This is a genomic window from Dickeya sp. CFBP 2040 (genome assembly GCF_012273755.1).
GTDB classification, from domain to species: domain Bacteria; phylum Pseudomonadota; class Gammaproteobacteria; order Enterobacterales; family Enterobacteriaceae; genus Dickeya; species Dickeya poaceiphila.
This window is the reverse complement of record NZ_JAAVXH010000061.1, coordinates 1-48,175: the sequence shown is the minus strand read 5'-3', so window position 1 is coordinate 48,175 and position 48,175 is coordinate 1. Positions and strand designations below refer to the sequence as shown.

Sequence of the window (48,175 nt, the reverse complement as noted above, 5' to 3'; positions counted from 1 at the left end):
CCGGTTATCGAAATGACCTCTTCGATAACATACAGAATCGGTGGTGCGGTAGTTCAGTCGGTTAGAATACCGGCCTGTCACGCCGGGGGTCGCGGGTTCGAGTCCCGTCCGCACCGCCAACATATAAAGCCCTGAGCATAAGCTCAGGGCTTTTCGCTTTTGAAACCGTTGATGAACCTATTCTTACTTGCCATCAGTTGTATTGTCTACGATTTCATTGTTATTCCATATTTCTCATCTATCTTGCTGCTTGCACCCATTGAAACGCGAAGATAAAAACCCTATAACGATTAATAGTTCACTGGTATAGCAGGGACAATGTGCACAAGAAAACCTATGCAATAAGGTACGTTGCCGGGCAACCGGTTGAGCATATTTTTCAGCCTTCGGCAATGCATTATTTAAAACAGCAGTCTGCATTTTCAGCTCCTCTGATAGCAACAGAGGGTTTCTTGCGGATCATGGTGTGGAATATTTTTAAGCAACAGCGTACAAACTGGCTTTCTGTTCTGAAGCATTTTGGTGAAAACACACAGCTGATGTTATTGCAGGAAGCGCAATCTACCCCCGAACTGATTCGCTTTGCCACCACACACTATCTTTATGCTGATCAGGTGCCTGCTTTCGCACTTCCACCTCATCCTTCGGGGGTGATGACACTATCTTCCGCTCAGCCGATGTACTGCTTTCCGCTACGTGAACGAGAGCCATTAATTCGTCTGGCTAAATCAGCACTGATCACGGTGTATTCGTTGAGAAATGGACGCTTGTTAATGGCCATAAATATCCATGCTGTTAATTTCAGCCTCGGAGTAGAGGCGTATATTAATCAACTTGAAACCATTGGTGAGCAATTGAAACGTCACCAGGGACCGGTGATTATGGCGGGAGACTTTAATGCCTGGAGTCGATCCAGGGTCAGCGCGCTTTATCGGTTTGTCCAGCGAATGGGACTTGATGAAGTGTTATTTTCCGACGATCAACGACGTCGGACGTTTGGTCGGCCATTGGATTTTGTTTTTTATCGCGAGTTGGAAGTGACGAATTCGTCGGTACTGGTTACTAATGCATCTGATCACAATCCTTTGCTGGTGGAGTTTGATGTTGCTTGAACTCTACACTTGCACTAATAAAAAAACCGCCTGGATGGCGGTTCTTATTTTATCAGTATCAGGAATCTGGTGATTCTCTTCTGGTGACATACAGTGTCAGCCGATCTCCAGGTTGAAGATTGGCATCTCTGATAACCGTATTCCAGCGCATGACATCAGCAATGTTAACACCGTGACGTTTGGCAATACTTGCCAGCGAGTCACCTTTACGAACTTGATAAATGATCGAGTTCGATTTGTTTTTTGCAACAACACCTGCCGTCACGGGTGTTGTTACCTTGGCAACTTGCAATGTCTGACCCACTTTCAGCGCGTTGCCCTTGAGGTGGTTCCAGTGTTGCAGATCCTGAGTACGAACATTCATTCGCTTAGCGATACTGGATAATGTATCACCAGTGCGAACCTTGTACCCTACAGAGCGAGTCGTGCCTGCCGGTTTTACAGATTTAGCCGGTTGTATGGATGCAATATCACCATCTGCCAGCGAGTCTTTCAACTGCCCTACATGAGACTTGGGTATCATAATGTAATGCGGTCCGTTAGGCGCAGTGACATCACGTGTGTAACCCGTGTTGTAACTCTTGAGCTTGGTGACAGATAAACCCGCCAATTCGGCTGCTTGTGTCAATTCCATCTGCTGACCTAAGTCGACCCTTGCCAACGCTCGGTTTTCGTTAGGTTTAGGCAACTCAACTCCGTACTTTCTGCTGTGCTTGAGAATATCGCTTAGTGCCAACATCTTGGGCACATAGGTTGACGTTTCGTATGGCAACGCCAGCGCCCAGTAGTTAGTTGGACGGCCTTTCGCTTTATTCGCTTTCACCGCTTGCATGATTCGCCCTTCACCCGCATTGTAGGCAGCCACGGTTAATAACCAGTCGCCGTCAAACATACGGTTAAGACGCTGCATCATATCCAGTGCAGCGGTCGTGGAGGCAACAACATCACGACGCCCATCATACCATTGGGTACGTTTTAACCCGTAATTGCGCCCGGTGCCAGGAACAATCTGCCAAAGCCCTACGGCGTTGGATGCTGATCTGGCGTTTGGGTCAAAAGCGCTCTCCACTATGGGTAGCAGTACCAGTTCCATCGGCATCTTACGTTCTTTAATCTGCCCGACTATCCAGTACATGTACGGCTCTGCCCGTAATGTTACATCGTGGAGATAGCTCTTATTTTTTAAGTAACGCTGTTTCTGTTCGCGGATCCGGGTATTCTCCGGAACCTCCATCTTCAGCTCGTCGCCAATGAAGTTCCACAGATCTCGTTGTGCGATGCTATCATCATCCAGCCATCGCGCGCCGGTCTCTCGACCATCTGTGTACTTTCCTGCTTCACCTTGACCTGCCGAAGACAGACTCTGTGCATGTTGTCTGGGTTGAGAAGTGTCATTAGGCGGCACCTGACAACCCGTCAACACGACTGAGGCGATAAGTATCGCTTTAGTCTTCATATCTGTGTCAATAGTTGCTTAAAAGACAGGCAATCATACTTTGATTGGCAATTCAGTACAACAAAAACCGTTAAAATTGGTCTTTCAGAGCGCGTAAGTGCGCAAAAATGTGCCAATCCCCCTTGGTGTCCGAGTTAATGGACAATTTTCTTTTTAAATCAACGTCATGATAACGTAAAAAAATATTTATTCTCCGTTCCCGCCCTAGTGTGGAAGGGAGGGATGATTCTCCTTTTTCACGTAATTGTCTGATTTTAAGTAGATAATCATGAATATCCACATCTTCTGGCCAAATATGGTGAGCGAACTCCAGATTCGATAATGTGTATTCGTGCGCACAACATACTTGGGTTTCATCAGGTAAATCAGCCAACTTGATCAATGATTCGAACATCTGTTGTGCTGTACCTTCAAAAATGCGACCACATCCGGCAGAAAATAAGGTATCGCCACAGAATAGATATGGATGGCTATAATATGCGATATGTCCTGTAGTGTGTCCGGGTACGAAAAAAATAGAAAATTCCGAGCCAACAGCAGTAATCGTGTCTCCTTCTTGCACTGTATGTGTCACGCCGCATTGCTTGGTTTCTGATGGGCCGTAAACTTGTATGTCAGGATAGTGATCCTTCAGTTGTCGCACGCCGCCAGTGTGGTCGTTGTGATGATGGGTCAACAGAATGGCGGCAGGTAAGAATCCGTAGTTTTTCAGTGCCTGTAATACGGGGGCTGCCTCTCCAGGATCAACAATCACACATTGCTTTTCATCACTGGCCAGTAGCCAGATATAGTTGTCTTTGAAGGCAGGTACACTGATAAGATTCATACTGTATCCTCATTTTTGCGATTAGCTTGCGGAAGATTCTAGAGCATGAAGCCAGCACAAACATCTCAGAAGATCGTGGCGCCTGACAACTGGAAGGCGATACCCTGGGGAGAGTACTATCTTCATACTTTGAATAGGGTGCTTGACCCTTGGTGGAGCCGGATATTTGGGTTTCATTTGCTGAAAATCGGGGGATTAAGCACTGAGATTGATAGTCAAATGTGTACCATTCCACATCAGGTGAACGTTAGTCGTGAGCCGCAGGCACATGTTATTGCTGAACCCTATCAATTACCGTTTATCGAGAAATCGGTAGATGCCTGTTTGCTTGCCCATGTGCTGGCTTACTCCGCAGATCCTCATCGGATTGTGCGCGAAGTTGATCGGATTTTGATTAACGATGGTTGGATCATTATCAGTGGTTTCAACCCCGTGAGTCTGGTAGGGTTGGGGCGTTTAGTTCCCGGTATGCGTCAACGCCAGCCATATTGCAGCAGAATGTTCAGCCAAATGCGGGTGATGGACTGGCTGAGCTTGCTCAATTACGAGATTGTACATCACAAAAGTTTTCAGGTCTTGCCCTGGCGCCAGCCAGAACAGGGCAAGTGGAACAATACGCTGCCATTGCTGGGGTGCCTGAATCTGATCGTCGCGCGTAAACGTACGATTCCGCTGAGGATGACGCCGACCAAAACCTTGCTAAGAAAGTCACCATTGAATCGCCCGGTGGGGGCGACGAAAAGTTATCGTTCCTGGCATGATTGACGGCTTGTCAGGTGATTGATTCGTTACGGTTTAGGCTACTCTGGCTGATAGCCGGTGTCATCAAGGGTTGGTGCGTTGGCAGCCTGGCGGGCCAGTTCATCGCAGCGTTCATTCTCAGGATGACCCGCATGGCCTTTGACCCATTGCCAGTGCAGGGTATGGCGCTGAATGGCTTGATCCAGCCGTTGCCATAGATCGATGTTTTTTACTGGCTTTTTCTCCGCAGTTTTCCAGCCGCGCTTTTTCCAGTTGTGAATCCAACTGGTAATCCCCTGGCGGACATATTGGCTATCGGTACTGAGTGTAACATCACAAGGAGAGGTCAGGCTTTCTAGTGCGATGATCGCCGCCATCAGTTCCATCCGGTTGTTAGTGGTTAGCCGGTAGCCTGCGCTCAGTGTTTTTTCGTGCTGCTTGTAGCGCAAAAGTACCCCGTATCCACCTGGGCCAGGATTGCCGAGACAGGAACCGTCAGTGAAAATCTCAACCTGTTTTAGCATCTCTGGTAGACTCTTATTCATGGTCAAAAGCATAAGTCTGACATAAACGAAACCGATGAGCACTGCAATTACACGACAAATCGTTCTTGATACGGAAACCACCGGTATGAACAAGCTGGGGGTTCACTATGAAGGGCACAAGATTATTGAGATTGGTGCGGTCGAAGTCGTGAACCGTCGCCTGACCGGACGCCACTTCCATGTTTATCTTCGACCAGACCGTCTGGTCGATCCGGAAGCCTATAAGGTTCATGGTATTAGCGATGAATTTTTGGCTGATAAGCCGACTTATGCTGATGTTGCCGATGATTTTCTCGATTTTATCCGAGGTGCGGAATTAGTGATTCATAACGCATCGTTCGATATCGGCTTTATGGACTATGAGTTTCGGCTGCTTGGTCGTGATATCCCGAAAACTGAAACCTTCTGTACCATCACTGATAGCCTGCTGATGGCACGCCGCTTATTCCCAGGTAAGCGTAATAACCTGGATGCATTGTGTGATCGTTACCAGATAGATAACAGCAAGCGTACGCTGCATGGCGCGTTGCTGGATGCCGAGATTCTGGCTGAAGTTTATCTGGCGATGACCGGTGGTCAAACGTCACTGGCTTTTTCGATGGAAGCGGAGGGCCAGCAGCAGGCGGTGCAAACAGAAACCATTCAGCGTATTTCGCGCCCGGCATCGGCTCTGACTGTGTTATATGCTAGTGACGAAGAGCTGGTGGCGCATGAGCAAAGGCTGGATTTGATTATGAAAAAAGGCGGTAGCTGCCTGTGGCGTAATTGAGTGGTGAGCCATTGATGACAAAATCAGCGCCGCGCTGAAAATGTAAGCAAACAGAAGCGGTTAGTGATAAAAAGCGTTGACGCAATCGATGACGGGCCGTAGTATTCACCTCGCTCAATGAGCACAGCGCGGTGCGGTAGTTCAGTCGGTTAGAATACCGGCCTGTCACGCCGGGGGTCGCGGGTTCGAGTCCCGTCCGCACCGCCAATCATTTTGAAGCCCTGAATCAACTGGTTCAGGGCTTTTTCGTCTACGGAACGCCTAAAATTACTTTTTTTCTCCGAATAGTGATTCAGGTCTATCTGGTAGGAAAACAAGAAAATTCGACTGCTAAAGCCTGAGGGCGAATGCCCTCAGGTCGCTGCTCATACGGTTGCGATGTTTCTACCGTAATAGATTTCCTGCATTTCTCGATACAGTAAGTCAGTGATGCGCTTGCGCTCTTCGGCGCTTAACTCTTCAGGACTGACGTTAAACAAGTAGTGCTTCAGGTCGAAATCCTTCAGCAACATTTTGGTGTGAAAAATATTTTCCTGGTAAACATTCACGTCCATCAGATGATAGAGCGATTTCATGTCGTCAGACATGAAATTTTGAATCGAGTTAATTTTATGGTCGATGAAATGCTTGACGCCGTTAATGTCGCGCGTAAAACCGCGCACACGGTAGTCAATGGTCACGATGTCCGATTCTAACTGATGGATCAGATAGTTAAGCGCCTTGAGCGGTGAAATGACACCGCAGGTGGACACCTCGATATCGGCGCGAAAGGTGCACAGACCACCACCAGGGTGGCTTTCCGGATAGGTGTGCACACAGATATGGCTTTTGTCGAGGTGCGCGACGACGGAGTTCGGCAGCGGACCAGGGTGTTCGGAGGTATCCACATCGCGGGGATCCATGGGTTCTTCGCTGACCAGAATGGTGACGCTGGCACCCTGGGGTTCATAATCCTGTCGGGCAATATTCAGAACATTAGCGCCGATGATGGAACAGGTTTCACTCAGGATTTCTGTCAGACGGTTCGCATTGTACTGCTCGTCAATGTACGCAATATAGCCATCGCGATCAGCAGGCGTTTTAGCGTAGCAGATATCGTAGATACAAAAACTCAGGCTCTTGGTCAGATTGTTAAAGCCATGTAGTTTCAGCTTTTGCAATTTAATTCACCCCCTTATGGATGCCGATGCTCAGCGGGCGGCTGACAGGGCATTCAGTAAATATTGTGGCAGGGCAAAGCTGCCGATATGAATGGCCGGATTGTAATAACGGCATGTAATTTCTGATGAGTCAAACCGCTGTTGCAGGCTATTTTGATCGATGGCACGCAATGCCGGATTGTTACTAGCCCAGGCAAAGGTCATGATTCCGCCGTAGTAAGTCGGAATGGCTGTCTGATAAAAACTGACGTCACTGAAGTAGTGGCTCAGCTTCTGATGGCTGTTGACCGCCTCATCCTGCTGCAGGAAGCTGACGCCATTCTGTGCGACAAAGATCCCACCATCATTCAGGCAGCGTGCGCATCCCTGATAAAAATCAGAGGTGAACAAATTTTCACCAGGGCCGATGGGGTCGGTACAGTCGGAAATAATGACATCGAACTTTTCCTGGCAGGCATTGACGAAATTAACACCGTCATCAATTACCAGACGAAAGCGCGGGTCATCGTAAGCGCCAGCGCTGTGATTAGGCAGATACTGGCGACAAAATGCCACCACACCGGCGTCGATTTCCACCATGGTGATCTGCTCAATGTGACGGTGCCGACAGACTTCGCGCAGCATACCGCCGTCGCCGCCGCCGATGATCAGCACGCGTTTGGCGCTACCATGAGCCAGTAGCGGAACGTGGGTCATCATTTCGTGATAGATGAATTCGTCGCGCTCGGTGGTCTGTACAACGCCATCCAGCGCCATTACCCGGCCCAGCGCAGCGTTTTCGAAGATGATCAGATCCTGATGATCGGTTTTTTCATGATAGAGCACCTGTTCTATCGAAAAATACTGACCAAAATTGGCATGTAGGGTTTCATACCAAATTTCTTTCTGGGACATGTTAGGGCTTCCTCCGCGATAACAGCCATGAAAATTGGCGCGATATGATAGCTAACTCTCATGGCGCTTGCACGGTCAAATTTCAAGCAATACAGAGGATTTTACGCTTTATTGCGTATTTGCGAGTAAACTGAGCGAATTTCGGGCCAGAGACTGGCATTTTTTCGGGATGGGAATAGCGATGCCGCTCAGATCGCGGTAGCTGGCTTCGCCGATGGCGATCATATCGAACTGATTGTAATTGCTGAGATCCCAGCGATTTTGCTGGGCAAAAGTCACGAGTGCGCGGCGGATCTGCTCGTTGGGAAGATCTTTGTAACCACAGTTGTTTTTCAGATAAACGAAAACGGCGGTCAGATCGGCGAGGTCTTCAGCCTCAAAATCATTCAATGCCCTACTGGCGGAGGAGAAGCCCAACAACGAGAGCAAGAGCAGCACCAGCGCGGAATGTTTCATAATTCAACCTGTTTCATACTTTATCAGATGACGTTATCACAGTTACCGGCCCGGATTTCAAGTTTTATTCAGATCATCGTGATATCACCAATCGGTGGGGGCCGCACCGGATGGGGCAAACAGAGGGAGTGTGTGTACAATGGCACAATTACCAGCTATTTATCGGCGATTGATACCATGACGCCAGCGTCTGGCTTTGATATTAATAGTGCAGTTTAAATTTATTTCACCGATTTCTCATGACTTCAGGTATCTGGCGCATTAGTAGTGTGCTGTTAGCAGGAATCCTTTTGTTCCCGCTTGTAACCATGATCGGGATGGCATTGTCCACTCCTGGCGATGCAGTGTTGGCGTTATGGCATGTTCTGCCCATTTATGGGAGGAACTCGCTGATGCTGGTGGCGGGCTGTGTGATATTCAGCCTGTTGTTTGCGTTGCCGCTGGCCTGGATAATGTCACACTACCGTTTTACGGGTCAGGTGTGGCTGCACCGGGCGTTGCTATTGCCGTTGGCGATGCCCGGCTACTTACTGGCGGCGGTGTATGGCGACATGTTGGGATATGAAGGGCCAGTCAAGCAGACGCTTTACGCTTTATCATTTGATGTGGACATTGTGCCCCAAACATTCTGGCAGCAGGTATGGATGGTGACGTGTGCCAGTCTCTGTCTGGCTCTGGTGCTGTTCCCTTATGTTTATTTGCTGGTGCGTACCGCGTTGATGTCACAATCAGTCAACTTGCGGCAGGCTGCCCAGTTGATGAATCACACCCATGCTCAGGTTTTCTGGCGTGTCGTTTTTCCCATGACTCGGCCTGCTATCGCGCTTGGCGTTGTGTTAATGGCCTCGGAAGCGCTGGGTGACTACGGCATTTCTGCTTATTTTTCTTTGCAAACTATTACCACGGCTGGTCTGGATTTGTGGCGTGACAAGGCACAACACGGTACGGCGGCACTGTTAATGTCGTTGTTGTTACCCCTGGTGTTCCTGATCTGGTTTCAGGCGCGTCGATGCCGTGCACGTCAGTTGCGTTACAAGAAAACCGTTAGCGTGTGCCCGAAAGATCTGCCGGTATTACGCGGATGGCAGTGTTTTCTAACTGTGCTGTTTGGCGGTGCACTGGTCGTGATTGCGTTTGTTGTGCCGGTCGGTCGCCTGGTGGGATGGTCGATGTTATCTGAAGCGCCGCTCTGCAGTTTGCCGTTTTTGCTGGCATTGACCAGCAGTGTTATGGCGGCTGCTTGTGCCACATTGATGGTCATCGGGCTGGCGATTGTGTGTTCGTTTGATTTCCAGGCAACGGGAAACCCGGCGTATCGCAACCCACTGCGTTGGCTCAATATCAATCGGTTGTTGCCCTCAACCGCGCTGGGAATGGGGTTGCTGGTGCCGTTTTTAGGTCTGGATGCCTGGCGTGCGTCGACCAGCGGCGTGGTGGATGACCCCTGGGCTGGCTCGGTGCTGGTGCTGATTTTGGCCTATTGTATGCGTTTTAGCTGCTTGCTGATTGACCGGTTACAAATTCACATCTCCCGTCTGCCGCGTGCAATGAACCATGTCAGTCAGTCGCTGGGTTACACGTCTTTACAGCAAGTGCTGTGGGTTTATCTGCCTCAGTTGCGCCATTGCCTGATTGTGGGGGTGCTGCTGGTGTTTACCGAAAGCTTGCGTGAGCTGAATGCATCACTACTGCTGCAGCCGTTTGAAGTGGAAACCATAGCAACCTACGTGTTTCGCTTTATGATGGATGAGCGACTGCCGCTGGTGGCAACTCCTGCGCTGATGTTGGTGGGCGTGGGCATGATTCCGCTGTTTGGGATAACCCGATTGATGAGAATGGAAGGATAGGTAAGTTATGGCGACCCCGGAGATTCTGGCGATAACCTCACTCAGTTGCGGCTACCCGCGACTTTCCGTGCTGGAGAATGTGAATTTTTCCGTGCATGAAGGGGAGATGGTTTGTCTGTTAGGGGCGAGTGGTGATGGCAAAACTACGCTGCTGAAATCGATAGCGGGTCTGCTGCCACATCAACAAGGTCGAATAGTGATCGCTGGTCAGAAAGTGGGGTCTCCAGAGCAAGGTGGCGAGACATCGCCAGCAGCGGTAGGGATGGTGTTTCAGGATGATGTGCTGTTTCCTCACCTGACGGTTATGGGGAACATCACTTTCGGTTTACACGGTAAGTCATCCGAAGAAGTGTGTACCCTGGCGATGGATGTGGTGGGGTTGATGCAACTAGAGACCCTTACCCGTAGCTATCCTCACGAGCTTTCTCAAGAACAGTATAAGCGGGTGGCGATAGCCAGGGCGCTGGCGTGCCAACCTAAATTGTTGCTGATGGATGAGCCTTTTTCTTCGGTTGATAGTCAAATTCGCTACCGTTTGATCAGCGAGCTACGCCAAATTCTGCGGCAGCGCCGTATTGCCACGTTGTTTGCGACATCTGACCGGGAGGATGCCTTTGCTTTTGCCGATCATCTGATTCTGATCCATGACGGCGGCATTGTGCAGCAAGGGTTTTCCGCCGATCTTTACTACCGACCGGTTAATCGCTATGTGGCTGGTTTTATGGGGAATGCCAATTATCTGTCGGTGAAGATCTGCGGCGACAGACAATGGCAGAGTTTTCTTGGCGAACATCAGGCAACCAGGGCATTAAAATTGCCGCATGGTGCGCAATATGACTGGTTGATTCGCCCACAAGAGATTGCGCTGGCGTTGGATGAAGATGGGCCGGGCGTGATTGAAGATCGGCTATTTATGGGGAACAGCAATTTTTACCGTGTTCGGGTCAGTGAGCTGGAACTTCAGGTACAAAGCGGCAACTGGTTTGAGCCGGGGCAACCTGTTCGGCTGAGTATTCGCACTGATCAACCGGTTCTGTTCCCACCTGAATCGACGGTAAATTCACAGGACTAGCGGGCGTCAGGCCCGCTTTGTTTATCCCTGTTCAACATTGGTGCAACGCCGTGCTGTTCTTCTCCTCACTCCCTGTTGCGGGGCTATGTGACACTATCTGATTGCATTTGGCGCCGGCGGTTCAAGGCGCGGCTCTGGCGGGATTTCCCTCACACTGATGCTGACTTCATAGGTTTTACCATTGCCTTGCGGTATGTTGGCAACCAGTTTATTGGCAGCCGATATGGGATCGGTCGTCTGTAATGACGCCTGATAAAGCGCAGGTATTGGTGGTGGTAATCTGGGAGGCGGCGGTGGGAACCCCGGTGGTGGTGGCATTATCTCCTGTCTGTCTGGCCCTCGCGGTTCCGGGTTTTCTGGATTGGCAGATGCCACAGACAAGGCCGAAAGCAGGGAAATACCGGCAATCAGCGCCACAGTACGGCAGGTTTTCGTTAGTGCTGTCATGTTACACCTCGTTTCGGTTGGCCGAAGCCCATCAGAAACCTTTTGTTGATACCGCGCAATCCGCTTTACCCGATTTTATGCTGCGATAACGAAATCCTCACGTTCTTGTGAATACGTTGATATTTCCGTCACAAGATAAAACGTTTGGTTTCAGCCTTTCAGCGCAAGAAAATCACTCGCCAGAATGTGCCAGGCGCTGGGATGCGCCTCAAAGCCGATTTTGGGGTAGTAATCCACCGCTTGGGGGGCGGCAATCAGAATCAGACGGCATTGCGGTTTCAGTTGCCGCATCGTGTGTTCGATAAGCTGCCGGCCTATGCCGCTATGCTGAAAAGCTTCATCCACCGCCAGATCGGACAGATAGCAGCAAAAGTGATAGTCCGTTACGCTGCGCGCCACACCCACCAGTTCATCGCCACGCCATGCCGTTACCAGTAAGCCCGCTTGCGTTAACATGCCGGCGAGGGTGTCGCGTTGCTCCAGAGGCCGTCTTGGGCCGAGCGAGGTTCGGTTAAGCAGGTGGATAAACTGGTCAACGTTAATAGGGTCATTCACTTTATAGGTAATGACATTGTCAGCCGTTGAAGACGATAAGGATGTCATATTCTCTCCGCTATGGGTGGGGGATTCCGGGCTTTCTGTTATACTGCGCGCCGTGATAAATGCGGCACAGCCTGACTGTGAGTCAGCATTGGAGTATGGCCACTGCGGCCAATACAGGATATCTTTTTTCTGTGAGTTGTCAGTATGATGAAACATACGGTGGAAGTCATGATCTCCGAGCTTGAGGTCAGGGCGCGGGTGACTGAACTTGGACGACAGATCAGCGAACATTATCGCAATAGCAGCTGCGACATGGTGCTGGTAGGGTTATTGCGAGGATCTTTTGTATTTATGGCCGATTTGTGTCGTGCCATTGACCATTCGCATGAAGTCGATTTCATGACCGCATCCAGCTACGGCAGTGGTATGAATTCAACCCGCGATGTGAAAATCCTTAAGGATCTGGATGAGGATATCCGCGGCAAAGATGTGTTGATTGTTGAAGATATTATCGATTCTGGTAATACGTTAAGCAAAGTGCGGGAAATTCTGCAACTGCGCGAGCCGAAATCGCTGGCTATCTGTACACTGCTGGATAAACCGTCACGCCGTGAAGTTCCGGTGCCGGTGGAATGGGTCGGTTTTTCTATCCCTGATGAGTTTGTCGTGGGGTATGGTATCGACTATGCCCAGCACTATCGTCACCTGCCGTTTATCGGCAAGGTCATCCCGCTATAACTCATAACATCACGCCCATGATGGCATGGGCGTGATTAATACTGCGGTGTTTAAAGCTAATTAGTGTCTTTAAAACAATCAGTATGCTTAAAACAATCAGTGTGTTTAAAACAGAGCTGAGACTGCCCGGCGATAACGCTGTTCCAGCGTTTCGCGGCTGGTAGCGGTGACTTCCAGATCGCGCAAGCGCCCATCCTGAATCCCATAGACCCAGCCATGAATCGTCACTTTCTGACCGCGTTTCCAGGCTGACTGCATGATGGTAGAGTGGCCGAGGTTGTACACCTGTTCCACCACATTGATTTCACACAGTTTGTTAAATCGTTGTTCGGGCGGCAATTCTCCTAGCAATGAACTGTGCTTATACCACAGGTCACGAATGTGGAGCAGCCAGTTGTTGATCAATCCCAGTTCCGGATTTTCGACCGCTGCCTGCACACCGCCGCATCCATAGTGGCCGCAAATGATAATGTGTTCTACTTCCAGCACTTCAACCGCATACTGCACGACGGACAGGCAGTTAAGATCGGTATGGATCACCAGATTGGCGACATTGCGGTGTACGAACAGTTCACCCGGTTCAAGACTGGTCAGGCTTTCGGCGGGAACGCGGCTGTCAGAGCAGCCAATCCACAGAAATCGAGGGCGCTGAGCTAATGCAAGTCGCTCAAAATAATCAGGGTCTTCTTTCACTATCGTTTCAGACCATTGCTGGTTATTGGCGATAAGCGTTTCTATGGTTTTCATGAAAGTAAATGACCTGTAACAACAAAAGGGCGGTGCAGGGTAATATAGAGCAATCACAGGGGTTTTGAAATCGAAAACTGGGTCCGACCAGGACTCGCTCAACTGATAATAAGGCACGCTTTCAGCTATGACATATGCACTGGAATTGGCGAATGTGACCAAGACTTACCCAGGCGGCGTTCGCGCCCTGCGCGGCATTGACCTGCGCGTCGAAGCGGGGGATTTTTATGCTCTGCTGGGACCTAACGGCGCGGGTAAATCCACCACTATCGGCATCATTAGTTCACTGGTTAACAAAACTGACGGCAGCGTTCAGGTGTTCGGTCACGATCTGGACCGGGATATCGTGAACGCCAAACGGCAACTGGGGTTAGTGCCGCAGGAGTTCAACTTCAATCCGTTTGAGACTGTGATGCAAATCGTGGTCAATCAGGCTGGTTACTACGGCGTTCCCCGGCAGGAAGCGGTACAACGCGCCGAAAAATACCTCAACCAGCTTGATTTGTGGGGTAAACGTAACGAACGCGCGCGTATGTTGTCCGGCGGCATGAAGCGTCGGCTGATGATTGCGCGTGCGTTGATGCATGAACCTAAGCTGTTGATTCTTGATGAGCCGACCGCTGGGGTGGACATTGAATTGCGGCGTTCAATGTGGGGATTTCTCAAAGAGCTTAATGGGCAGGGTACGACGATTATCCTGACCACCCATTATCTGGAAGAAGCGGAGATGTTATGCCGCAATATCGGCATCATCCAGTCTGGGCAATTGGTGGAAAACACCTCAATGAAAGCGCTGTTGGCCAAGTTGCAATCAGAAACCTTTATTTTCGATCTGGCGGCGAAGAGCGCCTTGCCGCGGTTGGAAGGCTATCAGCACCGGCTGGTGGACACTTCCACGCTGGAAGTGGATGTCAGAAGAGAACAAGGGTTGAACGGCATTTTCAGCCAGCTCAGCGCGCAGGGGATTCAGGTTCTCAGTATGCGTAATAAGGCCAATCGCCTGGAAGAACTGTTTGTTGCTCTGCTCAATAACAACGGAGATAAAGCATGATGGGGTTATATTGGGTGGCGTTGCAGAGTATCTGGAGCAAAGAGGTCAACCGTTTCGCCCGGATCTGGATTCAGACATTGCTGCCGCCGGTGATCACCATGTCGCTGTATTTCGTTATCTTCGGCAACCTGATCGGCAACCGAATCGGCGAGATGAATGGCTTTAGCTACATGCAGTTTATCGTGCCGGGGTTAATCATGATGTCGGTGATTACCAACGCCTATGCGAATGTCGCGTCGTCATTTTTCAGCGCCAAATTCCAGCGCAATATCGAAGAACTGCTGGTAGCGCCGGTGCCGACGCACATTATTATCGCTGGTTATGTGGGGGGCGGAATGGCGCGCGGCATTTGCGTTGGCGTGCTGGTAACGGCGGTATCGTTATGCTTTGTGCCGTTGCAGGTTCATGCCTGGTGGATGGTGGTGGTGACCTTGTTGCTGACGGCGATGCTGTTTTCGCTGGCGGGGCTTATCAACGCCGTGTTTGCCAAAACCTTTGACGATATCAGCCTGATACCCACCTTCGTGCTGACGCCGCTGACTTATCTGGGCGGTGTGTTCTATTCGTTGTCGTTGTTATCGCCATTCTGGCAGACAGTATCCAAACTTAACCCGATCGTTTATATGATCAGCGGTTTCCGCTTCGGGTTTTTGGGTATTCATGACGTGCCGTTGCTGCTGACGTTGGCTGTGCTGCTGACGTTCATCGTGGTGTTTTATGGGCTGAGCTGGTGGTTGATTGAGCGGGGACGCGGATTGCGCAGTTAATCTGTTTGTTATCGTTTGATGCGAAGCGAGACGGTGTTGCCGTCTCGCTTTTTTTATCGGCGCAATAATTCAGGCAATCTGCACCGGAATGGCTTTGGCGGTACGTTGCAGCTCATTATTGTCGCCAAAATAGGCGACTTTGGGATGATGCGTACGGGCCTGCTCATCCGGCATTTGTACATATGAGCAGATAATTAGTTTGTCGCCGACGCAGGCGCAACGTGCGGCGGCGCCATTGACGGAAATAATGCGGGAGCCGCGTTCAGCAGCGATAGCGTAAGTGGAAAAACGGTGGCCGTTGTCCACGTTGTAGATGTCGATCGCTTCGTATTCAAGAATACCGGCGGCATCCATAAAATCCTGATCGATGGCGCAGGACCCTTCATAATGTAAATCTGCCTGGGTTACTTTTACCCGGTGCAGCTTACCTTGCAGCATGGTTCGAATCATCGGTCTGTCACTCTGGTTGGTAAAATCAGGTGGTTAAATCTACCTGCTGGTTATCAATCAGGCGTGCTTTGCCCAGCCAGGCCGCCATCAGCACTACAGCATGGGTACTGTCAGTGGTTAGTGGCTGCAGCGTTGCCGCGTCGCGGATAAACAGTTCATCGGGGGTGAATCCGGCGTGGCGTAGCGCCTCTGATGCTCTGGCGAGCATATCATCAATTTGCCGATCACCGCTGGATAATTGCTCCACCACGTCGTTCATGATGCGGTGAAGTTGTGGTGCCTGTTGGCGTTCTTCGGCGGTGAGATAACCGTTACGTGAACTGAGCGCCAGGCCATCTTTGGCGCGTACGATAGGCACGCCGACGATGCTGATGTCGTAATCCATGTCGGTTACCATCTGCCGGATCAACGCCAGTTGCTGATAATCTTTTTCGCCGAAACAGGCGACATCCGGTTGTACCAGATTAAATAGCTTGCTGACGACGGTAGCAACGCCACGAAAATGACCAGGGCGGCTGGCACCTTCCAGTATCTGCGATAGCCCCGGTACTTCCACAAACGTCTGCTGTTGCAGGCCATTAGGGTAGAGGGTGTCCGGCGCTGGCGCAAACACCAAATCAACCCCGCGGCGCGTCAGCTTTTCGCAGTCTTCCTGCAAGGTTCGTGGATAGCGGGCCAAATCGTCCGCCCGGTCAAACTGTAGCGGATTGACAAAAATACTGACCACGACGATATCAGCCCGTGAGCGGGCTTCATCCACCAGCGTCAGGTGGCCGTCATGCAGATTGCCCATGGTAGGCACCAGCGCGATGCGTTTGCCATCCTGACGCCAGCGGCGGAGTTCACGGCGCAGCAGCACCGGCGTTTCAATAATCAACACTCGCTTGCTCCTGTGTTAAACAAAACTGTATTTCTCATCGGGAAAGGTTCCCTGTTCGACTTCCTGCACGTACAGGCGAACGGCTGCACGGATATCCCCCGCTTCCGTCATGAAATTACGGGCGAATTTCGGCGTATGGCCGCCAGTTACACCAAGCGCATCGTACATCACCAGAATCTGCCCATCGGTGACATTGCCTGCGCCGATGCCGATAACCGGGATGCTGAGTGCTTGCGTTACCCGTTGTGCCAGCGAAACCGGCACGCATTCCAGCACCAGTAGCTGAGCGCCTGCCTGCTCCAGCGCCAGTGCGTCTTCCAGCAACTGACTGGCGGCGGCTTCATCACGTCCCTGAACTTTATAGCCGCCAAAGATATTGACCGACTGCGGGGTCAGCCCCAGATGTCCACACACCGGGACGGCACGTTCAGTCAACATGCGCACCGTTGGCGCCAGCCAACTGCCGCCTTCGATTTTGACCATATTGGCGCCGGCGCGCATCAGTTCAGCGGCTTGCTGGCAGGCGTGTTCCGGCGTGGCGGCCCCCATAAAGGGGAGGTCGGATAACAGCAGACAATGTGGCGCACCGCGTCGCACGCAACGGGTGTGGTACACCATGTCATCAAGGGTAACGGGCAGGGTTGAGTCGTGGCCCTGTACGGTCATACCGAGAGAGTCACCCACCAGCATGACGCGAATTCCCTGTTCATAAAACAGTTGGGCGAAGCTGGCATCGTAAGCCGTCAATGTGGCGAACTTTTTTTGTTCCTGTTTCCACTGGCGCAGGTGGGAAATCGTCGTCGCTTTCATGGCAACCTTCCTGAGTCAACGCAAGGGTAGTTCAAGGGTGAATCATTCTAATGGATGGCATACATCAGGAACAGCAATCTATTTCTATTGGTAAAACAATCGATTGGTATGAATTCTGCGGCAAGCGTGCATTGTGTCCGGTGGGATGGAGAGGGGAAAACGGTTATTGCTCATCCCACAGCGTCAGGCCGTTGCGGGGCACCTGTTGTAACCGTGTCGCCAGTGCTTCGCCGTCGGGAAACACCAGATCAGGCGCCAGCTCCGCCAGCGGATAGAGCATAAACTCGCGGTTTTTCATGTCGTAGTGCGGCACCGTGAGCCGTTCGGTATGTAGCGTCAGTGATCCGAACAGCAGAATATCCAGGTCGAGAGTACGTGGTCCCCAACGGTGTTCTTTGCGCACCCGCCCTTGTTCCTGTTCAATGCGTTGGGTGTGGTCCAGTAAAGACTCCGGCGACAACCCGGTCTGCAATTCGGCGACGGCGTTGAGATAATCAGGCTGATCCTGCGGGCCGAGCGGGCGGCTGCGATAAAACGGCGAACAGCGCACCAGCCGGGTATGCGCAATAGCGTCCAGCGCCGTGAGCGCTGCACGCACCTGTTGCAATGGCTCAGACAGGTTACTGCCCAGCGCCAGATAAACGCGGATCACCGGGCATTATCCCGATGCATTGGGCGCTTGCGCGGACGACGTGAACGACGATGCGGCGTCGGGCCGTCATCCAGTGTGTTCAACATGGCTTGCTGGCGCGGCGGCGCGGCGACCTGAAATTCTCCCCACCACTGCGCCAGACGTTGTAACTCCTGATGATTTTCGGTCTCCGCCCGCAGGCATAGCAGGTCATAAGCGGCACGGAATTTCGGGTGTTCCATCAGCTTAAAGGCGCGTTTGCCCTGACGACGCGACAGGCGCAACTGCAACTGCCAGATATCGCGCACAAGCGACGTGATCCGTTTGGGAATCGCCAGCGAGCGGCACTGCTCATCGAGAACGTCGTTCATAGCTAATGCAAACGCTTCGAAGTAGGCAAGCCCACTCTCCTGCGTCAGTTTCTGAGCGTGTTCTACCAGCGGATACCACAGCATGGCGGAGAACAAAAACGCCGGGTTAACGCGCATATCGTTCTGGATACGTTGATCGGTGTTTTTCAGCACCTGTACTATCATCCGCTCCATCGTGCTTTCGCGGTTAGCGGTGAAATAGCGGCTAATCAGCGGGAACAGGGGCTGGAACAACTGGTATTCACACAGCAACTGGTAGGTGGGGTAACCGTGACCTGCCTGCAAGAGCTTCAGGGATTCTTCAAACAACCGCGCTGGCGGAATGTCATGCAGCAATGAGGCCAGACGGGGAATCGGCTCGGCGGTTTCCGGGCTGATGTGCATACCGAGTTTGGCGGCAAAACGCACTGCACGCAGCATACGAACCGGATCTTCGCGGTAGCGGGTTTCCGGGTCGCCAATCAGGCGAATCAACCCCTGACGCAGATCATGCAGACCATTGGTATAGTCACGTACGGTAAAGTCGGCAATGCTGTAATAGAGGCTGTTGATGGTGAAGTCGCGCCGCTGCGCATCTTCTTCAATGGTGCCGAAAATGTTATCGCGCAGCAGCATACCGTTGTGGCCTTGCTGGGCGGCATTTTTGGTTTCCTGCTCCTGATGCTGCTCGTGGTGACCACGGAATGTGGCGACTTCAATCACCTCAGGGCCGAACATGACATGCGCCAGACGAAAACGGCGGCCCACCAGTCGGCAATTGCGGAATAACTTGCGAACCTGCTCCGGCGTGGCGTTGGTGGTAATATCGAAGTCTTTGGGCTTTTTGCCCAACAGTAGGTCACGGACGCCGCCGCCTACCAGATAAGCCTCATAGCCCGCTTTGCTCAGGCGATAAAGTACTTTCAGCGCATTCTCACTCATGTCGCTGCGTGAAATGGCATGTTGGTCACGGGGAATGACCGTCATCGCTTGCGGCGGATTGTCCGCCCTGGCTGGCTCATTCTCACGATTCAGTACCTTGCGGCAAAAATTAGCTACCCGGGTAAAGATAATACACCTCGATAATCATTGAAAAATTAGCGGTACAACAAAAAATAGCGGCTAATCATAGCTCACCCTCAGCCCTTTGAGAATGCTGATGTTATTTCCGGCGATATAAGGGCGGATTCGACAGGGACTGTAGTCAGCGACCAGTGCGAGATGGCCCACGCGAGCAAGGCGTCCCGGTCAAGATCGCGCCAGTGCGTTGGCAGCGGCTGGCGCAGAAACGCCAGTGCCTGTGCCAATACGATTCGCGGATCGCCGTCAGGCAGCGCCGGTGCGTGATTCTGCTTGGAGAGCTTATTGCCGTCGGTATTAAGCGCCAGCGGCAGATGCACATAATCTGGTGCCGGATAATCCAACTGTTGGTACAACGATAGCTGCCGCACCGTCGGTTCAATCAAGTCTGCGCCACGTACGATTTCAGTCACGCCCTGATCGTGGTCATCCACCACCACCGCCAGATTATAGGCAAACAAGCCATCACGACGATGAATGATAAAATCTTCTTTCGCCAGCATCGGGTCGGCATCAATCTGCCCACGCAAGCGATCGTGAAAGTGCATCACAGGACTGGTCTGGCGCAGGCGTAGTGCTGCGTTGTTCGGTGGCAGGCTGCGAGCGCGGCAATAGCCGTCATAGTGACCGCCAATTTGCTGGATGCGCTGTCGGGTACAGGTACAGTAATAGCATTTGCCCTGATGTTGCAGGTCAGCCAGCACCGCACGGTAACGATCATGGCGGCGAGATTGGTACACCACATCGCCGTCCCACAGCAGACCGTACTGTTCCAGTTGTCGGAGAATGCGGGAGGAGGCACCGGGTACTTCGCGCGGCGGATCGATGTCCTCAATACGCACCAGCCAGCGCCCGTGACAGGAGCGGGCTTGCAGGTAGCTGCCCAGCGCGGCTATCAGGGAGCCAAAATGGAGATCGCCAGAAGGAGAGGGCGCAAAGCGTCCGACATAAGGGCGTGATTCAGGCATACGACAATATCGTGCCGGTTAGGGTTAGGATAAATGATGACGGGTCATAATCGGTAAAGATCCGGCGGCAGGGCTGTAGGCTCTCCCGCCGGAGGATATTATCCAGCCATCTGCTTTTCGCGGATTTCGGCCAGTGTTTTGCAGTCAATACACAGATCGGCGGTGGGGCGCGCTTCCAGACGACGGATGCCGATTTCCACGCCACAGGACTCACAATAGCCAAAGTCCTCGTCTTCGATTTTCTGCAGTGTTTTAGCAATCTTCTTGATCAGCTTACGTTCACGATCACGGTTGCGCAGTTCAAGGCTGAATTCTTCTTCCTGAGCGGCACGATCTACTGGATCGGGAAAGTTAGCCGCTTCATCCTGCATGTGCGATACGGTTCTATCGACTTCATCCCTGAGTTGATTGCGCCATGCTTCAAGAATACGCCTGAAGTGAGCCAGCTGAGCGTCGTTCATGTATTCTTCGCCCGGCTTCTCCTGGTACGGCTCCACTCCGGCAATTGCGAGAATGCTCAGAGAGGATGTCTTACGGTTTTGCCCTTCTTGCATGTTGCTTCTCCTACATAACACGACACGCAGTATCGCCCCCTAGGGGGAAAAACAGGCCGCTATAAATAACAGATGGAGGTGTGGTTGGCAATGATTCCCGACACTGGCCTGACAAAGTGTGAGAAACGACATAATCTCATCAGATAATACATAACGCGTGGCAGAATTAGTCCGCTGTCGTCACGTTATTGAACGGTAACCGCGTCCCCAACGTCATACTATCTGGGCAGATATGGGCACCGTAACACAGAATTTCAACCCCTTGCTGCCGGGAGAGTTGTAATAATTCGGCGTAATGTCGGTCAATGTGTTGCGCTGCGGCAATCTGGCTGATGCCGGAATGCAACGCGGCAAAACACAATACGGCACGACAGCCCTGTTCTGCCATCTGTTGCAGTTCCCGCAAATGCTTCTGCCCTCTGAGGGTCACTGCATCGGGAAAGTAACCACATCCGTGTTGCAGCAATGTGACTGATTTAACTTCAATATAGCAGTCAGCTCGCCCCTCGGCCTGTAATAACACATCTATCCTGCTGTTTTCCGAACCATAACGCACTTCGGTGCGGATAGTGGTGTAACCTGTGAAATCGGCAAGTCGGCCTGCTTGCAGTGCCTCAAGCACCAGTTGATTCGCGCGCAAGGTGTTTACCCCGATCCAGTGCCCTGGTGCGGTTTGCGTCAGTTCCCAGGTATGCGGATACTTGCGTTTCGGGTTATCCGATGTGGAGTACCAGACGGTATCGCCGGGCGCGCCACAGCCAGTCATGGCGCCGGTGTTGGGGCAGTGCAGGGTCAGGAATTCTCCGTCAGGGGTGACGACATCCGCCAGAAATCGTTTGTAACGTTTGAGCAATGTGGCGGGGCGCAGGCGTGGGGAAAATTGCATGGATGATGTCTCTCAGGAAGTCAGCAACGGCCAGTGGGCGACAGGCTGATAATGGGTTCGACCCGCTTCGGTTCGTGATTCGTACAGAAAGAATTGCTCGGCGCGCATCGTCCAACCGAAGGTGGCGGCTGGCAGCGGCAGCGGGCGTGTGGCGCCGCGCAGCAGCGTGATGTGTGGGTGAAAGGGCTGGGGAGGCTGGTAGCAGCCGTTGCGCGCTGCCTGTGAACGCAGCAAGTCTGCCAGTTGCAACAGCCCGCGCGGTGCCTGACGGCAACCGAGCCATACCACGCCGGGGCGCGGCCAGTGACCGGCATCGTTCAGATTAAGGGTAAACGCCGGCTGGCGGATACGACCGGCCAGCGCCGTTAACACCTGCATTTTTGCGTCGCTGACCTCGCCGAGGAAGGCCAGCGTCAGATGCAGGTTTGCCGCCGCCACCGGACGACCGGCTTCCGGGGAGAATTGCGTCGCACGCCAGTGTACGATCTGCTGGCTGACAGCGTCTGGTAACGACAGGCCAAAAAACAGGCGGCGGGTTGAGTTCATGGCAATCTCTCTGTTCTGTGGGGTTCCGATGCTACAATGCTCACCCAATAATGCCCACTAAATTAAAGTTAAGGCTGTGCTCCGCTTCCTAATCGCCAGTGGATGCATGGCTGGCGTTATTTCTATTTATTATTGTTGAGAGTGATTGGTTACGGCTGATCATAGTTGCGTCAGTGAGTTCAGCTGTATGATTACGGAGCTTTATGTGAATCAACCCCCCGTCAGCGCTGTACTGGATGAGGTCATCCTGGCGTTGCATACCGCGCCGCAGGTGCTGCTACATGCCCCAACCGGGGCGGGAAAATCCACCTGGTTGCCGCTGCAGCTGTTGCAGCAGGGCGCATTTTCTGGCCGCATCATCATGCTGGAACCGCGTCGGCTGGCGGCTAAAAGCGTTGCTTTCCGGCTGGCGCAGTGGCTGGGGGAAACGCCGGGACAGACTGTCGGTTACCGTATGCGTTCGGAAAATCGGGTCAGTAGTCAGACACGGCTGGAAGTGGTGACGGAAGGCATTCTGACCCGTATGTTGCAGCATGATCCGGCGCTGGATGACGTCTCGCTGGTGATTCTGGATGAATTCCATGAACGCAGTTTGCAGGCTGATCTGGCGTTGGCGCTGCTGCTGGATGTCCAGCAGGGGCTGCGTGATGACCTTAAACTGTTGATCATGTCCGCCACGCTGGATAACTCCCGTCTCTCTTCTTTATTGCCGCAATCGCTCAGCGTATCGTCGCAAGGTCGTTCCTGGCCAGTAGAGCGACATTATCAGCCGGTCGGCTCGCATGAGCGTCTTGAAGAGGCGGCTGCCCGACTCGTGTACCGTTTGTTGCAGGACGAAACCGGTTCGTTGCTGATATTTTTGCCGGGCGTGGCGGAAATCAAACGGTTACAGGCACTGCTGGAAAGCGCGGTGTCGGCTGAGGTGGACGTCTGTCCGCTGTATGGCGCGCTGACGCTGGCGGAACAACAGAAAGCGATTCTTCCGGCTGCCATCGGGCGACGCAAAGTGGTGCTGGCGACCAACATCGCCGAAACCAGTCTGACCATCGAAGGTATTCGGGTGGTGGTGGACTGTGGGCTGGAGCGGGCGGCGCTGTTTGATGTTAAAACCGGGCTGACCCGCCTGACGACGCAGCGTATCAGTCAGGCCTCCATGGTGCAGCGTGCCGGACGTGCCGGGCGACTGGAACCGGGCGTGTGCTGGCATCTGTTTGCCCGCGAGCAGGCTGAGCGCGCTGCGGCGCAAAGCGAGCCGGAAATCCTGCACAGCGATCTGTCAGGCTTGTGGCTGGATCTGCTGCAATGGGGTTGTCATGACGTCGCACAGCTTTGTTGGCTGGACAGGCCGCCCCAACCGGCATTGCTGGCGGCGGGCCGTTTGCTGATGCAGTTGGGCGTGTGCGATGTACAGCAGCGGCTGACGACGGACGGGCGTCACATGGCGGCGTTGGGCAGTGATCCGCGGCTGGCGGCGATGCTGCATACCGCCGGGCACGACCCGGATGCGCTGGCGACGGCGGCGTTGCTGGCGGCGATCATCGAAGAGCCGCCGCGCGCCGGGTCGTTGAATCTGTCCGATGCGCTGCATCGCCCTGCCGGCCACTGGCAGCGTCGGGCGCAACAACTGACGCGCCGTGCCGGCAGGGCATCAGGTCAGGTGGATACCGGCAAGGTAAATGAAGCGCTTGCTGCATGGTTGTTGTCTGCAGGATTTGCTGATCGCATCGCCCGGCGGCGTGGTCAGGATGGGCGCTATCAACTGGCGAACGGTACCGGAGCCAGCTTGCCGCCGGAAGAGGCGCTGGCGGCATCGGAATGGCTACTGGCGCCGGTTCTGATGCAAAGCCCACATAGCCCTGATGCCCGTATGTTGCTGGCACTGCCGGTGGATATCGACCAACTGGCGCGGCAGCGCCCGGAACTGGTGACTGAACAGAATCTGATGCACTGGGACGAAGAAAAAGGTACCCTGCGCGCCAGTCTGCGAACGCAAATCGGCAGCCTGACGCTATCGTCCCGGCCGCTGGCTAAACCCTCGGATGAGGCGTTGCAGCAGGCGCTGCTCAACTGGCTGCGGGAGCAGGGGCTGTCGGTGTTGAATTGGGATGAACCGGCGCAACAGTTGCGTCAGCGCTTACTGTGCGCCCGGCAGTGGCTGCCGGAGGTGACGTGGCCTGAGGTGGATGACGCTTCTCTGCTGGCATCGCTGGAGTTGTGGTTACAGCCGTCGCTGGGCGGGGTGCGGGATCGCCGTACGCTCAATCAGGTCAATTTGAGTGAGGCGCTGTGGCGCTTGCTCGACTGGCCGCTGCGTCAGCGGCTGGATAGCGCGCTACCCAGCCATTATACCGCGCCCGGCGGTAGCCGCTTGCCGATCCGCTATGAGTCCGATAAACCACCCGTGTTGGCGGTGCGGTTGCAGGAAATGTTCGGTGAGCAGGCCAGCCCGCTGCTGGCTGAAGGTCGGGTGGCGCTGGTGCTTGAATTATTGTCTCCGGCGATGCGACCATTGCAGATCACGCGCGATCTGGCGGCGTTCTGGAACGGCGCGTACCGGGAGGTGCAGAAAGAAATGAAAGGGCGCTATCCCAAACATGTTTGGCCGGATGATCCGGCGAATACGGCGCCAACCCGGCGTACCAGAAAATACCAGAACACCTAATTTCAGATGTTTCCCCCTTCCTTGTGCAGTGTGGGAGACACAGAGTAGACGGCTTCGGCGGGTAACCGATGGCCGTCAGTAACCTGATGGAGATGTCACTGTAATGTCTCAGGATGACCGCGAACCTATCGGGCGCAAACGTAGTGCGTCACGACCCACTCCCCCTCGCAGGCAAGCGACGCGACGCCGCAGGGATGATGACTACGACGACGATTACGAAGATGAGTACGAAGACGACTATGACGAGGATGATGAGGAAGACGTCATGAGCAAGCGGCCACGTAAAAAACGCCGCTGGCTGGGGTGGTTTATCCGATTATTCCTGATTTTTGTGGTGGTGATGTCGATTTACGGCGTTTACCTTGACGGAGAGATCCGTAGTCGTATTGACGGTAAAGTGTGGCAGCTACCGGCAGCGGTATATGGCCGCATGGTCAGCCTTGAACCGGGCATGGCCTACAGCAAGAAAGATATGGCTAATCTGCTGGAAGGGATGCAATACCGCGAAGTCAGCCGCATTACCCGACCGGGTGAGTTTACGGTGCAGTCCAACAACATTGAAATTCTGCGCCGTCCGTTTGATTTCCCGGACGGCAAGGAAGGCCAGATTCACGCCAAAATGATCTTCAGTAACGACCGGTTGTCACAGATCCAGAACATGGACAATCAGCGTAACTTTGGGTTCTTCCGGCTCGATCCGAAACTGATCACCATGTTGCAGTCGCCCAACGGCGAACAGCGACTGTTTGTGCCGCGCTCCGGTTTCCCCGACCTGTTGGTGCAAACGCTGGTTGCCACTGAAGACCGCCATTTCTACGAGCATGACGGCATCAGTTTCTATTCTATTGGCCGCGCGTTGATCGCCAACCTGACAGCAGGTCGGGCAGTTCAGGGCGGCAGTACGCTGACCCAGCAGTTGGTGAAAAACCTGTTCCTGACCAACGAACGCTCGTTGTGGCGTAAGGCCAACGAAGCCTATATGGCGTTGATCATGGATTACCGCTACAGCAAGGATCGCATTCTGGAGCTGTATCTGAACGAGGTGTATCTCGGTCAGAGCGGCAATGATCAGATTCGCGGCTTTCCTCTGGCCAGCCTTTACTATTTCGGGCGACCAGTCAACGAGCTGAGCCTCGACCAGCAGGCGATGCTGGTGGGGATGGTGAAAGGCGCGTCGCTCTATAACCCGTGGCGTAACCCGCAGGTGACGCTGGAGCGCCGTAATCTGGTGTTGAAGCTGCTGCAGAACCAGCAGGTCATCGACGAAGATCTTTATAACATGCTGAGCGCCCGCCCGTTGGGTGTTCAGCCGAAAGGTGGGGTGATAAGCCCTCAGCCGGCGTTTATGCAGATGGTGCGTCAGGAGTTGCAGCAGCGGTTGGGCGACAAAGCTAACGATCTCTCCGGGGTGAAAATCTTCACCACGCTGGACCCGGTGTCTCAGGATGCGGCGGAAAAAGCGGTGGAAGACGGCATTCCGGCGCTGCGTGCGGCACGTGGCGTCAAGGATCTGGAATCGGCGATGGTGATTGTCGATCGCTTCAGCGGCGAGGTTCGGGCGATGGTAGGCGGTTCTGATGCCCAGTTTGCCGGTTTTAACCGTGCTATGCAGGCGCGTCGTTCAGTCGGCTCGCTGGCGAAACCGCCGACATATTTGACAGCGCTCAGTATGCCGGATCGCTACCGCCTTAACACCATCCTGCCGGATGAGCCGATTTCGCTTAAACAGCCGAACGGTACGATTTGGGAGCCGAAAAACTATGATCGCGAGTTCCGTGGCCGGGTGATGTTGGTGGATGCGCTGGCGAATTCGCTCAACGTGCCGACGGTCAACCTTGGGATGGCGGTCGGGTTGGATCAGGTCAGTGATACGTTGCAGAAACTGGGTATCCCGCAGAATCAGATTCAGCCAGTGCCGGCGATGTTGCTCGGCGCGATTAGCCTGACGCCGATGGAAGTGGCGCAGGAATACCAGACTATCGCCAGCGGCGGTAGCCGCGCACCGCTTTCCGCGCTGCGTTCGGTGATTGCTGAAGACGGAAAGGTACTGTATCAGAGCTTCCCGCAGGCTGAACGGGTGGTGCCGTCACAGGCCGCCTACCTGACGCTATATGGTATGCAACAGGTGGTAGAACGCGGTACTTCGCGCTCGCTAATGGTGAAATTCGGTAACTACCATCTGGCGGGGAAAACCGGGACGACCAATGACCTGCGCGACAGCTGGTTTGCCGGTGTTGATGGCAGAGAGGTGGTGATTACCTGGGTTGGTCGTGACAATAATGGTCCGGCGAAGCTGACCGGCGCTAACGGCGCGCTGACCATCTATCGTCGCTATCTGGAAAATCAGACGCCGTTGCCGCTGGTGCTGACGCCGCCGGAAGGCATTACCACCATGTCGGTGGATGGCAGCGGCAACGTTATCTGTAACGGCAGCGCAGGCCGGGCATTGCCGGTGTGGACTGATAATCCGCAGGCATTGTGTCAGGCCAGTCAGCAAGCAGTGCAGTCGCCAGCCGCATTGTCGGGCGGTCAGAGTCAGCCGCAGCCAAATCAGCCAAATCAGCAACAAGATGGTGGCAGCGTTCCTGACTGGATTAAACAGATGTTCGGGCAGTAGCGACCCACAATGGATACGTTAATAACACGCCCGGCTTGCTGGGCGTGGTTTTTTCTGTTGTTTGCTTGTTTGCTTACAGTGCGGCGAAGCAACGACGCGCGGCGTCAACAGTGTGTTCGATATCCTGCTGACTATGAGCAAGCGACATAAAACCGGCCTCGAACGCTGACGGTGCCAGATAGACGCCTTCTTCCAGCATCAGGTGGAAGAAGCGTTTGAACCGTTCCACATCACACTTCACCACATCCTGATAGCAGGTCACCTGCGGGGCATCGGTAAAGAAAATCCCGAACATGGCGCCGACATGATTCACTACCAGCGGGATCTGTTGCGTTTTCGCCGCCGCCAGCAAACCTTCTGCCAGTTGCGTGGTCAGGTTGGTCAGTGTCTGATGAACGCCAGGTTTAGCCACTTCACTCAGGCAGGCGAAACCGGCCGCCATGGCAATCGGGTTACCGGAAAGCGTACCGGCCTGATATACCGGGCCGGTCGGTGCCAGCGCTTCCATCACGTCGCGGCGGCCACCAAATGCGCCCACCGGCATCCCACCGCCAATAATTTTGCCAAGACAGGTCAGGTCAGGGCGTACGCCGTAATGCGCCTGCGCACCGCCTAACGCTACGCGAAAACCAGTCATCACTTCGTCGATGATCAACAGCGCGCCGAATTCGTCACACAGTACTCTCAGCCCCGGCAGGAACTCTGGCAACGGCGGAATGCAGTTCATGTTGCCCGCTACTGGCTCGACGATAATAGCGGCGATATCCTGCGGATACTGTTCAAATGCCGCACGCACCGAGTCCAGATCGTTGTAGGTGCAGGTCAGGGTATGACGAGCAAAATCGGCTGGTACGCCGGGGGAGTTGGGTTGCCCCAGCGTCAACGCACCGGAACCCGCTTTTACCAGCAGGCAGTCGGCATGGCCGTGGTAGCAGCCTTCAAATTTGATGATTTTGTCGCGGCCAGTGAAACCACGCGCCAGGCGGATAGCGCTCATGGTGGCTTCGGTGCCAGAGTTCACCATGCGCACCATCTCCATGCCCGGCACCAGCGAGGTGACCCGTTGCGCCATCTTCACTTCCATTTCGGTGGGCGCGCCAAAGCTCAGGCCGCGCTCTGCGGCCTCAATCACCGCCTGACGAATGGCTGGGTGGTTGTGGCCCAGAATCATCGGTCCCCAGGAGCCGACGTAATCGATATAAGATTTGCCGTCTGCGTCGTAGAGTCTGGCGCCTTCTGCCCGTTCGATAAATAGCGGCACGCCACCGACGCCGTTAAACGCACGCACCGGCGAGTTGACTCCACCGGGAATCAGTTGACGAGCGGCGGCGTACAGACTTTCAGATTTATTCATTGCGGCTTCCTGATTGGATTTGCATAGCGAGTGGCGTCCATTCTAATCATCTGTTCCACATTGTGAAATCGCCGGAAACACTTTAGCTCGCCACTGGCAGGATTCCTGCTGGGCAACGCAGTTGATACATGACTAGAATAGTGGCCTTGTCTGTCCTGCTAATCCTGATATTGCCATCATGTCTTCTTCCTTTTCTCTGCCTGCTGCGGTACGCCGCGCCGCTATCCGCCAGCTGGTCCGCCGTGACAAAACACCTGTATACATATTAGTGATGGCCGCGCTGACCGGCACGTTGGTTGGTTTGATCGGTGTGGGGTTCAATCAGTCGGTCAATGCGGTGCAGCATTGGCGGTTGTCTTCGCTGTCGTCTCTGTCTGGTAGCGGCTGGGTATGGCCGTTGAGCATAATGATATCCGCTCTGCTGGCGGCGACTGGGTACGGGCTGGTGCGGCGCTTTGCGCCAGAAGCGGGCGGTTCCGGCATTCCTGAAATCGAAGGTGCATTAGAGGATTTACGCCCGGTGCGCTGGTGGCGGGTGTTGCCGGTGAAGTTCGTTGGCGGTATTGGAACGCTGGGGGCTGGCATGGTGCTGGGGCGGGAAGGGCCAACGGTACAACTGGGCGGAAATATCGGCGCTATGGTGGCGGCGTTGCTCCCGGCGCGCAAATCGGACGTGCGGCATTCATTGCTGGCGACGGGTGCCGCTGCCGGGTTGTCGGCGGCGTTTAACGCGCCGCTGGCCGGGATTCTGTTCATCATTGAAGAGATGCGCCCACAGTTTCGTTACAACCTGATTTCCATCAAAGCGGTGTTTATCGGCGTGATTATGTCCAGCATCGTCTACCGGGTGCTGGAAGGCGAAAGTGCGGTGATTGATATTGGCCAATTGCCGTCTGCGCCGGTGGGAACACTGTGGTTGTATTTGTTGCTCGGCATCCTGTTTGGTGCTGTGGGGGTAATCTTCAATGCGTTGGTGCTGGGTGCGCAGGCGCGCTTTTTACGTTTTCACGCTCAGTCGATGCCACGCTTTTTGCTCACCGGGTTGGTGGCCGGCGGTGTGTCCGGCCTGATGACGCTGGCATTCAGCGATGCAACGGGCGGCGGTTTTACGCTTGTCCCGATAGCGGCGGCGGAACACTATAGCGTGGGAATGCTGCTGGTCATTTTTCTGGCGCGGGTCGGTATGACGTTGCTCTGCTTTAGTTCCGGCGCGCCGGGGGGCATTTTTGCGCCGATGCTGTCGCTGGGCACCTTGCTGGGTGCGGCGTTTGGCATGGTATGTGCGAATTTGTTCCCTGAATGGGGACTTGGGGCCGGGACGTTTGCCGTAGCGGGGATGGGAGCACTGTTCGCCTCGTCGGTTCGTGCTCCGCTGACTGGCATCGTGCTGGTGCTGGAGATGACCGATAACTATCAACTGATTTTGCCGATGATCATTACCTGTCTCGGTGCTACGCTGGTAGCGCAGTTCCTTGGCGGCAAGCCGCTTTACTCCTGTATTCTGGCGCGAACGCTGGAGCGTCAGGCACAGCAGGAAGCGTCAACCGTTGCGTCGGGCGTCGGCATCAAATCTTGAACGTTGCCGGGGGCTGGAGGATAATAAAAAAATAATGAAGGCGGTTAAATACTGTCTGGTATTGGATTGGGAGTAAAAAAATGAGCGATGATGTAGCATTGCCCCTGCAATTTACGGATGCGGCAGCTAACAAGGTGAAACTCCTGATTGCCGATGAAGAGAATCCGGAGCTGAAACTTCGGGTTTACATTACTGGCGGCGGGTGCAGCGGCTTCCAGTACGGGTTTACCTTTGACGATAAGATTAACGATGGTGATATGACCATTGAAAAGCAAGGAGTATCCCTGGTGGTCGATCCGATGAGTCTGCAATACCTGATCGGCGGTTCGGTGGATTATACCGAAGGGCTGGAAGGTTCCCGCTTTGTGGTGACCAACCCGAATGCGAAAACCACCTGTGGTTGTGGTTCCTCGTTCAGTATCTGATGATACGTCGTATATAAAAGATACGCTGTATACAAGAAAAACCCGTGGCCTGACTGGCGCACGGGTTTTTTTATCCGTTCCCGATGGCGTGTTCGCGCCGCCACGCGTCAAGTTGCTGGCACAGCTGTTCTGCGGCGAGCATCAGTCGTGGGCCGGTGCGGCTAAACCAGTCTTCGTTGACCGCTATCACCTCTGAGGTCAGTTGCGGCTGCCAGAAGGTCTTGATGTGCTCCACCGCGCTGGGTTGTCCGCTGATGACGATGACCTGTGGTTGACGTCGAATAACCTGCTCGCGGCTGACTTGCGGCCAGGGCGCCGGGCTGTCAGCAAAGATATTACTGCCGCCGCACAGGCTGATTACCTGGCTTTGTAGCGTAGCCTGCGATGAGGTAAACAGCGGTTGGCTGCCGAACTGCAGGAATACCCGTACCGGCGTACTATGGCTGTACTGCTGCGTCAGCACCTGTTGTTGCTGGCGGAATTGCTGTGCCGCTGCTCGCGCCTGTTCCGGATGCGGGCTGTACTGCGCCAGCGTTTCCAACTGGCGCGGAATATCGTCGAGCGTAGCGGGGTCGAGGTACAGAATGTGGATGCCGAATGACGCCAACTGCTCCAGTGGTCGCTGTGCGTTGCCTTCGCGCCATGCCAGCACCAGATCCGGCTTCAATGCCAGAATACGTTCCAGATTGATGCCCTGCCAGTTAGCGACTTGCTCGATGTGTTGCGCCTCTGGAGGATAATTGGACCAGGCGCTGACGCCGACCAACTGTTGACCCAGCCCGGCAGCAAAGGCCATTTCGGTAGCGTGCGGTGCCAGACTGACGACGCGCTGTGCGACCGGCTCTGCCCGACAGGGTGTGAGCCATAACAGTGCCAGTAGCCACAGAATACGAAAATAAAAGGATTGCAAGGGGGCGCCTCGATGGCAAAAAACCGGGGCTGATCACCCCGGTCAGGTCCGATTTAGCGATGTTTCGCCAGTGATTGCAGCATCGTTTCCACCATACGGGTGGACTGTTTGGCGGCAGTAACCAGAAACTCGTCGAAACTGAGGTGAGACTCTTGATCCGCCACGTCGGAAATAGCACGCACCACCACAAACGGTACACCAAACTGATGGCAAACGTGACCGATGGCGGTCGCTTCCATTTCTACGGCGATAGCCTGTGGGAAGGTCTGGCGGATACGCGCCAGCGGCGCTTTACCGTTGATAAAGGCATCACCGCTCACCACCAGCCCGCGAACCGCGTTTAACTGCAACTGGTTGATGGCATCTTGTGCCAGTGCGATCAGTTTTTCATCGGCAGTAAAGGCAGCCGGACAGCCGGCCATCTGGCCTGGCTCGTAGCCGAATGCGGTGACATCGGCATCGTGGTAACGCACTTCGTCGGACACCACGATATCGCCTACCTTGAGTGATGGTGCGAGACCGCCGGCAGAACCCGTGTTGATAACTACATCTGGCTGGCAGTGCTCCAGCAGCAGCGTGGTGCCCAACGCCGCTGATACTTTGCCGATGCCGGATTTCAGCAGTGCGATTTCTACGCCGTACAACTGGCCGCTGTAAATTTCGCAGCCTGCGCGCTGGATGGTCTGGCGGTTTTGGATCTGCTCTCTTAACAGCGTCACTTCTTGTTCCATTGCGCCAATAATGCCAACTTTCATAGGATTCCCCACCGATTTGTCAAAAGTCACAAAAGTTTAGTCTATCATGGCTTAAGACGTGCAGCGATTGTCCCCCCGTCGGGGACGTGCTATGACATTGGTCATGTCGTGTGCCATCCGCGCAACAGCCCGTCGGCCACTCGTTATTCGCCTGCAGCCCCTCTGAACAGGGCATTACATGGAGAACAGTATGTCTGCTATCGATTTTTCAACCAAACTCAGTTTCCAGCGACGTTTTGGCAGGAAAAAAGATAAAAAGGATGAGTACGGCATCGTGCAGGAGTTTGAGAGTGATCGGGGGCGGATCATCAATTCCGCCGCTATTCGCCGACTGCAACAAAAAACCCAGGTTTTCCCGCTGGAACGTAACGCCGCCGTGCGTTCCCGCCTGACGCACTCTATGGAGGTGCAGCAGGTTGGGCGCTATATCGCCAAAGAGATTTTCCGACAACTGCGTAAAAATGGGCAACTGGATGCACTGGGGTTGGAACTGCTGGAAACGCCGTTTGAGAGTCTGGTGGAAATGGCCTGTCTGATGCATGACATCGGCAATCCGCCGTTCGGGCATTTCGGCGAAGCGGCGATCAATAACTGGTTCAGTCAGCGCTTGTCACCGGGAGAAAGACCGCGAGATTCACAGCCTGACCCCTGTCAGGTGCCGTGCCTGAGACTCAACGAGAAAGACAGTGCCGAACTGAACGCGTTGCGTGACCGTATCCGTCATGATCTCAGTCACTTTGAAGGCAATGCCCAGGCAATTCGGCTGGTGCATTCGTTGTTAAAACTCAATCTGACCTATGCGCAGATCGGCTGCATACTGAAGTACACCAAACCCGCCTATTGGGCGCAGCCAACGCCGCCTGATTACAGCTATCTGATGAAAAAAGCCGGTTTTTACCTGTCGGAAGAGCCGTTTGTTAAGCAACTGCGCAGTGAACTGAACATGGCGGAGTTTCACCGTCATCCGCTGACTTACATCATGGAGGCGGCAGATGATATTTCTTACTGCATTGCCGACCTGGAGGATGCGGTAGAAAAGAAAATCATCACTTATCAGCAGCTGTATGAACGACTGGAGGAGGCCTGGGGAGAACGAGCGGAAAAAGATGTGTTCAACCGCACTGTCGATCTGGCCTATGAAGAGCGAAAGCATTTGCCGGGGCGCAGCGAAAGCGATCAGTTTTTCATGAAACTACGGGTGAACACCGTCAACACCATGGTGTGGTACGTGACGAAGCGTTTTATCGATAATCTACCGGCGATTTATGACGGCAGTTTCAACCACTCGCTGCTGGAGGAAGATAAGGACGACTACGGGCGATTATTAAAGATCTTTAAAGATGTCGCCAGAAAGTTCGTGTTTAATCATCATGAGGTCGAGCAACTGGAGCTACAGGGGGATCGTATCATTAGCGGTCTGCTGGAGATTTATAGCCCGCTGCTGAACATGCCTTACCGCGATTTCTGCCAGTTGGTGGCTGACGATACCCACAAGCGTTATCTGATAGAAACCCGGTTGTACCACAAACTCTCCAGTAAACATTGCCATGCTTACCGCGAGGCGACGCGCGCCCTGGCCGCGTTATCCGACACAGAACAAGAGATGTGGGAGTATTACTATCGTGCCCGGCTGATTCTCGATTACATCAGCGGCATGACCGATTTATACGCCTATGATGAATACCGGCGGCTGATGGCGGTGGATTGATGCGCGCAATACGCGCAATAAAAGGAGATGTTTTGTAAAGGCGGTCAATATTTCCTTACCCTTCACCATATTGCACAAAACGAGCGCTGCCGCGCATAGTGATTTCATTCCGCCTGACCGCTGAAAGTAGCCGTCAGAATTCACCTGTTGACTGAATGTGAGACAATCGCTATGAAACAAAAATCATTGATGCTGAGCGCGCTGGCGCTGAGTCTGGCGATGGCTGTGGGGACGCTACCAGGCACTGCCGCCGCAGAATCGGTATCGTCATCCGGTGCTCAGTTACCCAGCCTGGCACCGATGCTGGAAAAAGTGATGCCATCGGTGGTGAATATCTCTGTGGATGGACATACCTCTGCCAGCCAGGGGGCCAAAGTGCCGCCGCAAATGCAGCCTTTCTTCGGTGAAAATTCGCCTTTCTGTCAGGAAGGATCGCCTTTCCAGTCATCACCGATGTGTCAGGGCGAAGGCGACGATGATGAAGGTGGTGGGAGCGTGCCACAACAGGCATTCCAGGCGTTGGGCGCAGGGGTGATCATCAACGCCGCCAAAGGGTATGTGGTGACCAACAATCACGTGGTGGAAAATGCCGATAAAATTCAGGTACGCCTCAATGACGGTCGCAAGTATGACGCTAAGGTGATCGGCAAAGATCCGCGCTCCGATGTGGCGCTGATTCAATTGAAGGACTTCCGCAATCTGACCGAGATTAAAATGGCGGACTCCGACCAACTGCGCGTGGGGGATTACGCCGTCGCCATTGGTAATCCTTATGGCTTGGGAGAAACCGCCACGTCCGGGATCATCTCCGCGCTAGGGCGCAGCGGCCTGAATATTGAAAACTATGAAGACTTTATCCAGACCGACGCGGCGATTAACCGGGGTAACTCCGGCGGTGCGCTGGTTAACCTTAATGGTGAGTTGATCGGCCTGAATACGGCGATCCTCTCGCCGAGCGGCGCCAACACTGGGATCGGTTTTGCTATTCCCAGCAATATTGTGAAAAACCTGGTTAGCCAGATAGTTGAATACGGCGAGGTCAAACGCGGCGAATTGGGGATTTTGGGTACTGAGCTGAATTCCGATATCGCTAAGGCCATGAAGGTGGATGCCCAGCGTGGGGCGTTCGTCAGCCAGGTGCAGCCCAATTCCGCCGCCGCCAAAGCCGGTATCAAAGCTGGGGATGTGATTGTGTCGATGAACGGTAAATCGATCAGCAGCTTCTCTGCGCTGCGTGCGCAGATTGGTTCGTTGCCAGTAGGCAGCAAACTGACGTTGGGACTGATTCGTGAAGGCAAGACGATGACGGTGGACGTGATGCTGCAACAGAGCACGCAATCTCAGGTGGCATCCGGCAACCTGAACTCCGCGATTGAAGGGGCTGAGTTGAGTAATACCCAAATCGACGGTCAGAAAGGCGTTAAGATTGATAAGGTGAAACCCAATTCCGCGGCGGCAAAAATTGGCCTGAAACCTGATGATGTTATCCTCGGTGTGAACCAGCAGCCGGTAGAAAATATTGGTGAGCTGCGCAAGATCATCGACAGCAAACCGCCGGTACTGGCGTTAAACATTCGACGCGGCAACAGCGATCTCTACCTGTTGATTCAATAAGTTGACTGTCGGCATGGCCCGGTGTTTTGGCACCCGGCCATGCCACTCCCTGCCTGTTCTGTGATTTCTTCCACACTTTTTGCGTGATTTCCCGGTTTTTGTTCATTTGCACAATGTCTGGTGTAATCTCCGGCGTTATGCTGGTGCGGTTGTCTCCATTCCTTGAGGTTGATATGGCGTCATACCACCTGAATAATAAACTGGCACAGGAGATCGTCGCCCGCACAATGAAAATCATTGATAGTAATATCAATGTGATGGATGCGCGTGGGCGAATCATTGGCAGTGGCGACCGGGAGCGTATTGGGGAATTGCATGAAGGTGCGCTACTGGTGCTGTCGCAGGGACGGGTGGTGGATATTGATGATGCCGTCGCGCGTCATCTGCATGGTGTTCGGCCCGGCATCAACCTGCCGTTGAAAATTGACGGTGAAATCGTCGGTGTGATTGGTCTTACCGGTAATCCCGGTCAGTTGCGCCAGTACGGTGAGCTGGTGTGCATGACGGCGGAAATGATGTTGGAACAGGCGCGGCTGTTGCACGTGCTGGCGCAGGATAGCCGCTTACGGGAAGAGTTGGTGCTGAACCTGATTCGCGCCGATGAGCTGTCACCGGCGCTGATGGAATGGGCGCAGCGTCTGGGTATTGATCTCAATCAGCCGCGAGTGGCGGCAGTGGTAGAGGTAGATAGCGGTCAACTGGGTGTGGATTCAGCGATGGCGGAGTTACAGCAATTGCAGACGTTGCTGACGACGCCAGAACGCAACAATCTGATTGCTATTGTTTCGCTGACGGAAATGGTGGTGCTGAAACCGGCGCTCAATAACCATGGGCGCTGGGATGCGGAAGAGCACCGTCGGCGTGTTGATACGCTGTTATCACGTATGGAAGAAAGTAGCCGGTTACGGGTGCGGGTCGCCCTGGGCAATTATTTTACCGGGCCTGGCAGCATTGCCCGTTCTTACCGCACCGCCCGTACTACCATGAGCGTCGGCAAACAGCGAATGCCGTCGCAGCGTAGCTATTTCTATCAGGATCTGATGCTGCCAGTGCTGCTTGATAGCCTGCGTGGTGGCTGGCAGGCTAACGAACTGGTGCGTCCGCTGGCCAGACTAAAAGCAATGGACAGCAATGGATTGCTACGCCGCACCCTTAACGCCTGGTTTCGCAACAATGTGCAGCCGGGGGTGACCGCTAAGGCGTTATTTGTGCATCGCAATACGCTGGAATACCGGCTAAATCGCATATCCGAACTCACCGGGCTGGATCTGGATAACCTTGATGATCGGCTGCTGCTGTATGTCGCGCTGCAACTGGATGAAGAACAGTAATGCTTATATGCCTGTCCTACTTCAAGTTGCAGATAAGCGAAAAAAGGGGGATGGCTGTTGGCAAACCTGTCGTTCACCTTAGATTAAAATGCATTACTTAAGCGAAAATAATATAACCCGAAAGTATAAATTATCTCGAAACAATATTTTTTACCTCCTGCCTTATCCTCTATTGTCCCTCCCATAGATAAAACCGGAAACAGTAGCGTCGCTTAGCCGCTGTGCCGATTCGTATGATGGCTGGATGCTATCGTCTGGGGTTCTTTTGATAGCCTGCGCCGTTACTCGGTAGGCTAGGGGAGTAATAATAATGTCAATGCGTCGTTTACGATGGTCTCTGGCTACTGCCGCGTTGTTATTTTCGGGCATGGCGTCTGCCGCCACGGAATTATTGAATGTGTCTTATGACCCGACCCGCGAGTTTTATCAGCAATATAATGCGGCGTTTATCAAGCACTGGAAAGAAACCAGCGGCGAAACGATTTCTGTCAAAAATTCCCACGGCGGCTCAGGCAAACAAGCGCGTTCTGTCATTGACGGCTTGCAAGCGGATGTTGTGACGTTGGCATTGGCAGGTGATATTGATGCGCTCAATCTGAATCAGCCGTTGATTGACCCTAACTGGCAGGCGCGCCTGCCGGACAACAGCACACCTTATACTTCCACCATTGTGTTTCTGGTGCGTAAAGGCAATCCGAAACACATTAAGGACTGGGGCGATCTGATTAAACCTGACGTGCAGGTGATTACGCCGAACCCGAAAACCTCCGGTGGTGCGCGCTGGAATTTCCTGGCGGCATGGGCCTATGCCAAACACCTGCCAGGTGGAACGGATGAGAGCGCGCAGAAATTCGTGACCGAGCTTTACAAACATGCGCCAGTACTGGATACCGGTGCGCGTGGTGCGACTATCAGTTTTGTACAGCGTCAACTGGGCGATGTGCTGATTGCCTGGGAAAATGAGGCGTATTTATCGCTGAAAGAGCAAGGGGGCGACCAACTGGAAATTGTTACGCCGTCCTTGTCCATTCTGGCAGAACCGCCGGTAGCGGTGGTCGATAAAGTGGTGGACCGCAAAGGGACGCGCAAACAGGCGGAAGCCTATCTGAACTACCTCTACAGTGATGAAGGACAACGTATCATCGCGCAGAATTTCTACCGTCCACGCAATGCAAAAATCGCCGAGGAGTTTACATCCCAGTTTGCTCCCGTGAAGCTGGTGACTATCGATGGTGAATTTGGCGGCTGGAAAAACGCGCAGCCCAAGTTCTTCGATGATGGCGGCGTGTTCGACACCATCTTTAATCAGATTAATAAATAAACGGTCTGTTGATCGTCAAAACCGCCTCCGACGGGGCGGTTTTGGCATGTTGGTTGCCTGAGCGGGCACGCTATGTATTTTCATTGAAAGGCTTGTTATGTCACGACGTATTTCACCGGTCATTCCCGGTTTTGGCCTGACTATGGGGTTTAGCCTTACCTATCTGGGATTGCTTGTGCTGATCCCGCTGGCCGCCATGTTTTTGTACGCCAGCCAACTGACGTTGATCCAGTTTTGGGATCTTATCACCAGTCGTCAGGTGCTGTTTTCTCTGAAATTATCCTTTGGTTCTGCACTGACGGCAGCATTCGTCAATGGCATTATTGGAACGCTGCTGGCCTGGGTGCTGGTGCGTTATACCTTTCCCGGTCAGAAGATTATCGATGCGATGATCGATATGCCGTTTGCCTTGCCTACTGCTGTAGCGGGGATTGCGCTGACGTCGCTGTATGCGCCGCACGGGTTGATCGGTTCGCTGTTTCCGTTTCGCATTGCCTACACGGGGATTGGCATCACGCTGGCGCTGATTTTTGTCACCCTGCCGTTTGTGGTCCGTACGTTACAGCCGGTACTGGCGGATATTCCCAAAGAAGTGGAGGAGGCTTCCGCTTGTCTGGGGGCCAGCCCCTGGCAGACTTTCTGCCATGTTCTGCTGCCGGCTATTTTGCCTGCCTGGTTGACCGGGTTTGCACTGGCGTTCGCACGCGGTGTGGGGGAGTACGGCTCGGTGGTATTTATTGCCGGTAATATTCCATTCAAGACGGAAATCTTGCCGCTGCTGATTGTCTCCAAACTGGACCAGTATGATTACAAGGGCGCGACCGGTATCGGCGTGTTCATGCTGGTGGTCTCTTTTATCATGTTGTTGCTGATTAATCTGCTGCAACGGCGTATTCAACCGAAGTTATAAGGGATGGGTATGGAGCACAGTATTTCTGCACCTGTGACGGAGCGCCCGCTCGCTGCTAAACGACCGACAACCTTCTATGTACTGACAACGTTGGCGTGGTTGGTGTTTGTGCTGATTTTGGTGCTGCCGTTGGTCATGGTGGTGACGCAAGGGCTGCATAACGGCATTAGCGCATTTTGGAATGCTATCAGCGAGCCGGATGCAGTGTCTGCGCTCAAGCTGACGCTGCTGGCAACAGTTATTTCAGTACCATTGAACATGATCTTCGGGCTGGCTATCGCCTGGTGTGTAACCAAGTTTGAGTTTCGGGGCAAAGCGCTGCTGCTGGCATTGCTGGATTTACCCTTTTCCGTATCGCCGGTAGTGACGGGTTTGATGTATGTGTTGCTGTTTGGTGCGCAGAGCAAGCTGTATCCATTCCTGACTGAACATAATCTGGAAATTGTCTATGCCGTACCCGGCATCGTGCTGGCGACGATGTTCGTCACCCTGCCGTATGTGGCGCGTGAACTGATCCCGTTGATGGAACAGCAGGGCAGTCAGGAGGAAGAAGCAGCCAGATTACTGGGGGCCAACGGCTGGCAGATGTTCTGGCACATCACCTTGCCGAATGTGAAATGGGCGTTGATTTATGGCGTGGTGCTGTGTACTGCCCGTGCCATGGGCGAGTTTGGCGCTGTGTCGGTGGTATCGGGCCATATTCGCGGCCTGACTAACACCTTGCCGTTGCATATTGAGATTCTTTACAACGAATACAACATTGTTGCGGCGTTCAGTGTGGCGATTTTGCTGCTGGTGATGTCACTGGTGGTGCTGTTGCTGCGCCAATGGAGTGAAGCGCATTTGTCGAAACAACATGAGAAACAACATGAGAAACAACAGGAGCTGACCGGTAATGAGCATTGAAGTTCACAACGTTAACAAGCAATTTGGTCAGTTCCGGGCACTCAACCAGATCAATTTGTCGATTCAGAGTGGTGAACTGGTGGCGCTGCTGGGGCCGTCTGGCTGCGGTAAAACCACGTTGTTGCGTATTATCGCCGGTCTGGAAAAGCCGGATAGTGGCAACATCGTTTTCCACGGCGAAGACGTGTCGGGGCATGATGTGCGCGACCGTAATGTCGGCTTTGTTTTCCAGCATTATGCACTGTTTCGCCATATGACCGTGTTCGATAACGTAGCGTTCGGATTGCGCATGAAACCGAAGGCGATACGGCCATCTAAGCGGGATATCGAGACAAAGGTGCGCGAGTTGCTCAATATGGTGCAACTGGAGTGGCTGGCGGATCGTTACCCTGAACAGTTATCCGGCGGACAGCGCCAGCGTATTGCACTGGCGCGGGCGCTGATTGTAGAACCACGCATTCTGCTGCTTGACGAGCCATTCGGTGCGCTTGATGCCAAAGTACGTAAGGAACTGCGCCGCTGGTTATCGCGTCTGCACGAAGAAATCAACCTGACATCGGTATTTGTCACCCATGATCAGGAGGAAGCGATGGAGGTGGCTGACCGTATCGTGCTGATGAACAAAGGTGTGATTGAACAGATTGGCACGCCTGATGACGTGTATAACCGTCCGGCTACCGAGTTTGTTTACAATTTCCTGGGGGACAGCAACCGGCTGAAACTGGCGGGTCATGATCAGGCTATTCAGTTCCGTCCGCACGAAGTGGCGCTGTCGAAACAGAAACAGGCCGACTTCCAGCCGGTGGTGGTTAAGGATATTCGTCCGCTGGGGGCACTGACCCGGCTGGTACTGAAGGTTGATGGCGATAATGAACTGATTGAAGCGGAAGTGGCGCATGATGATGCGGTGTTGAACGATTTACACCGTGGTGATGTCGTGCAGTTCAAACCGAAGCGTTATAACCATGACTGGGAAATTTGAGCATAAAAAAACGCCCGTCAGGGCGTTTTTTTCATAATTAACGGTAGTCTTCGTTCGATGCCACAGAATAGCGGCCACTGCCCAGTAGCATGATGACCAGACTGCACAGGAAATAAAACGCTTCCCCTTCCAATCCCCATGCACCGACGTTAGTAATAGTGAACACTTTGCCCAGTGTGACCAGCAGCGTTGCAACCAGCAGATTAAATGCCACTACTGCGGCAGAAATACGGGTGAACACGCCAAGGATAATCAGGATCGGAGCCACAACTTCGCCGATGTAGGCACCGTAGGCAATAAAACCGGGTAAACCATGTTGTGCCAGCATCCCAGAGACCCAGCCTACGCCGTGTTGAATTTTAGCAACACCGTGGAATAGCAACAGAATGCCGACGGTCAAACGTAGCAGCAGTTTGCCGCCGTCCGGATGGTCGGTTAAACCGGTAAAGAACTTATTGGTTTTTACTATCATTGTCTTACCCTTAATTCAGGAATAGGTTTTATTGTGATGCTAGTGTCATCTTTTGGCGGCAGAATAAAAAACCAATACATTTGACCCTCCTTATCAAAAATTTTGCGTCATAGGTCTGTTGGTTTTAAAAATCGACAGGAATCCGGATTAAGAGGGATGTGAATTATTGCAAGGGATGTTAGCCCCCTGAGCGGTGCAGAAGAATCGGGGGAGCAGCAGTAAAAGTCGTGAGAAAAAGGAAATAAGGCGTAGAAATATTATCTGGCGATAACGTAGTAAAAATAACTAAGAATATTTCAGGCGAATTGACCGGCGTGGTCAGGGTAATTCTCACCTGCACGACATCGTGCGCTTATGAAATGTCAGTGTGAATAATAGCGAAAGGTAATTTATTTAGCGGTGGTGGGTCGTGCAGGATGACTCGGCCTGTGGCCTCGCCCTTCGGGCCAGCGCGATGCGCTGTTGTCTCGCTTCGCTCGACTCGAACCTGAACGCAGGTTCTCACCTGCACAACATCGTGTGCCTATGAAACGTCAGAGTGAGTAATTGGGGAAGGTAATACATTTTGCGGTGGTGGGTCGTGCAGGATTCGAACCTGCGACCAATTGATTAAAAGTCAACTGCTCTACCGACTGAGCTAACGACCCGCAGAAGTGGTGGGTGATGACGGGATCGAACCGCCGACCCCCTCCTTGTAAGGGAGGTGCTCTCCCAGCTGAGCTAATCACCCACTTCTGTACTTCATTATCGTAAGAAGATAGCTGGTATGAGAGTGGTGGGTGATGACGGGATCGAACCGCCGACCCCCTCCTTGTAAGGGAGGTGCTCTCCCAGCTGAGCTAATCACCCAATCTCAATTCTTCTTACTTTACACAGCGCGGCACTCTATGAATGGTGGGTGATGACGGGATCGAACCGCCGACCCCCTCCTTGTAAGGGAGGTGCTCTCCCAGCTGAGCTAATCACCCCCGCTGTGTGGAGTCGCATTATAGGGATACTTGACTATGAGTCAACGCTTTTTAAAACGAAAATGGTCGTTCGTTGTAAAATTAGTCGATGTGCCGTATTTCTGGGCGTTAGCGTTGAATCCCTACGCATTTTAGCCAGAAGAGACCGGCCTCGACGCGGTTATGGCGTTGAGGAATCGGGGGGGAGTGATAGAATATTGCCCACATTTAAACAGGCTGTGTCTCGCGCTGACAGCGCACATCCTTGATGGCGGGGCACAGGTTCGGAATCCTGGTTGGTGTTAACCGACCGTTGCTGTCCAATTAAGGCCGTAATCCCAATGAAAATCAAAACCCGCTTTGCGCCCAGCCCGACTGGTTATCTTCATGTTGGTGGTGCTCGTACCGCCCTGTATTCCTGGTTGTTTGCCCGTCATCATGGCGGTGAGTTCGTTTTGCGTATTGAAGATACCGATCTGGAGCGTTCGACCAAAGAGGCGATTGACGCCATTATGGATGGCATGAACTGGTTGAATCTGGATTGGGATGAAGGCCCGTATTATCAGACCAAACGTTTTGATCGTTATAATGCGGTTATTGATCAGATGCTGGAAAATGGCACGGCCTATAAGTGTTATTGCTCCAAAGAGCGCCTGGAAGCGCTGCGTGAGCAGCAGATGGCTAACGGTGATAAACCACGGTATGACGGCTGCTGCCGGGATTCTCACGAACATCACGCCGATGATGAACCGCATGTGGTTCGCTTTCGTAATCCGCAAGACGGTTCAGTGATCTTTGATGATCGTATTCGTGGTCCGATTGAGTTCAGCAACCTTGAGCTGGACGATCTGATCATTCGCCGTACCGATGGGTCGCCGACCTATAACTTCTGTGTCGTGATCGATGACTGGGATATGGGGATCACCCACGTAATCCGTGGTGAAGACCATATCAACAATACACCGCGTCAGATCAATATCCTCAAAGCGTTGGGCGCGCCGGTGCCGGAATATGCACACGTTTCCATGATTTTGGGCGATGACGGCAAGAAACTGTCCAAACGTCACGGCGCGGTAGGCGTCATGCAGTATCGTGATGATGGCTATTTGCCGGAAGCGCTGCTCAACTATCTGGTACGCTTGGGGTGGGCGAATGGCGATCAGGAAATCTTTTCTATTGATGAAATGAAGCAGCTGTTCTCGCTGGATGCCGTCAGCAAATCTGCCAGTGCTTTTAATACCGAAAAGCTACAGTGGCTGAACCATCACTATATTAACCATCTGCCGCCGGAGTATGTGGCGACTCACCTGTCCTGGCATATCGAGCAGGCTGGCATTGACACCCGCACTGGCCCACAGTTGAGCGAACTGGTGACGTTGCTGGGGGAGCGCTGTAAAACGCTGAAGGAAATCGCCGAATCCTGCCGCTACTTCTATGAAGAGTTTGCTGAGTTCGATGCCGATGCCGCGAAGAAACACTTGCGTCCGGTAGCGCGTCAGCCGCTGGAATTGGTGCGCAGCAAGCTGGCGGACATCACTGACTGGACGCCGGAAAACATTCATCATGCTATTCAGGGTACTGCCGACGAGTTGCAGCAGGGGATGGGGAAAGTGGGGATGCCGCTGCGAGTCGCGGTAACCGGTGCGGGTCAGTCTCCAGGTGTGGATGTGACGGTACATGCGATTGGTCAGTCTCGCACATTGCACCGTATTGATCGGGCATTGGCGTTTATCAGTGAGCGTGAAGCCCAGCAATAATAATTGAAGCAAGTTTGTGAGTAATGAAAACCCTGGCAAGCCAGGGTTTTTTACTCTCAGCCATTACTATCTTTTTGAGCGATGGCGATGGTTTTTAACTGGCGGCCTGTACCTTGCGTATCAGGCATTGAGTGCCTGATTCAGATCGTCCAGCAAATCTTCTATCGCTTCGATGCCGACCGACAGGCGAATCATTTCAGGTTTGACGCCTGCCTTAGCCTGTTCTTCCGGCGTCATCTGGCGATGCGTAGTTGAAGCCGGGTGGCAGGCCAACGATTTGGCATCGCCGATATTGACCAGCCGTTTAAAAATTTTCAGGGCATCATAGAAGCGTACGCCCGCGTCGTAGCCGTCTTTCAGGCCAAACGACAGAATGGCGGATGGCGTACCTTTCATGTATTTCTGTGCCAGCGCGTAATGCGGGTGATCTGGCAAGCCGGCATAACTGACCCAGGCCACGCTGGGGTGTGATTGCAGGTATTGCGCGACTTTTTGGGCGTTTTCCACGTGACGTTCCATACGCAGAGAGAGTGTTTCCAGACCTTGCAATAATAAAAAGGCATTCATGGGTGCCAGGGCCGAGCCGGTATTGCGCAGTGGAACGGTGCGGGCGCGGGCAATAAAAGCGGCAGGGCCGAATGTCTCGGTATAGACCACGCCATGATAAGCCGGTTCGGGGAGATTCAGGCCCGGAAATTTTTCTGGGTATTGGGTCCAGGGAAACGTGCCGGCATCCACAATGACGCCGCCCAGCGAGTTACCGTGGCCACCAACATATTTGGTGATCGAGTGCACTACGATGTCTGCACCGAATGCAATCGGTTTGCATAGTACCGGCGATGCTACGGTGTTATCCACGACCAATGGCACCCCATGTTGATGGGCAACCTGTGCCAGCGCTTCGATATCGACAATGTTGCCAGCAGGATTGCCGATACTCTCGCAGTAGACCAGCCGGGTTTTATCATCAATCAGTTTTGCGATGGCTTCAGGCGAATCATCCGCAGCGAAACGAACTTCCACCCCAAAACTTGGCAACATGTGGGCAAACAGCGTATAGGTGCCGCCATATAATTGCGGGGTTGACACAATATTGTCGCCCTGACGGGTCAGCGTTTGAATTGCATAAGTAATGGCGGCGCTCCCAGCGGAAACCACCAATGCTGCAATCCCGCCTTCCAGTGCCGCCAGCCGTTGTTCCAGCACATCGTTGGTGGGGTTCATAATCCGTGTATAGATGTTACCCGGTACAGCGAGGTTGAATAGATCCGCACCGTGTTGTGCATTGTCGAATTCAAATGCGACATTTTGATAAATTGGCACGGCCACGGCTTTGGTAACAGGGTCGGAAGTAAAACCATGGTGTAGGGCGAGTGTGGCGTCTTTCATATCTGGAAAACTCCGGCAATATATAGAAGAGATGACGCATTGTTGGTTTTTTTTTGAAAAGTAAGAAAAACTTTTTTTGCATAAGCTAATACCAAACGCGCTTGATTTACTGTGGTTTTGGCGTCTGAGATAATGCGTGTTTTGTCGTATGTGCCATCCTTGTGCTACGTTGACGGCTTTTTCAGCGGTTGATCGGATAAATAGATTTTGGCGTTGACAGGGGTAGGGGGGTTGCATATCATGCGACCCGTTCACACGATACAGTGTCGATACGGGGCTATAGCTCAGCTGGGAGAGCGCTTGCATGGCATGCAAGAGGTCAGCGGTTCGATCCCGCTTAGCTCCACCAAACTTTCATCCCATACAAGTTTGGTTGTTGACAGTATCATCATATGTGGGGCTATAGCTCAGCTGGGAGAGCGCTTGCATGGCATGCAAGAGGTCAGCGGTTCGATCCCGCTTAGCTCCACCATATTCCCTCGCAATGTCTTCCTTTTTATTTCCTTGACGATTAAATCGATCTTATTTTTCACATTTATTTTTTTACATTTCTGTAAGAATTACCGCCATTGTCCCTGACTGGCAAAGACAATGACGCACATCCTGTTATCAATTTTCTGGCAAACGGGGCGTCCAGTCGATGGGGGAATCACCTTGTTGTTCCAGCAACTGATTAGTTCTGGAAAAATGATGGCATCCTAAAAAACCACGATGGGCAGATAACGGTGAAGGATGCGGTGCTTTTAGTACATGATGCCGCTGTGTATCAATAATGCTGCCTTTCTTTTGCGCATGTGACCCCCACAGCAGAAAGACGATCCCTTCCCGGTGTGCATTCAGTTTTGCTATCACCTTATCGGTGAAGGTTTCCCAACCCAGATTAGCGTGTGAATGTGCTTTGCCCGCTTCCACCGTCAATACAGTATTCAGCAGCATCACACCTTGCTGCGCCCAGCTTTGTAAAAAACCGTGCGAGGGGATCTCAAATCCGGAAATGTCGTTGGCCAGCTCTTTGTAGATATTGACCAAAGAAGGCGGAGCCGGTACACCTGGGCGCACCGAAAACGATAACCCATGCGCCTGATTAGGGCCGTGGTACGGGTCTTGCCCCAGAATCACTACCTTGACGGCGTGAAACTCAGTAAAACGAAAGGCGTTGAAGACATCTTTTTGGGGCGGATAGATCACCTTGCCTGCTACGCGTTCCTGATGAACGAACGACAACGTATTGACGAAATAGGGCTGTTCTTTCTCTTGGGCCAGCACATCGTGCCAGGTCAGGGAAGTGGTCATGGGCGGCTCTTTGTTCAATCTGCTAAGTGGCGGCAACCTGGTTGTCCGGGTCTGGCCTGATTAATCAATCCTGATGGCTAAGCTTACCGTCAAACGCGGCAGAGTGAAAATCATTCACCGTCTTCTGCTATAGATGAATAGTGATTTGCTGATTTTTTTTAAAATTTACAAAAATAATTGCATTGCAGGGTTTGATATAAATTGATGTAAAACAATTGATTATGAATTTGGCACTAAAAGGCGCTCAATCGAAATTGACCTATATCAAAGAGTGGGTAAGTAAGGGCTGGTATACAGGTAAACAGATTCGATTGGTTTTGCGCTGACGTTAATGCTGTTGGCGAGTTGTTATCAATCGTGGATTTTGTATTCGGTTCAATAAAACGCCGCTTAACGGAGGCAATAAATGGTTACAGGTATTCAAATCACCAAAGCAAATAACAATGCCCTGGTTAATTCTTTCTGGTTGCTGGATGAAGAGAAATCTCAGGCGCGCTGCGTATGTGCCAAAGCAGATTTCAATGAAGATCAAATCGTTGCTATCAGCGAACTGGGGCAGTTCGAATATCGTGAAGTACCGCTGGAGATTAAACCGGAAGTGCGTGTGGAGGGTGGTCAGCATCTGAACGTGAACGTATTGCGCCGTGAAACATTGGAAGATGCGGTTAAAAACCCGGAAAAATATCCGCAGCTGACCATTCGTGTGTCAGGTTATGCCGTGCGCTTCAACTCGCTGACACCCGAACAACAGCGTGACGTGATCGCCCGTACTTTTACCGAAAGCCTGTAAGCGCGAGTCGGTAAAAAAGATAATCGTCTGATCAACGCTGGTCACGAAAGTGGCTGGCGTTTTTATTGGGTGGGGGGTTGGGGGCGCGGCTTTTGCCATCGCCATTTTGTGTAATGACTCATGCGACAGG

Annotated in this window: 45 protein-coding genes, 8 tRNA genes and 1 other RNA gene; 26 read left to right on the top strand and 28 right to left on the bottom strand. The window is 53.1% G+C overall.

Features of this window, described 5'->3' with window-relative positions; genetic code table 11:
• Positions 1-42 precede the first annotated feature (42 nt).
• Together Dpoa2040_RS08380 and Dpoa2040_RS08375 are read left to right on the top strand one after the other, a co-directional pair.
• Positions 43-119 (top strand) — tRNA-Asp (locus Dpoa2040_RS08380).
• A gap of 201 nt (positions 120-320) precedes the next feature.
• The gene (locus Dpoa2040_RS08375) at positions 321-1,112 is read left to right on the top strand and encodes an endonuclease/exonuclease/phosphatase family protein (protein WP_168640967.1); all 792 of its coding nucleotides are present in this window, start codon (positions 321-323) and stop codon (positions 1,110-1,112) included.
• Between the two features lie 58 nt (positions 1,113-1,170).
• On the opposite strand, the gene mltD is transcribed toward Dpoa2040_RS08375, so the two are convergent.
• Both mltD and gloB read right to left on the bottom strand, forming a co-directional pair.
• A complete protein-coding gene (gene mltD / locus Dpoa2040_RS08370; protein ID WP_168640966.1) occupies positions 1,171-2,568 on the bottom strand; it encodes a murein transglycosylase D in 1,398 nt (465 codons plus the stop codon).
• A 70-nt stretch (positions 2,569-2,638) separates the two neighbouring features.
• The gene (gloB, locus tag Dpoa2040_RS08365) at positions 2,639-3,394 is read right to left on the bottom strand and encodes a hydroxyacylglutathione hydrolase (protein WP_168640965.1); all 756 of its coding nucleotides are present in this window, start codon (positions 3,392-3,394) and stop codon (positions 2,639-2,641) included.
• Between the two features lie 45 nt (positions 3,395-3,439).
• Here gloB and Dpoa2040_RS08360 point away from each other — a divergent pair, with 45 nt between their 5' ends.
• A complete protein-coding gene (locus Dpoa2040_RS08360; protein WP_168640964.1) occupies positions 3,440-4,159 on the top strand; it encodes a methyltransferase domain-containing protein in 720 nt (239 codons plus the stop codon).
• A 35-nt stretch (positions 4,160-4,194) separates the two neighbouring features.
• On the opposite strand, the gene rnhA is transcribed toward Dpoa2040_RS08360, so the two are convergent.
• Positions 4,195-4,761: a ribonuclease HI gene (gene rnhA, locus Dpoa2040_RS08355; protein WP_168640963.1), complete on the bottom strand. Its 567-nt coding sequence runs from the start codon at positions 4,759-4,761 to the stop codon at positions 4,195-4,197.
• On the opposite strand from rnhA, the gene dnaQ reads away from it, so the two are divergent.
• Together dnaQ and Dpoa2040_RS08345 are read left to right on the top strand one after the other, a co-directional pair.
• Complete coding sequence (gene dnaQ / locus Dpoa2040_RS08350; protein WP_042872257.1) at positions 4,715-5,449, top strand: DNA polymerase III subunit epsilon; 735 nt, start codon at positions 4,715-4,717, stop codon at positions 5,447-5,449. The genes rnhA and dnaQ overlap by 47 nt on opposite strands.
• Before the next feature lie 130 nt (positions 5,450-5,579).
• A tRNA-Asp gene (locus Dpoa2040_RS08345) sits at positions 5,580-5,656 on the top strand.
• Between the two features lie 158 nt (positions 5,657-5,814).
• On the opposite strand, the gene speD is transcribed toward Dpoa2040_RS08345, so the two are convergent.
• The 3 genes from speD to Dpoa2040_RS08330 all read right to left on the bottom strand — a co-directional run bounded on the left by speD (position 5,815) and on the right by Dpoa2040_RS08330 (position 7,959).
• Positions 5,815-6,609: an adenosylmethionine decarboxylase gene (gene speD, locus Dpoa2040_RS08340; protein ID WP_168640962.1), complete on the bottom strand. Its 795-nt coding sequence runs from the start codon at positions 6,607-6,609 to the stop codon at positions 5,815-5,817.
• A gap of 30 nt (positions 6,610-6,639) precedes the next feature.
• Complete coding sequence (gene speE, locus Dpoa2040_RS08335; RefSeq protein ID WP_168640961.1) at positions 6,640-7,503, bottom strand: polyamine aminopropyltransferase; 864 nt, start codon at positions 7,501-7,503, stop codon at positions 6,640-6,642.
• Positions 7,504-7,611: 108 nt separating this feature from the next.
• Complete coding sequence (locus Dpoa2040_RS08330; RefSeq protein WP_042872250.1) at positions 7,612-7,959, bottom strand: YacC family pilotin-like protein; 348 nt, start codon at positions 7,957-7,959, stop codon at positions 7,612-7,614.
• A 290-nt stretch (positions 7,960-8,249) separates the two neighbouring features.
• Between Dpoa2040_RS08330 and Dpoa2040_RS08325 the strand changes: the two genes are divergently transcribed.
• The 3 genes from Dpoa2040_RS08325 to Dpoa2040_RS08315 all read left to right on the top strand — a co-directional run bounded on the left by Dpoa2040_RS08325 (position 8,250) and on the right by Dpoa2040_RS08315 (position 11,414).
• The gene (locus tag Dpoa2040_RS08325) at positions 8,250-9,806 is read left to right on the top strand and encodes an iron ABC transporter permease (protein WP_246867270.1); all 1,557 of its coding nucleotides are present in this window, start codon (positions 8,250-8,252) and stop codon (positions 9,804-9,806) included.
• A 7-nt stretch (positions 9,807-9,813) separates the two neighbouring features.
• Positions 9,814-10,878, top strand: a complete 1,065-nt coding sequence (locus Dpoa2040_RS08320; RefSeq protein ID WP_168640959.1) for an ABC transporter ATP-binding protein — start codon at positions 9,814-9,816, stop codon at positions 10,876-10,878.
• 242 nt (positions 10,879-11,120) lie between these two features.
• On the top strand, positions 11,121-11,414 hold the full coding sequence (locus Dpoa2040_RS08315; RefSeq protein ID WP_168640958.1) for a hypothetical protein: 294 nt from the start codon (positions 11,121-11,123) through the stop codon (positions 11,412-11,414).
• Positions 11,415-11,475: 61 nt separating this feature from the next.
• Here the strand turns inward: Dpoa2040_RS08315 and Dpoa2040_RS08310 are convergent, their stop codons facing one another.
• A complete protein-coding gene (locus tag Dpoa2040_RS08310; protein ID WP_168640957.1) occupies positions 11,476-11,928 on the bottom strand; it encodes a GNAT family N-acetyltransferase in 453 nt (150 codons plus the stop codon).
• 144 nt (positions 11,929-12,072) lie between these two features.
• On the opposite strand from Dpoa2040_RS08310, the gene hpt reads away from it, so the two are divergent.
• Positions 12,073-12,606 carry a hypoxanthine phosphoribosyltransferase gene (gene hpt / locus Dpoa2040_RS08305; RefSeq protein ID WP_173023993.1) on the top strand — a complete coding sequence of 178 codons (534 nt, stop codon included), beginning with the start codon at positions 12,073-12,075 and terminating at the stop codon, positions 12,604-12,606.
• A 105-nt stretch (positions 12,607-12,711) separates the two neighbouring features.
• Here hpt and can read toward each other — a convergent pair whose 3' ends face one another.
• On the bottom strand, positions 12,712-13,353 hold the full coding sequence (can, locus tag Dpoa2040_RS08300; protein ID WP_042872238.1) for a carbonate dehydratase: 642 nt from the start codon (positions 13,351-13,353) through the stop codon (positions 12,712-12,714).
• A 127-nt stretch (positions 13,354-13,480) separates the two neighbouring features.
• Here can and Dpoa2040_RS08295 point away from each other — a divergent pair, with 127 nt between their 5' ends.
• Positions 13,481-14,404, top strand: coding sequence for an ABC transporter ATP-binding protein (locus Dpoa2040_RS08295; protein WP_042872236.1), 924 nt, complete (start codon positions 13,481-13,483; stop codon positions 14,402-14,404).
• Complete coding sequence (locus Dpoa2040_RS08290) at positions 14,401-15,171, top strand: ABC transporter permease (RefSeq protein ID WP_168640956.1); 771 nt, start codon at positions 14,401-14,403, stop codon at positions 15,169-15,171. The genes Dpoa2040_RS08295 and Dpoa2040_RS08290 overlap by 4 nt, the downstream gene beginning before the upstream one ends.
• Before the next feature lie 69 nt (positions 15,172-15,240).
• Here Dpoa2040_RS08290 and panD read toward each other — a convergent pair whose 3' ends face one another.
• From panD to thpR, 9 genes are all read right to left on the bottom strand, one after another.
• Positions 15,241-15,621 carry an aspartate 1-decarboxylase gene (panD, locus tag Dpoa2040_RS08285; protein WP_012768777.1) on the bottom strand — a complete coding sequence of 127 codons (381 nt, stop codon included), beginning with the start codon at positions 15,619-15,621 and terminating at the stop codon, positions 15,241-15,243.
• A gap of 25 nt (positions 15,622-15,646) precedes the next feature.
• The gene (gene panC / locus Dpoa2040_RS08280) at positions 15,647-16,501 is read right to left on the bottom strand and encodes a pantoate--beta-alanine ligase (protein WP_168640955.1); all 855 of its coding nucleotides are present in this window, start codon (positions 16,499-16,501) and stop codon (positions 15,647-15,649) included.
• Positions 16,502-16,516: 15 nt separating this feature from the next.
• Complete coding sequence (gene panB / locus Dpoa2040_RS08275; protein WP_168640954.1) at positions 16,517-17,311, bottom strand: 3-methyl-2-oxobutanoate hydroxymethyltransferase; 795 nt, start codon at positions 17,309-17,311, stop codon at positions 16,517-16,519.
• A gap of 163 nt (positions 17,312-17,474) precedes the next feature.
• Positions 17,475-17,963, bottom strand: a complete 489-nt coding sequence (folK, locus tag Dpoa2040_RS08270; RefSeq protein ID WP_168640953.1) for a 2-amino-4-hydroxy-6-hydroxymethyldihydropteridine diphosphokinase — start codon at positions 17,961-17,963, stop codon at positions 17,475-17,477.
• On the bottom strand, positions 17,960-19,363 hold the full coding sequence (gene pcnB / locus Dpoa2040_RS08265) for a polynucleotide adenylyltransferase PcnB (protein ID WP_168640968.1): 1,404 nt from the start codon (positions 19,361-19,363) through the stop codon (positions 17,960-17,962). The genes folK and pcnB overlap by 4 nt, the downstream gene beginning before the upstream one ends.
• A 68-nt stretch (positions 19,364-19,431) precedes the next feature.
• The gene (gene gluQRS / locus Dpoa2040_RS08260; RefSeq protein ID WP_168640952.1) at positions 19,432-20,340 is read right to left on the bottom strand and encodes a tRNA glutamyl-Q(34) synthetase GluQRS; all 909 of its coding nucleotides are present in this window, start codon (positions 20,338-20,340) and stop codon (positions 19,432-19,434) included.
• 98 nt (positions 20,341-20,438) lie between these two features.
• Positions 20,439-20,894: an RNA polymerase-binding protein DksA gene (dksA, locus tag Dpoa2040_RS08255; protein ID WP_012768782.1), complete on the bottom strand. Its 456-nt coding sequence runs from the start codon at positions 20,892-20,894 to the stop codon at positions 20,439-20,441.
• A gap of 166 nt (positions 20,895-21,060) precedes the next feature.
• Positions 21,061-21,780: a DNA/RNA nuclease SfsA gene (sfsA, locus tag Dpoa2040_RS08250; protein WP_168640951.1), complete on the bottom strand. Its 720-nt coding sequence runs from the start codon at positions 21,778-21,780 to the stop codon at positions 21,061-21,063.
• Between the two features lie 12 nt (positions 21,781-21,792).
• Entirely contained in the window at positions 21,793-22,326 is a 534-nt protein-coding gene (thpR, locus tag Dpoa2040_RS08245; RefSeq protein ID WP_168640950.1) for an RNA 2',3'-cyclic phosphodiesterase, read from the bottom strand.
• A 187-nt stretch (positions 22,327-22,513) separates the two neighbouring features.
• Here thpR and hrpB point away from each other — a divergent pair, with 187 nt between their 5' ends.
• Both hrpB and mrcB read left to right on the top strand, forming a co-directional pair.
• Complete coding sequence (gene hrpB / locus Dpoa2040_RS08240; RefSeq protein ID WP_210423869.1) at positions 22,514-24,988, top strand: ATP-dependent helicase HrpB; 2,475 nt, start codon at positions 22,514-22,516, stop codon at positions 24,986-24,988.
• A 103-nt stretch (positions 24,989-25,091) separates the two neighbouring features.
• Positions 25,092-27,605 (top strand): bifunctional glycosyl transferase/transpeptidase, encoded by a 2,514-nt coding sequence (gene mrcB, locus Dpoa2040_RS08235; RefSeq protein WP_168640948.1) that lies wholly within the window; start codon positions 25,092-25,094, stop codon positions 27,603-27,605.
• A gap of 73 nt (positions 27,606-27,678) precedes the next feature.
• Here the strand turns inward: mrcB and hemL are convergent, their stop codons facing one another.
• Positions 27,679-28,959, bottom strand: a complete 1,281-nt coding sequence (gene hemL / locus Dpoa2040_RS08230) for a glutamate-1-semialdehyde 2,1-aminomutase (protein ID WP_168640947.1) — start codon at positions 28,957-28,959, stop codon at positions 27,679-27,681.
• A gap of 178 nt (positions 28,960-29,137) precedes the next feature.
• Between hemL and clcA the strand changes: the two genes are divergently transcribed.
• Complete coding sequence (gene clcA, locus Dpoa2040_RS08225; protein WP_168640946.1) at positions 29,138-30,535, top strand: H(+)/Cl(-) exchange transporter ClcA; 1,398 nt, start codon at positions 29,138-29,140, stop codon at positions 30,533-30,535.
• A gap of 80 nt (positions 30,536-30,615) precedes the next feature.
• Positions 30,616-30,960, top strand: a complete 345-nt coding sequence (gene erpA / locus Dpoa2040_RS08220; RefSeq protein WP_042872207.1) for an iron-sulfur cluster insertion protein ErpA — start codon at positions 30,616-30,618, stop codon at positions 30,958-30,960.
• A 70-nt stretch (positions 30,961-31,030) separates the two neighbouring features.
• Here the strand turns inward: erpA and btuF are convergent, their stop codons facing one another.
• Together btuF and mtnN are read right to left on the bottom strand one after the other, a co-directional pair.
• Positions 31,031-31,870 carry a vitamin B12 ABC transporter substrate-binding protein BtuF gene (gene btuF / locus Dpoa2040_RS08215; protein WP_168640945.1) on the bottom strand — a complete coding sequence of 280 codons (840 nt, stop codon included), beginning with the start codon at positions 31,868-31,870 and terminating at the stop codon, positions 31,031-31,033.
• A 53-nt stretch (positions 31,871-31,923) separates the two neighbouring features.
• Positions 31,924-32,625: a 5'-methylthioadenosine/S-adenosylhomocysteine nucleosidase gene (mtnN, locus tag Dpoa2040_RS08210; RefSeq protein ID WP_168640944.1), complete on the bottom strand. Its 702-nt coding sequence runs from the start codon at positions 32,623-32,625 to the stop codon at positions 31,924-31,926.
• A gap of 190 nt (positions 32,626-32,815) precedes the next feature.
• Here mtnN and dgt point away from each other — a divergent pair, with 190 nt between their 5' ends.
• The 7 genes from dgt to Dpoa2040_RS08175 all read left to right on the top strand — a co-directional run bounded on the left by dgt (position 32,816) and on the right by Dpoa2040_RS08175 (position 41,397).
• Positions 32,816-34,333, top strand: coding sequence for a dGTPase (dgt, locus tag Dpoa2040_RS08205; protein ID WP_168640943.1), 1,518 nt, complete (start codon positions 32,816-32,818; stop codon positions 34,331-34,333).
• Positions 34,334-34,504: 171 nt separating this feature from the next.
• On the top strand, positions 34,505-35,947 hold the full coding sequence (gene degP, locus Dpoa2040_RS08200) for a serine endoprotease DegP (RefSeq protein ID WP_168640942.1): 1,443 nt from the start codon (positions 34,505-34,507) through the stop codon (positions 35,945-35,947).
• A 173-nt stretch (positions 35,948-36,120) separates the two neighbouring features.
• Positions 36,121-37,278 carry a CdaR family transcriptional regulator gene (locus tag Dpoa2040_RS08195; protein WP_168640941.1) on the top strand — a complete coding sequence of 386 codons (1,158 nt, stop codon included), beginning with the start codon at positions 36,121-36,123 and terminating at the stop codon, positions 37,276-37,278.
• A gap of 316 nt (positions 37,279-37,594) precedes the next feature.
• Positions 37,595-38,599, top strand: coding sequence for a sulfate ABC transporter substrate-binding protein (locus Dpoa2040_RS08190; RefSeq protein ID WP_371810598.1), 1,005 nt, complete (start codon positions 37,595-37,597; stop codon positions 38,597-38,599).
• A gap of 97 nt (positions 38,600-38,696) precedes the next feature.
• On the top strand, positions 38,697-39,509 hold the full coding sequence (gene cysT, locus Dpoa2040_RS08185; RefSeq protein ID WP_168640940.1) for a sulfate ABC transporter permease subunit CysT: 813 nt from the start codon (positions 38,697-38,699) through the stop codon (positions 39,507-39,509).
• Positions 39,510-39,518: 9 nt separating this feature from the next.
• The gene (gene cysW / locus Dpoa2040_RS08180) at positions 39,519-40,415 is read left to right on the top strand and encodes a sulfate ABC transporter permease subunit CysW (RefSeq protein ID WP_168640939.1); all 897 of its coding nucleotides are present in this window, start codon (positions 39,519-39,521) and stop codon (positions 40,413-40,415) included.
• Complete coding sequence (locus tag Dpoa2040_RS08175) at positions 40,405-41,397, top strand: sulfate/molybdate ABC transporter ATP-binding protein (RefSeq protein WP_168640938.1); 993 nt, start codon at positions 40,405-40,407, stop codon at positions 41,395-41,397. Before cysW ends, Dpoa2040_RS08175 begins: the two co-directional genes overlap by 11 nt.
• A gap of 37 nt (positions 41,398-41,434) precedes the next feature.
• Here the strand turns inward: Dpoa2040_RS08175 and Dpoa2040_RS08170 are convergent, their stop codons facing one another.
• From Dpoa2040_RS08170 to Dpoa2040_RS08145, 6 genes are all read right to left on the bottom strand, one after another.
• Positions 41,435-41,869, bottom strand: a complete 435-nt coding sequence (locus tag Dpoa2040_RS08170; protein ID WP_042872196.1) for a DoxX family protein — start codon at positions 41,867-41,869, stop codon at positions 41,435-41,437.
• Positions 41,870-42,269: 400 nt separating this feature from the next.
• Positions 42,270-42,394, bottom strand: a non-coding RNA gene (locus tag Dpoa2040_RS08165) — RtT sRNA.
• A 46-nt stretch (positions 42,395-42,440) separates the two neighbouring features.
• A tRNA-Lys gene (locus tag Dpoa2040_RS08160) sits at positions 42,441-42,516 on the bottom strand.
• A 7-nt stretch (positions 42,517-42,523) separates the two neighbouring features.
• A tRNA-Val gene (locus tag Dpoa2040_RS08155) sits at positions 42,524-42,599 on the bottom strand.
• 43 nt (positions 42,600-42,642) lie between these two features.
• A tRNA-Val gene (locus Dpoa2040_RS08150) sits at positions 42,643-42,718 on the bottom strand.
• Positions 42,719-42,761: 43 nt separating this feature from the next.
• Positions 42,762-42,837, bottom strand: a tRNA-Val gene (locus Dpoa2040_RS08145).
• A 320-nt stretch (positions 42,838-43,157) separates the two neighbouring features.
• Here Dpoa2040_RS08145 and gltX point away from each other — a divergent pair.
• Positions 43,158-44,573: a glutamate--tRNA ligase gene (gene gltX / locus Dpoa2040_RS08140; RefSeq protein WP_042872194.1), complete on the top strand. Its 1,416-nt coding sequence runs from the start codon at positions 43,158-43,160 to the stop codon at positions 44,571-44,573.
• 120 nt (positions 44,574-44,693) lie between these two features.
• On the opposite strand, the gene Dpoa2040_RS08135 is transcribed toward gltX, so the two are convergent.
• Positions 44,694-45,962: an O-acetylhomoserine aminocarboxypropyltransferase/cysteine synthase family protein gene (locus Dpoa2040_RS08135; protein WP_042872192.1), complete on the bottom strand. Its 1,269-nt coding sequence runs from the start codon at positions 45,960-45,962 to the stop codon at positions 44,694-44,696.
• Between the two features lie 273 nt (positions 45,963-46,235).
• Between Dpoa2040_RS08135 and Dpoa2040_RS08130 the strand changes: the two genes are divergently transcribed.
• Together Dpoa2040_RS08130 and Dpoa2040_RS08125 are read left to right on the top strand one after the other, a co-directional pair.
• A tRNA-Ala gene (locus tag Dpoa2040_RS08130) sits at positions 46,236-46,311 on the top strand.
• Between the two features lie 47 nt (positions 46,312-46,358).
• A tRNA-Ala gene (locus tag Dpoa2040_RS08125) sits at positions 46,359-46,434 on the top strand.
• Positions 46,435-46,571: 137 nt separating this feature from the next.
• Here Dpoa2040_RS08125 and ung read toward each other — a convergent pair.
• Positions 46,572-47,255, bottom strand: a complete 684-nt coding sequence (ung, locus tag Dpoa2040_RS08120; RefSeq protein ID WP_042872190.1) for a uracil-DNA glycosylase — start codon at positions 47,253-47,255, stop codon at positions 46,572-46,574.
• Positions 47,256-47,661: 406 nt separating this feature from the next.
• On the opposite strand from ung, the gene grcA reads away from it, so the two are divergent.
• Entirely contained in the window at positions 47,662-48,045 is a 384-nt protein-coding gene (gene grcA / locus Dpoa2040_RS08115) for an autonomous glycyl radical cofactor GrcA (protein ID WP_042872188.1), read from the top strand.
• The last annotated feature ends 130 nt before the right edge of the window (positions 48,046-48,175 follow it).

Coding starts and splice junctions, on each gene's coding strand:
- mltD (WP_168640966.1), bottom strand. CDS start 2,568: ATGAAGACTAAAGCGATACTTATCGCCTCAGTCGTGTTGACGGGTTGT.
- gloB (WP_168640965.1), bottom strand. CDS start 3,394: ATGAATCTTATCAGTGTACCTGCCTTCAAAGACAACTATATCTGGCTA.
- Dpoa2040_RS08360 (WP_168640964.1), top strand. CDS start 3,440: ATGAAGCCAGCACAAACATCTCAGAAGATCGTGGCGCCTGACAACTGG.
- dnaQ (WP_042872257.1), top strand. CDS start 4,715: ATGAGCACTGCAATTACACGACAAATCGTTCTTGATACGGAAACCACC.
- speE (WP_168640961.1), bottom strand. CDS start 7,503: ATGTCCCAGAAAGAAATTTGGTATGAAACCCTACATGCCAATTTTGGT.
- Dpoa2040_RS08330 (WP_042872250.1), bottom strand. CDS start 7,959: ATGAAACATTCCGCGCTGGTGCTGCTCTTGCTCTCGTTGTTGGGCTTC.
- Dpoa2040_RS08320 (WP_168640959.1), top strand. CDS start 9,814: ATGGCGACCCCGGAGATTCTGGCGATAACCTCACTCAGTTGCGGCTAC.
- Dpoa2040_RS08315 (WP_168640958.1), top strand. CDS start 11,121: ATGACGCCTGATAAAGCGCAGGTATTGGTGGTGGTAATCTGGGAGGCG.
- Dpoa2040_RS08310 (WP_168640957.1), bottom strand. CDS start 11,928: ATGACATCCTTATCGTCTTCAACGGCTGACAATGTCATTACCTATAAA.
- hpt (WP_173023993.1), top strand. CDS start 12,073: ATGATGAAACATACGGTGGAAGTCATGATCTCCGAGCTTGAGGTCAGG.
- can (WP_042872238.1), bottom strand. CDS start 13,353: ATGAAAACCATAGAAACGCTTATCGCCAATAACCAGCAATGGTCTGAA.
- Dpoa2040_RS08295 (WP_042872236.1), top strand. CDS start 13,481: ATGACATATGCACTGGAATTGGCGAATGTGACCAAGACTTACCCAGGC.
- Dpoa2040_RS08290 (WP_168640956.1), top strand. CDS start 14,401: ATGATGGGGTTATATTGGGTGGCGTTGCAGAGTATCTGGAGCAAAGAG.
- panD (WP_012768777.1), bottom strand. CDS start 15,621: ATGATTCGAACCATGCTGCAAGGTAAGCTGCACCGGGTAAAAGTAACC.
- panB (WP_168640954.1), bottom strand. CDS start 17,311: ATGAAAGCGACGACGATTTCCCACCTGCGCCAGTGGAAACAGGAACAA.
- gluQRS (WP_168640952.1), bottom strand. CDS start 20,340: ATGCCTGAATCACGCCCTTATGTCGGACGCTTTGCGCCCTCTCCTTCT.
- dksA (WP_012768782.1), bottom strand. CDS start 20,894: ATGCAAGAAGGGCAAAACCGTAAGACATCCTCTCTGAGCATTCTCGCA.
- sfsA (WP_168640951.1), bottom strand. CDS start 21,780: ATGCAATTTTCCCCACGCCTGCGCCCCGCCACATTGCTCAAACGTTAC.
- thpR (WP_168640950.1), bottom strand. CDS start 22,326: ATGAACTCAACCCGCCGCCTGTTTTTTGGCCTGTCGTTACCAGACGCT.
- hrpB (WP_210423869.1), top strand. CDS start 22,514: ATGATTACGGAGCTTTATGTGAATCAACCCCCCGTCAGCGCTGTACTG.
- mrcB (WP_168640948.1), top strand. CDS start 25,092: ATGTCTCAGGATGACCGCGAACCTATCGGGCGCAAACGTAGTGCGTCA.
- hemL (WP_168640947.1), bottom strand. CDS start 28,959: ATGAATAAATCTGAAAGTCTGTACGCCGCCGCTCGTCAACTGATTCCC.
- clcA (WP_168640946.1), top strand. CDS start 29,138: ATGTCTTCTTCCTTTTCTCTGCCTGCTGCGGTACGCCGCGCCGCTATC.
- erpA (WP_042872207.1), top strand. CDS start 30,616: ATGAGCGATGATGTAGCATTGCCCCTGCAATTTACGGATGCGGCAGCT.
- mtnN (WP_168640944.1), bottom strand. CDS start 32,625: ATGAAAGTTGGCATTATTGGCGCAATGGAACAAGAAGTGACGCTGTTA.
- dgt (WP_168640943.1), top strand. CDS start 32,816: ATGTCTGCTATCGATTTTTCAACCAAACTCAGTTTCCAGCGACGTTTT.
- degP (WP_168640942.1), top strand. CDS start 34,505: ATGAAACAAAAATCATTGATGCTGAGCGCGCTGGCGCTGAGTCTGGCG.
- Dpoa2040_RS08195 (WP_168640941.1), top strand. CDS start 36,121: ATGGCGTCATACCACCTGAATAATAAACTGGCACAGGAGATCGTCGCC.
- Dpoa2040_RS08190 (WP_371810598.1), top strand. CDS start 37,595: ATGCGTCGTTTACGATGGTCTCTGGCTACTGCCGCGTTGTTATTTTCG.
- cysT (WP_168640940.1), top strand. CDS start 38,697: ATGTCACGACGTATTTCACCGGTCATTCCCGGTTTTGGCCTGACTATG.
- cysW (WP_168640939.1), top strand. CDS start 39,519: ATGGAGCACAGTATTTCTGCACCTGTGACGGAGCGCCCGCTCGCTGCT.
- Dpoa2040_RS08175 (WP_168640938.1), top strand. CDS start 40,405: ATGAGCATTGAAGTTCACAACGTTAACAAGCAATTTGGTCAGTTCCGG.
- Dpoa2040_RS08170 (WP_042872196.1), bottom strand. CDS start 41,869: ATGATAGTAAAAACCAATAAGTTCTTTACCGGTTTAACCGACCATCCG.
- gltX (WP_042872194.1), top strand. CDS start 43,158: ATGAAAATCAAAACCCGCTTTGCGCCCAGCCCGACTGGTTATCTTCAT.
- Dpoa2040_RS08135 (WP_042872192.1), bottom strand. CDS start 45,962: ATGAAAGACGCCACACTCGCCCTACACCATGGTTTTACTTCCGACCCT.
- ung (WP_042872190.1), bottom strand. CDS start 47,255: ATGACCACTTCCCTGACCTGGCACGATGTGCTGGCCCAAGAGAAAGAA.
- grcA (WP_042872188.1), top strand. CDS start 47,662: ATGGTTACAGGTATTCAAATCACCAAAGCAAATAACAATGCCCTGGTT.